46 protein-coding genes and 12 pseudogenes (1 of these 58 only partly in view) are annotated in these 57,671 nt (G+C 60.2%); 28 read left to right on the top strand and 30 right to left on the bottom strand.

The window, feature by feature from the left end; all coding sequences use genetic code 11:
• Positions 1-298: 298 nt before the first annotated feature.
• Positions 299-1,261, top strand: coding sequence for an HD-GYP domain-containing protein (locus B0G69_RS13675; protein WP_241991322.1), 963 nt, complete (start codon positions 299-301; stop codon positions 1,259-1,261).
• A gap of 85 nt (positions 1,262-1,346) precedes the next feature.
• On the opposite strand, the gene B0G69_RS13670 is transcribed toward B0G69_RS13675, so the two are convergent.
• Together B0G69_RS13670 and B0G69_RS13665 are read right to left on the bottom strand one after the other, a co-directional pair.
• On the bottom strand, positions 1,347-2,075 hold the full coding sequence (locus B0G69_RS13670) for a cytochrome c biogenesis CcdA family protein (RefSeq protein ID WP_121319386.1): 729 nt from the start codon (positions 2,073-2,075) through the stop codon (positions 1,347-1,349).
• Positions 2,075-2,464 (bottom strand): thioredoxin family protein, encoded by a 390-nt coding sequence (locus B0G69_RS13665; RefSeq protein WP_121319384.1) that lies wholly within the window; start codon positions 2,462-2,464, stop codon positions 2,075-2,077. The genes B0G69_RS13670 and B0G69_RS13665 overlap by 1 nt, the downstream gene beginning before the upstream one ends.
• Before the next feature lie 321 nt (positions 2,465-2,785).
• On the opposite strand from B0G69_RS13665, the gene B0G69_RS13660 reads away from it, so the two are divergent.
• Positions 2,786-3,250, top strand: coding sequence for a YkgJ family cysteine cluster protein (locus B0G69_RS13660; protein WP_121317696.1), 465 nt, complete (start codon positions 2,786-2,788; stop codon positions 3,248-3,250).
• Positions 3,251-3,461: 211 nt separating this feature from the next.
• Here B0G69_RS13660 and B0G69_RS13655 read toward each other — a convergent pair whose 3' ends face one another.
• On the bottom strand, positions 3,462-4,055 hold the full coding sequence (locus B0G69_RS13655; protein ID WP_121317694.1) for a TetR/AcrR family transcriptional regulator: 594 nt from the start codon (positions 4,053-4,055) through the stop codon (positions 3,462-3,464).
• Between the two features lie 177 nt (positions 4,056-4,232).
• Between B0G69_RS13655 and B0G69_RS13650 the strand changes: the two genes are divergently transcribed.
• From B0G69_RS13650 to B0G69_RS13590, 12 genes and pseudogenes are all read left to right on the top strand, one after another.
• A complete protein-coding gene (locus tag B0G69_RS13650; RefSeq protein ID WP_121317692.1) occupies positions 4,233-4,934 on the top strand; it encodes a glutathione S-transferase C-terminal domain-containing protein in 702 nt (233 codons plus the stop codon).
• 83 nt (positions 4,935-5,017) lie between these two features.
• Entirely contained in the window at positions 5,018-5,311 is a 294-nt protein-coding gene (locus tag B0G69_RS13645) for an SDR family NAD(P)-dependent oxidoreductase (protein ID WP_121317690.1), read from the top strand.
• Between the two features lie 16 nt (positions 5,312-5,327).
• On the top strand, positions 5,328-5,873 hold the full coding sequence (locus B0G69_RS13640) for a sigma-70 family RNA polymerase sigma factor (protein ID WP_121317688.1): 546 nt from the start codon (positions 5,328-5,330) through the stop codon (positions 5,871-5,873).
• Positions 5,870-6,508: pseudogene (locus B0G69_RS13635) on the top strand (DUF1109 domain-containing protein). The gene B0G69_RS13640 and the pseudogene B0G69_RS13635 overlap by 4 nt, the downstream one beginning before the upstream one ends.
• Before the next feature lie 158 nt (positions 6,509-6,666).
• Complete coding sequence (locus B0G69_RS13630) at positions 6,667-6,978, top strand: DUF2282 domain-containing protein (protein WP_121317686.1); 312 nt, start codon at positions 6,667-6,669, stop codon at positions 6,976-6,978.
• 32 nt (positions 6,979-7,010) lie between these two features.
• Positions 7,011-7,934 (top strand): DUF692 domain-containing protein, encoded by a 924-nt coding sequence (locus tag B0G69_RS13625; protein ID WP_277873538.1) that lies wholly within the window; start codon positions 7,011-7,013, stop codon positions 7,932-7,934.
• On the top strand, positions 7,924-8,703 hold the full coding sequence (locus B0G69_RS13620) for a DNA-binding domain-containing protein (protein ID WP_121317682.1): 780 nt from the start codon (positions 7,924-7,926) through the stop codon (positions 8,701-8,703). Before B0G69_RS13625 ends, B0G69_RS13620 begins: the two co-directional genes overlap by 11 nt.
• A 23-nt stretch (positions 8,704-8,726) precedes the next feature.
• Entirely contained in the window at positions 8,727-9,212 is a 486-nt protein-coding gene (locus tag B0G69_RS13615) for a DoxX family protein (protein WP_241991321.1), read from the top strand.
• Positions 9,213-9,354: 142 nt separating this feature from the next.
• Positions 9,355-9,996, top strand: coding sequence for a DUF1109 domain-containing protein (locus B0G69_RS13610; RefSeq protein WP_121317678.1), 642 nt, complete (start codon positions 9,355-9,357; stop codon positions 9,994-9,996).
• 407 nt (positions 9,997-10,403) lie between these two features.
• Positions 10,404-10,758 (top strand): annotated as a pseudogene (locus B0G69_RS13605) (DDE-type integrase/transposase/recombinase); the annotation flags it as partial.
• Positions 10,759-10,820: 62 nt separating this feature from the next.
• Positions 10,821-11,518 (top strand): IS6 family transposase gene (locus tag B0G69_RS13600; RefSeq protein WP_121317676.1). Its coding sequence is split into 2 segments (ribosomal slippage): positions 10,821-11,394 and positions 11,394-11,518, totalling 699 coding nucleotides; the frame shifts between segments, so codons are not numbered across the junction.
• 308 nt (positions 11,519-11,826) lie between these two features.
• Positions 11,827-13,857 carry an alkaline phosphatase family protein gene (locus B0G69_RS13590; protein WP_241991320.1) on the top strand — a complete coding sequence of 677 codons (2,031 nt, stop codon included), beginning with the start codon at positions 11,827-11,829 and terminating at the stop codon, positions 13,855-13,857.
• Between the two features lie 395 nt (positions 13,858-14,252).
• On the opposite strand, the pseudogene B0G69_RS13585 reads toward B0G69_RS13590, so the two are convergent.
• The 3 genes and pseudogenes from B0G69_RS13585 to B0G69_RS13575 form a co-directional block, all read right to left on the bottom strand.
• Positions 14,253-14,498 (bottom strand): annotated as a pseudogene (locus B0G69_RS13585) (Tn3 family transposase); the annotation flags it as partial.
• Positions 14,488-14,616 (bottom strand): annotated as a pseudogene (locus B0G69_RS13580) (hypothetical protein); the annotation flags it as partial. The pseudogenes B0G69_RS13585 and B0G69_RS13580, both read right to left, overlap by 11 nt.
• Positions 14,617-14,717: 101 nt before the next feature.
• Positions 14,718-16,088 (bottom strand): MFS transporter, encoded by a 1,371-nt coding sequence (locus B0G69_RS13575; protein WP_121317672.1) that lies wholly within the window; start codon positions 16,086-16,088, stop codon positions 14,718-14,720.
• Positions 16,089-16,573: 485 nt separating this feature from the next.
• Between B0G69_RS13575 and B0G69_RS13570 the strand changes: the two genes are divergently transcribed.
• Positions 16,574-17,276, top strand: a protein-coding gene (locus tag B0G69_RS13570) for an IS6 family transposase (protein ID WP_121317670.1) whose coding sequence is annotated in 2 segments (ribosomal slippage) — positions 16,574-16,705 and positions 16,707-17,276 — 702 coding nt in all. Because the reading frame shifts where the segments join, the coding sequence is not laid out codon by codon here.
• A 64-nt stretch (positions 17,277-17,340) separates the two neighbouring features.
• Here the strand turns inward: B0G69_RS13570 and B0G69_RS13565 are convergent.
• A complete protein-coding gene (locus B0G69_RS13565) occupies positions 17,341-18,243 on the bottom strand; it encodes an ATP-grasp fold amidoligase family protein (RefSeq protein WP_121317668.1) in 903 nt (300 codons plus the stop codon).
• 305 nt (positions 18,244-18,548) lie between these two features.
• Positions 18,549-18,797 (bottom strand): annotated as a pseudogene (locus B0G69_RS13560) (manganese efflux pump); the annotation flags it as partial.
• A 41-nt stretch (positions 18,798-18,838) separates the two neighbouring features.
• On the opposite strand from B0G69_RS13560, the pseudogene B0G69_RS13555 reads away from it, so the two are divergent.
• Positions 18,839-19,000 (top strand): annotated as a pseudogene (locus B0G69_RS13555) (IS6 family transposase); the annotation flags it as partial.
• A gap of 112 nt (positions 19,001-19,112) precedes the next feature.
• On the opposite strand, the pseudogene B0G69_RS13550 reads toward B0G69_RS13555, so the two are convergent.
• A pseudogene (locus B0G69_RS13550) lies at positions 19,113-19,896 on the bottom strand (IS66 family transposase); the annotation flags it as partial.
• Here B0G69_RS13550 and B0G69_RS13545 point away from each other — a divergent pair.
• Positions 19,885-20,232 (top strand): annotated as a pseudogene (locus B0G69_RS13545) (transposase); the annotation flags it as partial. The pseudogenes B0G69_RS13550 and B0G69_RS13545 sit on opposite strands and share 12 nt — an antisense overlap.
• Positions 20,233-20,839: 607 nt before the next feature.
• On the opposite strand, the gene B0G69_RS13540 reads toward B0G69_RS13545, so the two are convergent.
• From B0G69_RS13540 to B0G69_RS41390, 3 genes and pseudogenes are all read right to left on the bottom strand, one after another.
• Positions 20,840-22,045 carry a hypothetical protein gene (locus B0G69_RS13540; protein WP_241991318.1) on the bottom strand — a complete coding sequence of 402 codons (1,206 nt, stop codon included), beginning with the start codon at positions 22,043-22,045 and terminating at the stop codon, positions 20,840-20,842.
• A 1,344-nt stretch (positions 22,046-23,389) separates the two neighbouring features.
• Positions 23,390-23,816: pseudogene (locus B0G69_RS13530) on the bottom strand (DDE-type integrase/transposase/recombinase); the annotation flags it as partial.
• Entirely contained in the window at positions 23,809-24,129 is a 321-nt protein-coding gene (locus B0G69_RS41390) for an aconitase family protein (RefSeq protein ID WP_241991365.1), read from the bottom strand. The gene B0G69_RS41390 and the pseudogene B0G69_RS13530, both read right to left, overlap by 8 nt.
• Before the next feature lie 788 nt (positions 24,130-24,917).
• Between B0G69_RS41390 and B0G69_RS13520 the strand changes: the two genes are divergently transcribed.
• The 4 genes from B0G69_RS13520 (at position 24,918) to B0G69_RS13505 (ending at position 30,229) form a co-directional block, all read left to right on the top strand.
• Entirely contained in the window at positions 24,918-25,658 is a 741-nt protein-coding gene (locus B0G69_RS13520) for a gluconate 2-dehydrogenase subunit 3 family protein (RefSeq protein WP_121317662.1), read from the top strand.
• Positions 25,658-27,436 carry a GMC family oxidoreductase gene (locus B0G69_RS13515; protein ID WP_121317660.1) on the top strand — a complete coding sequence of 593 codons (1,779 nt, stop codon included), beginning with the start codon at positions 25,658-25,660 and terminating at the stop codon, positions 27,434-27,436. Before B0G69_RS13520 ends, B0G69_RS13515 begins: the two co-directional genes overlap by 1 nt.
• Positions 27,437-27,444: 8 nt before the next feature.
• Positions 27,445-28,845 carry a cytochrome c gene (locus B0G69_RS13510; RefSeq protein ID WP_121317658.1) on the top strand — a complete coding sequence of 467 codons (1,401 nt, stop codon included), beginning with the start codon at positions 27,445-27,447 and terminating at the stop codon, positions 28,843-28,845.
• 181 nt (positions 28,846-29,026) lie between these two features.
• A complete protein-coding gene (locus B0G69_RS13505) occupies positions 29,027-30,229 on the top strand; it encodes a porin (RefSeq protein ID WP_199731202.1) in 1,203 nt (400 codons plus the stop codon).
• A 402-nt stretch (positions 30,230-30,631) separates the two neighbouring features.
• Here B0G69_RS13505 and B0G69_RS41385 read toward each other — a convergent pair whose 3' ends face one another.
• Positions 30,632-30,952, bottom strand: a complete 321-nt coding sequence (locus B0G69_RS41385; RefSeq protein WP_199731200.1) for a hypothetical protein — start codon at positions 30,950-30,952, stop codon at positions 30,632-30,634.
• Here B0G69_RS41385 and B0G69_RS13495 point away from each other — a divergent pair.
• Positions 30,894-31,364 (top strand): annotated as a pseudogene (locus tag B0G69_RS13495) (IS110 family transposase); the annotation flags it as partial. The gene B0G69_RS41385 and the pseudogene B0G69_RS13495 overlap by 59 nt on opposite strands.
• Positions 31,365-31,921: 557 nt before the next feature.
• Here the strand turns inward: B0G69_RS13495 and B0G69_RS13485 are convergent.
• Positions 31,922-32,809, bottom strand: coding sequence for a LysR family transcriptional regulator (locus B0G69_RS13485; protein WP_121317652.1), 888 nt, complete (start codon positions 32,807-32,809; stop codon positions 31,922-31,924).
• Positions 32,810-32,960: 151 nt separating this feature from the next.
• On the opposite strand from B0G69_RS13485, the gene B0G69_RS13480 reads away from it, so the two are divergent.
• From B0G69_RS13480 to B0G69_RS13470, 3 genes are all read left to right on the top strand, one after another.
• A complete protein-coding gene (locus B0G69_RS13480) occupies positions 32,961-33,272 on the top strand; it encodes a hypothetical protein (RefSeq protein WP_121317650.1) in 312 nt (103 codons plus the stop codon).
• A 65-nt stretch (positions 33,273-33,337) separates the two neighbouring features.
• The gene (locus tag B0G69_RS13475) at positions 33,338-33,733 is read left to right on the top strand and encodes a heme-binding protein (protein WP_121317648.1); all 396 of its coding nucleotides are present in this window, start codon (positions 33,338-33,340) and stop codon (positions 33,731-33,733) included.
• Complete coding sequence (locus tag B0G69_RS13470) at positions 33,730-34,908, top strand: MFS transporter (RefSeq protein ID WP_121317646.1); 1,179 nt, start codon at positions 33,730-33,732, stop codon at positions 34,906-34,908. Before B0G69_RS13475 ends, B0G69_RS13470 begins: the two co-directional genes overlap by 4 nt.
• 529 nt (positions 34,909-35,437) lie before the next feature.
• On the opposite strand, the pseudogene B0G69_RS13460 reads toward B0G69_RS13470, so the two are convergent.
• The 11 genes and pseudogenes from B0G69_RS13460 to B0G69_RS13405 form a co-directional block, all read right to left on the bottom strand.
• A pseudogene (locus tag B0G69_RS13460) lies at positions 35,438-35,557 on the bottom strand (transposase domain-containing protein); the annotation flags it as partial.
• 533 nt (positions 35,558-36,090) lie between these two features.
• Positions 36,091-38,211, bottom strand: a complete 2,121-nt coding sequence (gene scpA / locus B0G69_RS13450) for a methylmalonyl-CoA mutase (RefSeq protein WP_121317642.1) — start codon at positions 38,209-38,211, stop codon at positions 36,091-36,093.
• On the bottom strand, positions 38,208-39,041 hold the full coding sequence (locus B0G69_RS13445; RefSeq protein ID WP_121319380.1) for a Pnap_2097 family protein: 834 nt from the start codon (positions 39,039-39,041) through the stop codon (positions 38,208-38,210). The genes scpA and B0G69_RS13445 overlap by 4 nt, the downstream gene beginning before the upstream one ends.
• A 4-nt stretch (positions 39,042-39,045) precedes the next feature.
• Positions 39,046-40,350 carry an MSMEG_0569 family flavin-dependent oxidoreductase gene (locus tag B0G69_RS13440; protein WP_121317640.1) on the bottom strand — a complete coding sequence of 435 codons (1,305 nt, stop codon included), beginning with the start codon at positions 40,348-40,350 and terminating at the stop codon, positions 39,046-39,048.
• 61 nt (positions 40,351-40,411) lie between these two features.
• Positions 40,412-40,696, bottom strand: coding sequence for an MSMEG_0570 family nitrogen starvation response protein (locus B0G69_RS13435; RefSeq protein WP_121317638.1), 285 nt, complete (start codon positions 40,694-40,696; stop codon positions 40,412-40,414).
• On the bottom strand, positions 40,696-41,901 hold the full coding sequence (locus B0G69_RS13430; protein WP_121317636.1) for an MSMEG_0565 family glycosyltransferase: 1,206 nt from the start codon (positions 41,899-41,901) through the stop codon (positions 40,696-40,698). Before B0G69_RS13430 ends, B0G69_RS13435 begins: the two co-directional genes overlap by 1 nt.
• Entirely contained in the window at positions 41,898-42,899 is a 1,002-nt protein-coding gene (locus B0G69_RS13425; protein WP_121319378.1) for a sll0787 family AIR synthase-like protein, read from the bottom strand. Before B0G69_RS13425 ends, B0G69_RS13430 begins: the two co-directional genes overlap by 4 nt.
• A gap of 14 nt (positions 42,900-42,913) precedes the next feature.
• Positions 42,914-43,474 carry an MSMEG_0567/Sll0786 family nitrogen starvation N-acetyltransferase gene (locus B0G69_RS13420; protein WP_121317634.1) on the bottom strand — a complete coding sequence of 187 codons (561 nt, stop codon included), beginning with the start codon at positions 43,472-43,474 and terminating at the stop codon, positions 42,914-42,916.
• A gap of 3 nt (positions 43,475-43,477) precedes the next feature.
• A complete protein-coding gene (locus B0G69_RS13415; RefSeq protein ID WP_121319376.1) occupies positions 43,478-44,548 on the bottom strand; it encodes an MSMEG_0568 family radical SAM protein in 1,071 nt (356 codons plus the stop codon).
• Positions 44,541-45,563, bottom strand: a complete 1,023-nt coding sequence (locus B0G69_RS13410) for a Nit6803 family nitrilase (protein ID WP_121317632.1) — start codon at positions 45,561-45,563, stop codon at positions 44,541-44,543. The genes B0G69_RS13415 and B0G69_RS13410 overlap by 8 nt, the downstream gene beginning before the upstream one ends.
• Before the next feature lie 23 nt (positions 45,564-45,586).
• The gene (locus B0G69_RS13405; protein ID WP_018420671.1) at positions 45,587-46,069 is read right to left on the bottom strand and encodes an MSMEG_0572/Sll0783 family nitrogen starvation response protein; all 483 of its coding nucleotides are present in this window, start codon (positions 46,067-46,069) and stop codon (positions 45,587-45,589) included.
• A 385-nt stretch (positions 46,070-46,454) separates the two neighbouring features.
• Here B0G69_RS13405 and B0G69_RS13400 point away from each other — a divergent pair, with 385 nt between their 5' ends.
• On the top strand, positions 46,455-47,846 hold the full coding sequence (locus B0G69_RS13400; RefSeq protein WP_121317630.1) for a PLP-dependent aminotransferase family protein: 1,392 nt from the start codon (positions 46,455-46,457) through the stop codon (positions 47,844-47,846).
• 365 nt (positions 47,847-48,211) lie between these two features.
• Positions 48,212-48,295, top strand: a pseudogene (locus B0G69_RS41815) (DUF1488 domain-containing protein); the annotation flags it as partial.
• Between the two features lie 1,104 nt (positions 48,296-49,399).
• Here the strand turns inward: B0G69_RS41815 and B0G69_RS13390 are convergent.
• Positions 49,400-49,672, bottom strand: a complete 273-nt coding sequence (locus B0G69_RS13390; protein WP_121317629.1) for a hypothetical protein — start codon at positions 49,670-49,672, stop codon at positions 49,400-49,402.
• A gap of 332 nt (positions 49,673-50,004) precedes the next feature.
• Here B0G69_RS13390 and B0G69_RS13385 point away from each other — a divergent pair, with 332 nt between their 5' ends.
• Positions 50,005-50,814 carry an ATP-binding protein gene (locus B0G69_RS13385; protein ID WP_241991316.1) on the top strand — a complete coding sequence of 270 codons (810 nt, stop codon included), beginning with the start codon at positions 50,005-50,007 and terminating at the stop codon, positions 50,812-50,814.
• 11 nt (positions 50,815-50,825) lie between these two features.
• Here the strand turns inward: B0G69_RS13385 and B0G69_RS13380 are convergent, their stop codons facing one another.
• The 4 genes from B0G69_RS13380 to B0G69_RS42950 all read right to left on the bottom strand — a co-directional run.
• The gene (locus B0G69_RS13380) at positions 50,826-51,854 is read right to left on the bottom strand and encodes an ABC transporter substrate-binding protein (protein WP_121317627.1); all 1,029 of its coding nucleotides are present in this window, start codon (positions 51,852-51,854) and stop codon (positions 50,826-50,828) included.
• A gap of 25 nt (positions 51,855-51,879) precedes the next feature.
• A complete protein-coding gene (locus B0G69_RS13375; protein ID WP_121317625.1) occupies positions 51,880-52,674 on the bottom strand; it encodes a hypothetical protein in 795 nt (264 codons plus the stop codon).
• Positions 52,675-52,718: 44 nt separating this feature from the next.
• Complete coding sequence (locus tag B0G69_RS13370; protein ID WP_241991315.1) at positions 52,719-55,625, bottom strand: TonB-dependent siderophore receptor; 2,907 nt, start codon at positions 55,623-55,625, stop codon at positions 52,719-52,721.
• Between the two features lie 99 nt (positions 55,626-55,724).
• On the bottom strand, positions 55,725-57,671 hold the 3' portion of the coding sequence (locus tag B0G69_RS42950) for a PepSY domain-containing protein (RefSeq protein ID WP_121317620.1). 114 nt of this gene lie beyond the right edge of the window; 1,947 of the gene's 2,061 nt are visible here — the last part of the coding sequence; the start codon falls outside the window, past its right edge; its stop codon occupies positions 55,725-55,727.

Genomic DNA, 57,671 nt, shown 5'->3' with positions numbered 1-57,671 from the left:
CTCATACAGAAGCGGGCGCTTTTGCCGGCAGAGTTTTTGTGGGAGGAATGATTTGCCCGATGTGAGACGCCTTGAACCCAGACCTGCATCGTGGCCCGATCCGCAAGTGCCGTTCTGCGGCCCGGTCGAAATCGGACAACACACATTCCTTCAGATAAGCGCAGGTCAGTACGCCGGTTGGGAACCGCGTCGCCGTCGCAAATAAATAACCTCCTCGTTCGTGTAACCCGAAGCACTTTTTGGACGGATTTAAGGGGCGACGTCGAACCGGCACATCACGTCGACCGCATGAAACAAAATGGACAATCCGTCGTTTGTAGCGGCTTCCCGTTTGCCCGAAATGTCCCTGAGAAATACTTCCATTGCGGCCATGACTCCAAAAAAGATGCTCAGCCTCGCTTCACGTCTCTTCGGCCAGACGGAACCGGCACATAGCGCGGATCGAGCGCTTCTTGATAGTCTGCTCGCCCTCGCGTGGGTGGTAGAGGCCCGCGACCCATACACCAGCGGCCATTTGTGGCGAGTCTCCCGTTACGCGAGTCTGCTGGCACGACAGATTGGTCTTTCGGATCGCGATGCGGCGAACGTCTCGGTGGGTGGATTCCCGCACGATCTGGGCAAAATCGCTGTTCCCGATTCGGTCTTACTCAAAACGGAGCGATTGACCGATGCGGAGTATGCCGTCATCAAAACGCACCCTGAAGTCGGCAAACGACTGCTTGCGAAACACCCTTTCGGCGCACGCATTGCGGACACGGTTTACGCCCATCACGAGCGACCCGACGGCAAATGTTATCCGTTAGGCATCACTGGCGATGAGATCGCCCCCATGGCTGCCATCATCGGCATCTGCGACGCCTTTGACGCCATGACCAGCACACGCCCGTACCGTAAGGCGATGCCGATTGACGATGCCTTTGCTGTCGTACGCGACAATCTCGGCACGCAGTTCAATCGCGAATATGGAGAAATGTTTCTGGAACTGGGTGGGAGCGTCAACCTGTACCACATCGCAGGCCATAGCGATGAAGGAATACCACTCCAGCATTGCCAGACATGCGGTCCAACTGTTGTCGTCAGATCGGATACCTTTGAGGATACTGAAGTATATTGTCCGGCATGCACAGCAGGCTACCGATTCAAAGGTATGTTCTCCGCTATGCTGCCGACGGGAAACAAGGCGAGTGCCGCCGACCTGGCTCCCTCCCCAGACCTAGCACTCATTGCGCGCGTTACGGGTCAGCTACACATCTTGTCATGACACCGCTTGCCTAGCGAGTCATGCGAATGCAGGATTGTTGACTGTTGAGAACAATTGCCTGCGCCGCGCTGCCGCGGACCCGTTCTCATATCGATGTTGTCAGGGTGGTGAGCCAGGCTGGACTGACGGACAGGAGAAGGGTTTCCAACTGACGGTCGACGCCAGTGATGACGATCGTCCCCATGACAACGAAAAGGGCACCGAGCGTCCAGCGGGCCGTCGTACCCCACGCGGCGAGTGTGCCTCGCATCTTCACGAGCGAAACTCTGGAAATCGTTCCGAGCAAAACGAGCGGCAGTGCCGCACCCAAACCGAACAGCGCCATCAGGATGGCGATGTGGCCGAGGTCCTGACCTTGTGCCGCTAGCGACGTTGCCGCGCCCAGCGTTGGCCCGACACAGGGGGTCCAGACGAACCCCAGCAACAGCCCGACCACCATCTGCCCGAGCAGTCCGTTTCCTTTCACATCGTCAAGCGCCTGCTGGCCCTTCGCGCCGATGACGGAACTGAGCCGGGAAAAAGCCCTTTGAAGGGTGCCAGATAACATGACAAGGCCGAAAAACACCATCAGGCCCGCAGCCCCGCGTCGAAGGTCCTCAGGATCCAGTGCAACTGACGCCCCCAGGGTGGCGAGAAATATGCCGACGCCCGCAAACGAAATGGCCAGGCCGGCTGCCAGTGCGATGACGCCGAATCGATGTTTAGCCAACGCTGACGTCGCGAGTATCGGGAGTAGCGGAAGGACACAGGGAGACAACACCGATGCCGACCCGGCGACGAGACTTAACCCATACGTTGCAGCGGTGAATTGCATCACAGAGCCTGTTCAAACACGGCCCGGATTGTCGCCTCCTGGGTCTGCCCCGTCGAACGCGCCACTTCGTGGCCGTTCTTGAAGACAACAAATGTCGACTGCTGGGTTACCTTTAGTTCTCTTTTCAGTTTCGCTTCCGCATCGTAGTCCGCTACGAAAATCGTCACCTGCTTCAGCTTGGGGTCGGCAGACAGACGGTCGACGATCGGCTTTTGAACCCGGCATGTTGGACACCAGCTTGCATGCAGATACACAACCGCGGGCCGGCCCGACGAGACGGTCTGATCGAAGCTTGCCTGAGTAAATGGCACCTCGCCAGCGAATGCAGTGGCTGACGCTGCCAGCAACGCTGCGACCACGATGTGTTTAGTGAATCGCATCCGGTTCATGATTAGACCCTTTTGGCGGTTGGGACGGAGGGAAAACAGTCGATACCCCAATCCTAGTTCGGATATTTGGCAATATCGGTTACAGCGCGGCTCAAATCTGCTGCGCGCCTGTTCGCAGTTCTCGATTGACCACGTATGCGTCCGGTGAAGCGGCGGTCCATTTCGCATTCGCGATGTAACCGAAGCGGGCTTCAGATCGAACTAGCAAATTATCGATTGCGGCCGAAGTTGGGCTGCCTTTCGTTTCCCTTTGTGTTTCTGTGTTTCGCCTTCTGAACCCCGAGATCGACATGACCACGGATTTAAACTTTTGCATGCACGATGTGCGGCGATTGTTGTCACAATCTTCGTCTGCCGCTGAGCGTCAACGAAGCCATACGCTGGTTAAAACGTGGGGGAGATGTCCAGGTGTTTTGCGAAGCGATGCCGAGGCCCGTCGAACCGTCAACGGACGATGGCCAGGTGCAACACAGGCGAATCCGGTCTTTTGCCGCCGAAAGCGGTGAACTTGCGATCCGTGTGATGGTGACGGTCGTTGCCGCCGTCGACGGCGCCTGCCCGCACCTGCAACCCGATATGCGATGCGGCGGATACGAAGCAAGACCCAACGTGTGCAGAATCTATCCGGCCGAAATCAATCCTTTCATCGAACTTATGCCAACACACAAGGCGTGCCCGCCTGAGGCGTGGGCTGTCGACAGGCCCTCATTCATCAAAGGCGGTCAAATCATGGATTCCATCACGGCGGATCTGATCCAGAACTCGCGTGAGGCACGCCGTCCATGATGTTCCTGTGAAGGAGCGTCTGTGTCGAAATGCTGGTTTTCATACCGCATCTTTGGCCAATGAGGGGTTTGTGACGTACACGCTCCCTCCTCGTGCAATGCTTGATGAGTGGGCAAACGTCGACCTGCTCATGTGCGCGTATCAGCAAGACGCTCGACCGTGAAAGGCGCTGCTGGCCGATCAAATACTGCCTGCATGGACTGTCTGGGACTCAGTTGATGTTGGGCTCCAGAAGCGCCAGCGCTGGCCGTACAACTCCCTCCAGCAGCGCACGCTCCGGTCTTACCCGGGCAAGCACCCGTATGCCCAGGTGTACTCCCAGCAGCAACCGGGCAAGATCATCAGCAGGCTGTGCAATCGAAATCTCGCCAGCCTGCTGACCAGCGCGCACACAACGCAGGAAAAACGCTTCGACCTCTATCAGTACGTTTGCGATCATCTCCTGAAAATCGGCGTCGTGTGGTGCAATCTCAAGCGCCGAATTCACCAGCAGGCATCCCTTACGGCCCCTGTCGCAGACCGACTGCTCGACAATCTCCCGGAAGAATGCCTTGATGGCATCCAACGGTGGCAGGCTTCGCTCAAATCTCGATACCCGGTCACCGAAGCTTCTTTCAATGTAATGTGCCAGTGCTCGTTCAAACAGCGATCGTTTGTCCCCGAACGCGTTGAACAGGCTTGCCCCCGTAATTCCCATACCCTGCGCGAGATCTCGAACGGAAGTAGCTTTATAGCCATAGATCCAAAACTGGTGGGCGGCTGCATCAAGGACCGCATTTTCATCAAATTCCCGTGGTCGGGCCATATTAACTCCTGCCATCGCGTTAACGTTTTGCCGGTCGGCATTGCAACGTCACACACGTTACGATATTCTAAATCAATTGATCTAAAATTACCTGGGGCGATAGCAAACCTCCCCTAGGGTCCTACGAAAGTCATTACGCGCCCATCAGGCAGTCTGAACCCAACGGACAGTAACATCATGATCGACTTCTATTTTCACCCTACGCCCAACCCTGCAAAGGTTGCCCTGATGCTTGAAGAAACTGGCCTCGAGTATGAAATGCGGCCCGTTGACACCAAGAAGGGCGAACAGCACCTCGACGCTTTCCTCAAAGTCAACCCGAACGGCAAAGTTCCCGCGATCGTCGACAGGGCAGGGCCAGCCGGGAGGGAAGCGAGGGTATTTGATTCCAGTGCCATTCTGCTTTATCTAGCTGAGAAGACTGGAAAGTATCTCGGCGCAGCAACTGATCGCGCGGAGCTGCTCTCCTGGCTCTTCTTTATCAGTTCGGGGGTTGGCCCGTTTTCGGGTCAGTCGGTACATTTCCAGCAAGCGGCACCGGAGAAGCTGCCGTACGCGATCAACCGGTTCCGCCGTGAAGCAGAGCGGCACTATCGCGTACTCGACGACCAGCTCGCAGGCCGCGAGCATCTCGTCGGAGAAACCTATACGATCGCCGACATGTCTGCGTGGGGTTGGATAGCACGCGCCGCTTTCGTCCGTCCCGGCACTGATGATCCGTTGGCGCCATTCGCCAATCTAAAGCGCTGGTTCACTGAAATTGACGCCCGCCCGGCTGCGATTCGTGCGAGAGCGGTCGGAACCGGATACACATTCAAGCAGGAGATGGATGAGGAGGCGCGGCACGCCCTCTTCCCGTCTAACTACCCAGCCCCATAACGCACGGAAGCGCATGGAAATTCATCCCCTGCGATAGACGATCTACAGCTCCGAAGAATCAGATCAAACAAGGAACACGAGGAATGGAAATCAGGAACAGGCGGGGGTTGATTACGGGCGGCTCCAGTGGCATTGGTCTGGCACTCGCCCAAGTGCCGGGCTCCAAAGGTGCGCGTGTGGCGATCAGCGGCCGGCAGACCGACCGGCTCCATGCGGCGATCGCGAGCCTGCGCGCGGCAGGCGTTGCAGCGAAAGCTATCGTGACTGACATTACGACGGAATCAGGACGTGATGCGACCGTTGCACGGGCACTCGAAGCGCTCGGCGGCGTGAAAGCCGTGCTTGAGGAAGCCGTTCGGGACCACTCTGCTCTTTGACCCGGGAGTCAGAACTGTGTATTCCGCAGAGCAGCGTCTGAAAACATTGCTTGTCGAGGGCCTCGCGGGCAACGCATCCGAATATCGCTCGTTCCTATCCGAACTGACGCGTCACCTGCGGGGTTATCTTCGCAAGCGGATTCCACAACTCCACGACGACGTCGAGGATCTCGTTCAGGAAATCCTGCTTGCCGTGCATAATGCACGTCATACATACCGCCCGGACGAACCTCTCACCGCGTGGGTCCACGCGATCGCGCGTTATAAGCTGACGGATGTCTTCAGGACGCGTGCGCGCCGCGAGTCGCTGCACGAACCGCTTGACGAGCACGACGACATTTTCGCCGAATCCGACGACGAGCCAGCAGATGCCCGTCGTGATGTCGGGAAACTACTTGGTCATCTGCCGGACAAACAGAGGCGCTCGATCCTGCACGTCAAGTTGCAGGGACTTTCGGTTGCCGAAGCCGCCCAGTTGACAGGGCTATCGGAGTCGGCCGTCAAGATCAGTATCCATAGGGGACTCAAGGCTCTGGCCGCACACGTCCGGAGAATTGCATGAGAACAGATGATCTTGTCGGGTTGCTCTCGACCGGCATAACACCTGTAAAAAGGGCACTGCAGTCCGTCGGTTCGGCATCTCACTGCCTATCGCCGCTATTGGCGTAACGGCGTTGATGGCTACTGCGTTTGCCATTCGCCCCGATCTGGGGCCGTCGTCAAAACCCGATTTTCTGGGAGAAGCTCGCGTTCCCACTATGCCTCGCAATCGGTGCCCTGCTTGCGACCGTTCGGCTGGCGCGCCCCGGCGCCAAGGTTGGAGCCGGATGGCCCGTCATGACGACACCGGTGCTAGTCGTCTGGATCGCTGCAATTATGATTGTCGTCAGCGCGGCACCAAAAGACCGGCTGCCTGCGATACTCGGGCACTCGTGGCGGTCATATCCGTTCAATATTCTTTTGCTCGCCGTTCCAGGCTTCATCGCCATATTCTGGGCCGTCAAAGGTTTGGCACCGACGAGTCTCCGGCTTGCCGGTGCTGCCTCCGGGCTGCTCGCGAGTTCGATCGCCACAGTCGCGTACTGCTTTCATTGCCCTGAGATGAGTCCGGCGTTCTGGAGCGTCTGGTATGTGGCTGGCATGTTGCTCCCAGCCGCGCTCGGGGCGGTGCTTGGTCACAGATTCCTTCGCTGGTGAGCAACGCTCTGAGAATATGCAGTGGTGTCCCCTGATCAAATGGCTGATGTCGACCACCACAGGCAAAAAAAGAAAACTCCCCTGTAACCAGACGTCTGTGACCCACGAATTAGATGACGTATCCATCAAGGATACCTTCTAACTTCTGGAGAAATTCGATGTCCACAAAAGCCACTGTGAGTTCCACCCTGCTCGTCGGCGTTGTTGCGAGCCTGCTTGCATCAGTCGCCCACGCAGCACCGCTCACAAAAGCGGAAGAAGGCGCAGCCATTGCGGCCCACAAGGAAAAGTGCTACGGCGTCGCCCTGAAGGGGCAGAACGATTGCGCCGCCGGTCCCGGCACGACGTGCCAAGGGACGTCGGCAATGGACTTCCAGGGTAACTCGTGGAAGTTCGTTCAAGGCGGCACCTGCACGAGTATCGAAGTGCCGGGCGGTGGCCATGGCTCGCCCACGCCGCTAAAGTCCTGAACCGGCGAACGACAGGAGGAACGGGAGCGGCCATGAACGATACCTCAAGGACAACGGCGGTTTGCGAGCCTGGCTGTTCGAGTGGCGTGACGCGTCGCGCTCAAGGGCCTGTCGGAACCAGTTTCAAGCATGAACACCTGACCGCGATTCTCGCGGACGGCCTGAAAGATGGCTTCTTCGAAGTTCACGCTGAGAACTATATGGGCGCCGGTGGTCCACCCCACCGAGCACTTGCAGCGATCCGCGAGGCCTATCCGCTCTCCCTTCACGGCGTGTGCATGTCGATCGGCGGACCTGGGGCACTGGACCTCTCGCATCTCGCGCGCTTTCGCGATCTGGTGACGCGCTACGAACCCGTGCTGGTGTCCGAACACCTCGCGTGGTCGTCACACGGCGGCACATTCTTCAACGACCTCCTGCCGTTGCCGTACACGAAAGCAACGCTCGAGCAGGTATGCGAACACATCGACCAGGTCCAGGACGCGATCAAACGCCCCCTCCTTCTTGAGAATCCGTCGACCTATGTCGCGTTCGCATCCTCGACATTGAGCGAAACCGAATTCATCCGCGCAGTCGTTCAACACACCGGCTGCGGCCTGTTGCTGGACCTCAATAACGTGTTCGTTTCCGCGACCAATCACGGCTTTTCCGCCGAGGCGTATCTTGGCGGATTACCGCTTGAACAGGTGGGCGAAATACACCTGGCCGGACATAGCGAGCAGCGCGACGACGAAAACGACCTGCTGCTCATCGATAGCCATGACTGCGCCATTTCCGATCCCGTCTGGCGTCTCTATCGGGATATCGTTGCACGAATCGGCCCAAGGCCGACGCTGATCGAATGGGATAGCAACCTTCCCGCGTGGCCTGTATTGTGGGCTCAGGCGCTATCCGCGCGGCACATCATGGCTGAAGAAGCGGTATCACTCGCTGAGGAGGCCAGCCATGCAGCCTGACAATCCTTCGGGCGGCCACGCCACCGCGTTTGCACTGGGTTTGACGGACCCATCGATCACCGCGCCTGAAGACGTGATCGCCGCGCCGGGCAAGCGTGTGGTCAACCGTTACAACGTTTATCGCAACAACGTCACGGTCAGCCTCATTGACGCGCTGGCAGCGGTCTATCCTGCTATCCAGCGCATCACCGGCGTCGACTTCTTCAGGGCGATGGCCCGTTTCCATCTCCGCGCGACGCCTCCCACTTCGCCGCTGCTGTTCGCGTACGGACGGGACTTTCCTGCGTTCATCGAATCCTACGAATATGCGCGTGAAATGCCCTGGCTTGCGGACACCGCGCGCATCGAGCGGGCGTGGCTGGATGCCTATCACGCAGCCGACTTGCCTGTGCTCGCTGCCGAGGCGTTAGCCGGGATCGAACCGGCGTCTCTCGCCGAAGTCCGTTTCACACCACACCCCGCCGCGCGGGTGGTGCGATCACGCTATCCCGCCGTCGCCATCTTTGCGATGAACCGGACCGATGGCCCCGTTACGCCGCTCCGCTCAGGCGAAGCGGAGGACGCGCTCGTGACACGACCCGGACATGAGGTGCTGGTATCGCGCCTGCCGGCTGGCGGTGCGGCCTTCCTGACCCATCTTCTCGAAGCTGCATCACTGGGCGAAGCGGTCGCGGCGGCGTTTCAGGAGGCGCCCTCCTTCGACATCCAGGCCAACCTGGCAGGGATGCTTTCAGCCGGCGTATTTACCGGCATTCAACACGGAGATTGACCAGGATGTCGGACCCAAAGAACATGAAACTGCCCTTTCCGGCCGTACTCGTATCCGCGATCGGCACGGCGAAGCGACTGATCCAGACGCTCGCGCAACCGTGGCTCGCTCAGCTCGTGCTGCGGCTTGCGCTGGCGGTGCCGTTCTGGAAATCGGGCATTCTGAAATGGCACGGCTTCCTCCAGCTCAACGATACGGCTATCGACCTGTTCACGCAGGAGTTTCAGTTGCATCTCCCGGGCGGTCCCTATCCGTTTCCTGCTCCCGCAGTCTTCGCGTTTCTGTCGGGCTGCGGCGAGGTCACATTTCCGGTGCTGCTCGTGCTTGGCCTTGGAACCCGCTTCGCCGCAGCCGGCCTGATATTGATGACCTGCATCATCGAACTGACAGTGCCTGAGGGCTGGCCGATTCACCTGACCTGGGTGGCAATGGCACTGGGTATTGCGGCCTGGGGACCAGGGCTGATATCGATCGACTATCTGCTGGGTGACCGGTCGTTCAGGTCGTGATCCGGTGAACGCATCTGACCGGACAAGCGAGGTGGCATCACGAATGTCGGGTTCGAAGTATTGTATGTCCCGGAGTGAGAGCTTGCCCGACAGCCGGTGCCCGTATTGCATCACGTATCCGCTTTCAAAACGTTGCGGCAACATGAGAACTTCAGATCTGATACTCAGGTTAACTAACAATCTGACACCGATTGAGTCGAATTTTGCTTCGAAGCGGCTCAATCGCGCGCTTAGTGTTGGCATGGCCAGCAGCACGGCTTTGCTGGTGGTACTTTACGGCATCCGCAGCGACATGCCGGAATTTCTACTGACGACGATGTTCTGGGTGCGACTCGCGTTTCCGGTAACGACACTCATCGCTGCATTGAACCTCGCTGGACGTCTTGGACGGCCCGGTGCACCCGTCCGGCTGGCATGGTTAGCGGTCACACTACCATTCATTACCATGTTGCTCGCTGCCACGTTCATGGTATTCGCGACCCCGCCAGGCTATCGCCTGCAACTGATGTTGGGTACAACATGGAGAGTCACCACAGCGAATATTGTTCTGCTCTCTCTACCATCGCTTGCCGCAGTGATGCACGCCTTGAAGGGACTCGCTCCCATCCGCCTGATATTGGCAGGTACCGGCGCCGGACTGCTCGCTGGCGCGCAAGGTCTGCTCGTATATTCGCTTTACTGTTCAGAGATGTCGGTACCGTTCTGGGGTGTCTGGTACGTACTGGGCATCAGCATAACCGCCGGTATCGGTGCCCTAATTGGTCCGCTCTATTTGAGGTGGTAGTCCGGGAAGAGCACCAGGAGAAATCACGTCGCAGGAAAGCAGGTTTCCTGATCAATACAGGTTGTATGTGTTGATTCGACGCTGAGTCAACAGTTGCAACCTACATGCGAAGGAAAAGTCGTGAAAACTATTGGCAGTCTCAGGATAGGCGTTCGCCTTGGAATTGGATTTGGCGTGACGCTCGTTTTGCTATGTCTTGTAGGCGCTTTAGAGAAACTCTGCAAAAGCCCTGGCATTGAGGCCCGTGTGAACTATTCTGGGACGCAGGGGAGTTAATTGAGGAGAGCCTTGATGACGCAGCTTGGTCTTGGTCTGGATCTGTCAACGAAACGCACGCGTAAGCGGGAATTTCTTGATGAGATGAGGCGGCAATGTCAACTTGAACGCCGCGCTGGGTAGAATGGGGGATGAAGAAGAACCCCTCGCCGTATCACGGCTTCCGTTTTCCAGCCGCAGTTATCAGTTGCGCGGTACGCTGGTACCACCGTTTCAACCTGAGCCTGCGCGACATCGAGGAATTGCTGCTCGAGCGCGGCGTCGTGGGGATGTTTGCCTACCAGGTGAAAGCGGTCCGGCCGCGGCCGGGCACGACGTGGCATCTCGCTGTTCGTCAAACTGCGCGGTAAGCCGTACGTGCTGTGGCGTGCAGTGGATCAGCACGGCGTCGAACTGGACGTGCTGCTGCAAAAGCGCCGTGACAAGACTGCGGCAAGGCGCTTCTTCAGAAAGATGCTGCGCTCGCACCCGGTGCCCCGGAAGATTGGGCTTTGTCGCAGTAAGCGTCGGGTATCATGCGCCTGATAATACGAACGATGGGGCGCTTGATGACGACTCTGAATCCAGCCTTGGCACGAGTGCTCAAGCGTTTGCACTATCCGCTCGACGTGATTCTGACGTGTGTCCGCTGGTATGTGGCGTATCCGCTGAGCCTTCGACACCTGGAAGAGATGATGGCGGAGCGCGGAATCTCAGTCGACCATTCAACTGTGCATCGGTGGGCCATCAAGGTGTTGCCGGTACTGGAGAAGACCTTTCGTCGCCACAAGAAAGCCGTCGGTCGGAGCTGGCGAATGGACGAAACGTATATCAAGGTCCGAGGCCAGTGGAAGTATTTGTATCGCGCAGTCGACAAGGAGGGTAACACGGTGGATTTTCTGCTGCGTGCCCATCGTGACAAGGCCGCGGCGAGGCGCTACTTCGAAAAGTCAATCGAGCAAAACGGCGAACCCGAGACGGTGACAATCGATAAAAGCGGTGCGAACCTGGCCGCGCTGGATGACCTAAACGCGGAGCGCGAAACACCGATCAAGATTCGCCAGAACAGGTATCTGAACAATGTTATCGAGCAAGATCATCGGGCGATCAAGCGTCGCACGCGGCCGATGCTGGGTTTCAAGAATTTCGTTGCGCCCACATCCTGTTGAGCGGCATCGAGCTCATGCACATGATCGCCAAGGGCCAAATGCAAGACCGTGGCATCGGATACACTCGTGCCCAGCAGTTTTACTCACTGGCAGTATAAGTAATCCTACTTATACTGCCGTTTGTTCGCCATCTTGCCCTTACCGCGACAAAACCTGTTGGCCACGATATGAGCCAGCATCCGGTGTTCGACCAGTTTGCAGACTTGGGGGCGCAGCGACCGATCCCATGCAAGCTGGTCGGCGTGAGTTGCGCCCTTCTGACACTCATTAGCACTTAGTCGCCTCCCATGGTCCTCAATGCGGACAGAGCACCGCAGCGACAGGCAACTGTAATGCTTCCGCCTTGCGAAGTTCATGGACACACCCTAAGTTCTTATCGTTGTAACCAACGGTAAGGAGACGGGAAATGGCGATGTACTACTTGTCACAACGATGCAATAAGTTCTACTTAAGAGTTTCGCTTGCCGCCTGCGCGGGAGCGGTCGCGCTCGCGTTTGCAACGTTGCCTGCACGCGTTGCGGCAGCAGGCGACGAGCACCCGTCCGGGACGCAGACGCCGATCAAACATGTGATCGTTGTTGTTGGTGAAAATCGCACGTTTGACCACGTGTTCGGCACCTACCGGCCACACCATGGGCAGTTGGTCTGGAACCTGCTGTCGCAGGGCATTGTCAATGCGGATGGCTCGCCCGGCCCCAACTTCAAAAGGGCGCAGCAATACGAGGCGCAACTGATCGGACCTACGGAATTTGACCTCGCCCCGTCGAACAAGACCGCGTATGGTACGCTGCCCGCTCCGAACACAGGCGGAACGCCCAGCGCGGCTAGCGACGCCAGCCCACCGCCTTTCGCGACGCACGATGCCGCCGAGCTGGCCGAAGGTGACGCGGTCGAGGCAACCGACATTGACCAGTTGCTGACCGGCGCATCGGGGCTGCCGAAGGACGTTGAGGATTCGCGAGTGGCCAACTACAACGCGTTGCTAAACGGCCCCTATCTGTTGCAGCCCCCGCTTTACGATGCATACATGGGCGGTCCGGTGCACCGCTTCTACCAGGCGTGGCAGCAGTCGGACTGTGCAGTGAGCCATGCGACTCGTGAAAATCCGAGTGGTTGTCTGGGCGATCTGTTCGCATGGGTCGAGACCAGCATCGGCGCGGGCAGCAACGGCAAGCCGCAACCTACGCCGTTCACCGACCAGACCACCGGCGAAGGCTCGAACGCGCTCGGATTCTATAACGTGAACAACGGCGATATGCCGTACTTCACCCAGTTGGCCCGGCAATACACGATGAGCGACAACTATCATCAACCGGTGATGGGGGGGACAGGCGCGAACAGCATCATGATCGGCGCCGCCGACGCCTATTACTATACCGACGGTAACGGTCACGCGGCGACACCGTCATCGGACCAGATTGAAAACCCGAATCCATTGGCCGGCACCAACAACTGGTACACGCAGGACGGCTACTCGGGCGGCAGCTACAGCAACTGTTCCGATTCGAGCCAGCCGGGTGTCGGCCCGATCCGCAGATACCTGAAATCGCTGCAGTACGACGCGAGGCCGAACTGTGCGCCGAAGCACTACTACCTGCTCAACAATTACAACCCTGGCTACAACGGCGACGGCACGGTGGTCGACAGGACCAAGTCGCCGTTCACGATCCCGCCCTCACCGGTGCGCACGATCGGCGACACGCTGCTTGATCGCCAAATCCCGTGGAAGTACTACGGCGAAGGCTGGCGCAGCTTCATCAGCGATCCGTCGAAGAGCGTCTATTGCAACATCTGCAATCCGTTCCTGTATGAGACGTCGATCATGACGAACCAGCAGGTCCGGGAGACGCACCTTGCGGACCTGCCGGACCTGTATGCTGACATCAGTTCCGGCAATCTGCCCGCGGTGTCATTTGTGAAGCCAGGCGGACTGCTCGACGGGCATCCGACATCGTCGAAATTTGGCCTGTACGAAGCATTCGTCAGGAAGCTGGTGGATGCTGTGAGGAGTGACCCGAAGCTATGGGCCAGCACGGCGATCTTCATAACCACGGATGAGGGGGGCGGCTACTACGATTCAGGCTACATCCAGCCCATCGACTTCTTTGGCGATGGCCCGCGCATTCCAATGATCGCGGTGTCGAAGTATTCCACCGGAGGGCGCATTTCGCACGGCTACGCCGACCACGCTTCGTTGGTGAAATTCATCGAGCGCAATTGGGGTCTCTCGCCGATCACGAGACGTAGTCGTGACAATCTGCCGAACCCTGTCCAGTTCAGCGACAACCCGTACGTTCCAGTGAACGCCCCGGCGATCGGCGATCTCTTCGATCTCTTCGACTTCCACCGGCGGGGCTCTGACGATCACGAGGGCGTTAAGGGACGTCCCCGCAATGACGGCGGGGACAGCGGCGGTAAAGGCTGGTGGCCTTTCTGAACGCGCAGCGGGGAGCCAGACGCATGTCGAAGGTATCGCCACGCACGCTCAAGTAGAAGCAGTAATCAGCAAGTGAGGGGGCAATGCCGCTTATCCGGTTTATGCGTCCGCCAACGGCTTGGCCACTCTTAGGGGCCGAGATGTATTAGCCTGGACTGCACTGACAGGTGGTCAGGCAAGCAAAGGGAGAAAGTGATTCAATGAGGGATCAGTTTCTCCCTTGCGAGCTTGAGTGAATTGAGGTAAGTGTGCAGGGGCGTCTTCCACGTAGCACCATCGTCCCTGATCGCCGCGCACCGTGTGTCCATATGCGCCACAAAAGACGACACATGCGGCATGTGGTTAAACTTACTGTAAGTAAGCGCCATGAGCGGCCGTTTTCGGAAGCCAATCGGTCACAAGCGAAGCATCTCTCGATAGCGATCGATCGGAAAGCTCAGCGTTCCGCGGAAATTCACATGCGTAAAGTGCGCTGGCCCCATGCGCCGCAACCAGTCGTCGTCAATCCCTTGGCCCTTGCTTCGCCAACGATCCAGGGTTGCCTGGATGCGCTGTGTATTCCACGCGATGACCAGGTTCGTCAGCAGCGTCAAGGAGCCGGATATCGCGATCATTTCGTCGCGGCGCCGTCCGCGACACGTTCATTTCTTCGCGATCCGTAGCGGCGCCGCGGCGAATCACGTTCGCGTACAGATCATGCGAAACTGCGGAAGAGCCAGCGAGCGTCAGACCCGCGACCACCGCGAGAATCGTCGAGAACATCTGAAGCCGCGCGCAGACCTGCGCTAATTGCACGCTCTGCGCGCGGCAAGGCCGCTGCGCGACCGATCCGTGTCCGACCGGCCGCCCATGCTGATCGATCATGCACTCGGGGTGGCATGTCGGCTGTCGCCCATCGGTCGTGGGTCATCGTATTCCCGCGAAATATCCTTGTTCGTGTAGTCGCCCAGTCGCGAAGCGGCGACCAGGCTGAGCACCGCACATGCGAGGATGTAGATCGCGATCGCATAGCCCGAATGGAAGTAAGCGAACAGCGCGGTAGCGATCAGCGGTGCAGGGCCGCCGGCGATGACGGAGGCCAACTGGTAGCCGAGCGATGCGCCGCTGTAACGCAGCCGTCCCGTGAATGATTCAGCGATCAACGCCGCTTGCGGACCGTACATCATCGCATGCGGTACCAGCGAGAGCACAATGGCCGCGAAGATCCACGTTGGATTTTTGGTGTCGACCATTGCAAAATAGATGAAGCCGAATACGCCGACAGCCGCGGCCCCGATCATGTACATGCGTCGCCGTCCGATCCGATCGGACAGATGGCCGAAGAACGGGATCGTGCCGAATTCCAGCACGGAAGCCGCCAACACCGCCGTCAGCAACAGGTCGCGCGTGGTGCCCAGTGTCGTGACGCCGTATGTGAATACGAAGGCCGTGAAAATATAGAAAGGCGCCTGTTCGGCCATGCGCGCAAAGGCCGAGAGAAGAATGTCTTTCGGCTGGCGGCGTAATACTTCGAGCATCGGCGTCTTCTCGATCCTGCGCTCAGCCAGGAGCTTCGCGAAGATTGGCGTCTCAAGAATATTCAAGCGGATGTAAAGGCCGATCGCGACCAGTACGATACTGAGGAAGAAAGGCACCCGCCAGCCCCATGTCAAAAATGCGCTGCCGAACATTTGGCTCATGGCCAGCACCGCAAGGTTCGCGAGGAACAGACCCGCCGGGACCCCGAACTGCGGCCAGGACGCGACGAAGCCGCGATGCGCGTTGGTGCGTGCCCATTCCATCGACATCAGGACCGAGCCTCCCCACTCGCCTCCGACGCCCACACCCTGGATGAAGCGCAGCACCGTGAGTATGACGGCGCCCCAGATGCCGATCGTCGCATAGGTCGGGACAAAGGCCACGGCAAACGTGGCGACTCCCATCAGCAACAGCGTCACGATCAATGTGGCCTTGCGTCCGATGCGGTCGCCGTAGTGGCCGAAAATGGCCGCGCCGATCGGCCGCGCTATAAAGCCGACGGCATAGATCAGAAAAGCCTGTAGTGTGCCGACGAGCGGGTCCGATTCGGGAAAATACAGCTTCGCGAATACCAGACCGGTGACCGTGCTGTACAGGAAGAAGTCATACCATTCGATCGTCGTACCAATCGTGCTGGCGATGACAGCGCGGCGCAACTGGCGCCGTGCGTCCTCATCGGAGAGGGGCGTCGCCCCTGATTGCGAGGCAGCCATTTGAAACCCCCTAAAAAAGGGTGACATCCTGGGTCGACAGTTAGGACATCGAGAGGTTCCGCAATCGCACGCATTAAACGTCCGCGCTCAAACAGCTATTCGTAGGGAGCAGAATTCGGCTAAAGCACGCGTTTTAGAACTGCATTTTTTGTGCAATGTTCGATCGTCTTGCATGATGACAGCGGTGCTAAAGTTCTGCACAACGCAGAAGGGTCGCGTTGGAGTGTTATCGGCATAAGCCGCGCTATTTGTAGATCGCCCGAGAAAAAACTTGAGCCGCCACAAGGTCCTCAAACCCAACCCGTGCCCCACCCGCGAAAGAAGAACCCCGAAGTAAAAAACCCGCCGCGGCTCAACATTGTGCCGACGGCGGGCGTAGGAGCCGGGTAGGCCCGGCATGGGGTATTCGCTTGCGGATGCTGGCGGTTCTGTTGCATAGCGGAGGCTGGTATGCTGCGGGACCTTACATAATGATGTTAACGACAATGAAAGCGCTGGGTCCGGTGGTAGCCAAAGTGCTGAAGCGGTTGCACTATCCGCTCGAGATAATGTTGGTGTGCGTGCGTTGGTACGTGGCCTACCCGCTGAGCTTGCGCAATCTCGAGGAGATGATGGCCCGAACGCGGGATGGCGGTCGATCATTCGACCGTGCTCCGGTGGGCCATCAAGCTTCTGCCGGTGCTTGAAAAGGCGTTCCGCCGCTGCAAGCGTCCGGTCGGCAAGAACTGGCGGATGGACGAAACCTATGTGAAGGTCCGGGGCACATGGAAGTATCTCTACCGCGCCGTCGACAAGGCCGGCAACACGGTTGACTTCCTGCTGCGAGCCAGGCGGGACAAGGAAGCGGCCCGACGGTACTTCGAGAAGGCCATCGATCAGAATGGCGCGCCCGAAACCGTAACCATCGACGAGAGTGGTGCCAATCTGGCCGGGCTGCACGCCGTGAACGCCGAGCGTGAGACGCCCATCAAGATCCGCCAGGCCAAGTATCTCAACAATATCGTGGAACAAGACCATCGGGCGATCAAGCGCCGTACCCGACCCATGCTGGGATTCATGGATTTTCGTTGTGCCCGCATCTTGTTGAGCGGCATTGAACTCATGCATATGATCGCCAAGGGGCAGATGAAAGACGCAGGCAAACTCAAGCCATCGGCCGCCCGGCAATTCTACTTGCTGGCGATGTAAGCAATCCTCATCATATCGCTATCGTTCGCCCAACTCGCCTTACCGCGACAGAACCCGTAAGGCCTTATGTCGACAGGTAAGCGTCTGGTATCAGGCTTCCCCACTCGTAGTCGATCCTGTCCGGCATGAATGGCAGAACGCCCGCACCCGGCGTGAAAGTAAGTTCACCAAAATAAATCTGGTTATTGGGCGAATACAGGTCCACGCGGACATAGTCGAAGTCCGCCGAGAGCTTGATCCCAGCGTCCACGATCGCATCGAGATTGTCCGGGCGAGGCGGCGGGTTTGCACTGGGTTTGTACTCGCCAATGGCTACGTCCAGATGGTTCCAGTTGACGTCGTACAGATCGCCGCGCGTATCAGCGCCGAATCTGTCCGAGATGACGAGAATGTAGATGACCAGCCGGCCTGATTTGGCACCAAAGCACTGCAGCTTATAGTCGGGGGGAACGTTGCCGCTCTCATCGAGCAGCAGTTGCTCGAAGAAGATACGCGGCTTGATGGGGCGATAGTGCTTTTCCCGACCGATCTTGTAGAAGTCGAGGGACAACCAATGGTCCGCGAGATCCCGCAATTCCTCGAATGAGGTTGCCGATTTGTTTCTGACCACTTTGACATAACTGCTGCCGTGATTCGCCTTCATCACGAACGAGTCCGGCAACGCATCGAATACCTCTTTCGTGAAGGTCTCGGGGGCGGCAAGCAACGGTATAAGATGGCTCTCGCCAAGCTTTCTCGCAACATAGTCCCTGACCGTAAGCTTATCGGTCAACTCCGTGAGCCACGGATCCGGCCGCAGGCTTTTCTGCAGAATTTTCTCGTTGAATGTTTTCGGACGAAGCAGGTTCGGATAACGGCCAATGTACTTGTGATGCAACAGGCTCAAGAACAATGGCGCAGGCAGCATCGACTTGGCCGCGTCTTTCAGCTTGCGCAGAGTTGGGTTGGTCGTCGTCATGGTTCCCATCCCGTCAGATAGTCTTGCCGTATGTGAGGCCAGGTCAGCCTTCCAAGTGCGTCACCGCGGAGTTTAGCGCAAAAAGTCCGTCGTGATTGACGGCGTCGCTAAAGGAAGGTACTTTGGCCCACTTTCGAGAAAACGGCCGCTTTTGCAGGGCTCTCATGCGGCGAGCATGCAAGGCGGCCGATCGTCTGCGGGCCGGGACGCAGTGCGGGCCACAACCGGTCATTCGAGGCGGGGATTGGAATCGTCGACAATTTCTAGCGCCCAGCATCCGGGACTAGATGCTAGCTGGTTGAGCCACGGGGAAATTAGACGATGAGCTTCATGTGCTCGGCCAGAATGGTGCTGCCAATCACGATCAGCACGACGCCGCCCGACAGTTCCACACGCCTGCCTACGACATTACCGATGACACGGCCAAGCATGACGCCGATTGTAATCATGGCCATCGTGGCGAGACCGATCGCGGCTGCGGTCTAATAGATGTTGACGTCGACAAAGGCGAGGCCCACGCCTGCCGCCATGGCATCGATACTCGTCGCAAAGCTGGTGACCGCGGCGTTGTCACGTTCGCGGACTGGTCAGCTAAGATGACGTGATGAAAAAGACGAAATCGCTCTACCACGGCCATCGATTCCCGGCGTCGGTCATCAGTCAGGCAGTTCGGTGGTATTTCCGCTTTCAACTCAGCCTGCGCGACATCGAGGAGTTACTGTTCGAGCGCGGCGTGGTTGTCAGCCATGAATCGATCCGGCGGTGGACGGTAAGCGCGCGATCTAGCACACCGAGCGCGCATCGACGCGCGAAGGCGAACGGGTATGCGAGAGCAAATCGATCGATAGAGGTTTTGCGAGGTGGCGACCGAATCAAGCTCAACGCGCTGCTGTTTCTGTGAGCTTCGCGTAGTTGAACGGTAAGAGGTCAGTCACGTCGGCATGCGGTTCGCGCTTCGGTAGTTCGGTGAGCACGTGCACAAGGTAGGCGTAGGGTTCGACGTTGCAGGCCCTGCAGGTCAGCATAAGACTGTAGATCATGGCGCTTGCCTTCGCGCCGGCAACCGTGTCACTGAACAGCCATGAATTTCTGCCGGTACAGAATGGACGGATGTCTCGCTCGATGACGTTATTGTCGATGGGGGCCAACCCGTCGCTCACGTAGCGACACAGATACGTCCACTGGTTGCGCGTGTATGAGATCGCCTTGCCCAGCAGACTTTCTGGCAGGACTTGCGGGGCCTGGTCGTCCAGCCACTTTCTGAATGCTTCGAGTAGTGGCACGCTGTGCTGCTGACGCAGGCGATATGTGTAGTCAGCGCGTGTCTCGCCTTCGGGTAGATCGGCTTTGGTGAGCGTTTCGACCTGATACAGCGCCTTGAAGTATTCGAGCGCCTGCGCGGCACGGCCGCCCGGTTTCTTCATCCCCTAGTGCTTCAACGAAGGCGCGACGGGCGTGAGCCAGGCAGCCGAAGTGGGTGGGGCCTTCGAGCGTGCGCCAGGCGGCATATCCATCCGTCATCAGCAGGCCTTGATAGCCCGCGAGGAACGCCTGCGGATATTCCTGCCCGCGCCCCGGCTGGTAGTCGAACAGCACGACCGGCTGCGTGCTGTCTTCGGCACTGCGATACGTCCACATGTACGAGGTGCTCTGCGCAGCACGGCCCGGTTGCCGCCGGCCGCCCAGGCCTATATCCGTGAACTTGAGTCAAGCAATCGTCAACTGGGCGAACGCATTGCCCAGCTGGAGGAGCAGTTCCGCCTGGCGCAGAGCAAACGCTTCGCCCCGAGCAGTGAGAAGCTACGCGATCGTGTGTTCGACGAGGCTGAGCAGATCGCTGCCACCGAAGCGCATGACGAGGACGTCGCTGACAACACCTTCACACTGCCCGATACTGGCCTTCCGGATGCGCCGGAACCGGTACGGCGCAGTCCTGGACGCAAACCGCTGCCGGCGGATCTGCCACGTCAGCGCATCGAATACGACCTGCCTGATGACAACCCGGTCCGTTTCATCGCTGACCACGACCACACTGTTGTTCGAGTGCAGGTCGATTCCACTAAACTTGTTCATGCTGGCCTCCTGTGCGTCACGTCGGTGTTCGTACCTCCGACTCTACGCCAGCCGTTCGAGTCGAACGGAGGGGGCCGGCTATATGATTATCAGCGCCCGTGCGACTACAACGTCGCCTCAGGTTGGGGAAGTCCCTCACATTTGAAAAGGTCGCCGTAGGTACCGAGCAACCGATTTACGCCAATCGCTTGAGCCTGATGGGTGTCTGGCGCGAACCGTCGCAGCCATGAATTGAAGAAACGGCTGCGCTCGGCTACTGCATTCGGTCACCGGACCGTCACGTACAACATTCACGCAAGTTCCGCAAATCAGTCCAATCTGCCCTGTTCAGCCAGCTCCAATAAGGTGTCAACTAATTGACGCACCTTCGGTCGCAAATGGCCATTGGTGCAATTTTGGCGCTCGTCAACTGAGTGCTGATGGGACTGGTTGGGCGGCGACACATACCTCCAGGCCGGCACGCCGCCTTCCAGCTTGTTATTACATGCACCTCAAGATGTCACGCAAGTGAAGCCTCAAGTTGTGCCGCGCCTCACTTAGCAGCGAATACCGACACCCCGCCGTTGACGAATCCGTTTGCCGCGCAACTCGGACACCCCGCCGGCGATGTCGCTGAAGAGTACGGAACGAAGATGAGCCCGCTCGCCGGGTCGATCGCAACCGAATGCGCGTTATTGCCCGCGTTCAGGCGAGTAACGACACTGCGGTTGCCCGCGTCGACGATAGTCAACACAGGCGTGCATGGAGATGCCGTCGAGCAGGCGCCGTTCGTCGACGCATTGCCAGAAGACGTCCACCGGCTCGACGCGTTGTAGTAGCGATTGGTGGGCGGATCATATTCGAGTTGATCGCCGCCGCCTGCGTTCAGGGACGCCAGAAGCGCGCCGTTCGAACGGTCAAGAATCTGCATGAGCAAGGGCGCACCAGTCGTCCCTTCCCTGCACCCGACCGCGATATCGTTTCCGGGTCCGAGTGCCAGCCCGGTAGGGTCACAATTGCCTTCGGAGTACATCGCGACGCCCGCAAGGGTCGTGTAGTTCTGCGTGCCACCGTTCGGTATCGCGCGAATGGACGCCCCGGGTAATTTCACCAGTTCGCCATGGGGATTCGCCGTGCTTCCGTCGACGTTCACATAGAAGTTGTCGCTGGCGGCATCGTACCGGCAGGCTTCGAGGCCCGCGGTGGGCTTGCCTGCGCTGTCGGTGAACGTCACTTTGGCGACGACGGTCTGCGTGGCCGTGTTGACGAATGTGGCGAACGGGGGCGTCTCTTCCGGGCTCGAGATCATAAAGATGCCGTGCGTGGGATCCAGACAACCTTCATCCGCGCGCACGCCCGTCGTGCTAACCGTGATTTTGCTTGTCACCACGCCAGCAGCGGGATCGACCACCTTCACGGAGTTCACGTCGCCCACGTAGATGAGGTTGCCGACAGGGGTCGCGCCGTCCGGACCGGCCTGCGAATTCGGCCCGGGGCCAAGCCCCGTAAACGCGAGAGGGCCGCTTCCCTGGATGGCCTTGAGGAAGCTCTTCGACGGTATGTCGATTTGATCCAGAGACGCGTTATTCCTGTCGGTGAAATAGTATCGGCTACCCGAAACGGCGCCGATATCGAATGAGAAGTTGACGCCTGCCGTGACGTTCGGGACGGCGATGTCCGATACATAATGCGGTCCGCTAGTGTTGAGATGATCCCCACCACCACAACCTGCAATCGCGATAGCCGCAGAAGTCGCCAATGCATTCGTCCACATGCATCTCGGCATCGTACACCTCCCATCATCGTCGTCGGAATGGACCTACCTCAAGCGCGTGCCGGAAGAAATAATGGACGCTGCTATAGCTTAGGCATTTCGTTAAACAGCGGTCCTTATCGTTTTCCCAGGTGATAGGTGTCGTGCTTCAGTTTTCCATAAGATTTAACGATGGAAGCATTAATGATCTATGCGAAAACGCACAGCATCCATAACGTACATTCCTGGCAGCAAAGCCTCGTCACTGGATGAACATCCGCGATGGTACGAGGATAGCTCCTTGCATAAGCTGACAGGTGTTACTACGCGTGATGGTCCCGGTGACTGTGCAGCGACTGGCTGTCCGCCGCGCTATGGCGCTTGCATCCATGCCATCTCACCCGTCGGCTTGGCGACGAATGCCAACCTCGGGGGCATGGGCAGAATGCGCTACGAGCAGCAAACGCTGTACCCGGCCGATCCATTCCCCAAATGGTCCCGCGAACCAGCACACGGTTGTGGGGGCGACGGTGCGACGCGTGGCCATTCTGGAGTAACACCAACGAAAGTTATGGCCTTCGCGCCGGCACGTTGCCGGGAGCGCCTCGATTGTCTGGCTGTGATTGGACCCCTGGACGGTCCGCCCCACGATCCTGGCGCGCACTGTTGTCGCCCGAAGCGTTCTTCTTCGTCGGCGCGCTATCCGATGCTATACGATTTAAGGTTTGCAACTGCAGCAGCTTTAAAGCCCGGTTGTTTGTTTCCGCATTGCCCGTACCGGCCAGGCCGCATCCGCATACCAGGCCAATCGTCAGCGTCCATCTGATCATAGTCATTGTCCTCTCCATCGGTCCAATATTGGAGGCGCTCACTACGTGCGGTTCGATGCCTGTTCCGGCCGGGATGCTGCAGGCGCAGCATCAAAGCGGGACGGGTCCTTGACACGGCGGGATTGATCAAACCTCCGCGCAGACACAAGGCCGACACGGATCACGCAGCAAAGCCGGGTAATCTTGCGGGCAGCTCAAAAAGCCGGCGCCGCGGCCCGCGAGGTCCGCCCCGAGAGCCAATATCGCGAACAGTCTGACCGTGACTCTCACCTCCTATCAGTTAGAGAGAAGAGGAAAGGTCTTTGTTCGACATTGGCGCGCAAGACCGTAGGGAGTTGTATCGAAAAGTTACGGCTGGAACAGCGACAAGTGCGCGCGATGGACCGACACCCGAATGTCTGAGCGCGGGTGCAAGCGAATGACTCTTCAGCCGACCACTGCCGAATGCAATCGGCAGTGCTTGACCCGGTTGTGGTGAAAATTCGGCAGGTGGGCCGAAATCGCCCATTTTTCAGGGACCTCAACGAGCTGAAAGAACCGCCATCCAGATCGAGGGCGAAGTGGTATCTTTGAGGTGCACGCCGGTGAGATCAAACTCGCCTTTGCGAATGCGATACATCAGTTCGATGCCGGAGAGGGTCACGACCGGGTTCCGGAACCGCTTGAACCCGAGCATCACGTTCACCCGCGATTTGATGTGGCGGTAATCCTGTTCGATCAGGTTGTTCAGGTACTTCGAGGATCGCAATTTCGTTCGCCTGAGTAGCGACCCGTCAGTCTTCATCTCGCGGACCGCCCGATGAGATGCCCGCGTAGCCGTCCAGCGTGATCGTTCCAGGAGCGCGCCCCTGAGTTCCGATCGCCTTCGCGAAAAATGCCTTTGCTGCCGCCACATCGCGCCTGGCGCTGAGGCGAAAATCGATCGTCTTTTCCGTCCGGTCAGCCGCCGGCGTCGATCCGGGCGATGTCGAAGTTCTCGTCGAGCGCGCTCGTAAGGCAACGGAGGCAGGAACATGTCCCGGTTGACGGGCGGTTGTCAGGGTCGGCAATCTCCGGATACGGCATGTCGAGCGTGCGTGGATCGGTGATCACGCCGCTGAGAGCCGAGGCGGTAGCTGTCTCCGGGCTGACCAGACACACCTGGTCCTCGCGAGTTCCGGAGCGACCCGGAAAGTTGCGCGGCACCGTGCGTAGCGATATCCCTTTCGTGGCTGGCGCCTGTCCCATGGTGATACACCCGTTGCAGCCCGTCTTGTGCAGGCGCGCACCGGCGTGAAGGAGGCTTACGATGTGCCCATCACGAACCAGCCGTTCGAGCTGCGCCCTCTAGGTCGGATTAACGCCGAACGACACGCGATCGTGAATCGCACGATTCGTGCGTCATGCCGCCGCCACAGCGAAGTCGCGATAACCCCGGGTTGGCGGACGAACCGATGTGGGGTTGTCGTACTTTTTGTGCAAATTCTGGCGGTCTGCATCTAAAAATCCATATTGATAAATGGCTTGCGAAGACGCTGATTATGGGAAAGCCCGAAAGCCGGCGATCCTCGCTGCGAGCGGCGCTCCGCGCGACTACCGCCAGATTGCGCACGATTTGGACGATTACCCCCTCATCCAGATCGTCGCGCCATAGCCCAGCAGCAATTTCGCGGTGGTGGCGACCCAGCTCGGCGCCGATCGCAATCCACAAGTGCCTGTGCAGAGGTTGATTGCAAAACCTGCAACAATGCCAACGGCCGCCTCTTCAAGGCGCTCTCGCGCGGCAGATGACCCGTTACCGCGCTCTGCAATCGCCTTCTACAAAATATGCAACACCCAAGACGGGTAACCATAGTGGGATTCGTTTGATCGCTCAATGGCCATGGTCGCCCTCAGAGTAAGGCTGTCACACGTCAAAACAGGCTTCAGGCTCCATTTCGTCATATTTTGTAATGACGTTTTGCGAGATAATGACGTGCGCATGGAACCGGTTCCAAATATCATCCGTGCGGCGGCAAAATAGCTTTTTGCGGACGCAATTGCGCGTCCCACTCTGGTGACTGGATAACATGCCTGAATTCCCCCTTACCTCCCGCCGAGGCTTTCTGCGCTCGGCAATTGCGCTGGTTCCGGCCGGCACGCTGGCCGGTTGCGACGTCCAACACGACGCTTCGAACCATGGGGCGACAGCGTCGAACGCTGGCTCGCAGGGCCAGCAAAATGCGCCTCGTGCCGACTACAAGCCCCGCTTCTTCGATGCAAAGGAATGGGCGTTCGTGAACGCGGCCGTTGACCGGCTGATACCGTCGGACGCCGAAGGGCCGGGGGCCGTCGAAGCGGGTGTGCCGGAGTTCATCGACCGTCAGATGGACACACCCTATGCGCATGGCGCGCTCTGGTACATGCAAGGCCCGTTCAGGCAGGGCGTGCCCGAACTGGGTTACCAGCTGAAGCTGGTGCCGCGTGATCTGTACCGGCTCGGCATCGCCTCGGTGAATGCGTACTGCACGAAAACCTACGCCAAACCTTTCGACGCGCTCGATGCGGCAACCCGCGACACCGTGCTCAGCGCGCTCGAAAAGGCCAGCGTCGAGCTGCCGGACGTGCCCGCCAACGTGTTCTTCGCGCAGCTGCTGCAAAACACCCGCGAAGGCTATTTCTGCGACCCGATCCACGGCGGCAATCGTGACATGGGCGGCTGGAAAATGATCGGCTTCCCCGGCGCGCGCGCGGATTTCATGGACTTCGTCAACCAGAACGGTCAGCCGTATCCGTACGGTCCCGTGTCGATTGAAGGAAAACGCACCTGATGGCCACTCATAGCAAACCGCATGTCGACGCGGTGATCGTCGGCTTTGGCTGGACCGGCGCGATCCTCGCGAAGGAACTGACCGAAGCGGGTCTGAAAGTCGTCGCGCTCGAACGCGGCGAGTATCGCGATACGTACCCCGACGGCGCCTATCCGAACACGATTGACGAACTCACGTACAGCGTTCGCAAGAAGCTGTTCCTCGACCTGTCGAAGACGACCGTTTCGATCCGCCACAACGTCACGGAAACCGCGCTGCCCTATCGTCAACTCGCCGCTTTCCTGCCGGGCGAAGGCGTGGGCGGCGCCGGGCTGCACTGGTCGGGCGTGCATTTCCGGATCACGCCGGAAGAGTTGCGTCTGCGCAACCACTACGAAGAACGCTACGGCAAGAAGTTCCTCCCGGAAGGGATGACGATCCAGGATTACGGCGTCAGCTACGACGAACTCGAACCGCATTTCGACTTCGCCGAGAAAGTGTTCGGCACCTCGGGCCAGGCGTACAAGGTCAACGGCAAGATCGTCGGCGACGGCAATTTCTTCGAAGCGCCGCGTAGCGATCATTTCCCGCTGCCCGCACAGCTGAACACCTATTCCGCCGAGCGCTTCGGCAAGGCCGCGAGCGAACTCGGGCTGCATCCGTATCGTCTGCCGTCGGCGAACACGTCGGGCCCGTACACGAATCCGTACGGCGCGCAGATGGGTCCGTGCAACTTCTGCGGTTTTTGCAGCGGCTACGCGTGCTACATGTATTCGAAGGCTTCGCCGAACGTCAACATCCTGCCCGCACTGAAACAGTCGCCGCACTTCGAATTGCGCACGCGCTGTCACGTTCTGCGCGTCGACCTCGACGATTCGAAAAAGCTCGCAAAGGGCGTCACTTATGTCGATCCATCGGGCCAGGAAGTGTTCCAGCCCGCTGATCTCGTGATCGTCGCGGCGTTCCAGTACCACAACGTCCATCTGTTGCTGCTGTCGGGTATCGGCAAGCCATACGACCCGATCTCCGGCGAAGGCGTCGTGGGCCGCAATTTTGCGTATCAGAACCTGTCGACCATCACCGCTTTCTTTGACAAAGACACCTACACCAATCCATTTATCGGTGCGGGCGGCAACGGCGTTGCGGTCGACGATTTCAACGCGGACAACTTCGATCACGGCCCGCTCGGCTTTGTCGGCGGATCGCCGTTGTGGGTGAACCAGGCAGGCACGAAGCCAATCAGTGGCATTGCGACGCCGGCCGGCACGCCGAACTGGGGCAGCACGTGGAAGAAGTCGGTGAAGGACCACTACGCACATACGGTTTCGATGGATGCGCACGGTTCGAACATGTCGTATCGCGACGTCTTCCTCGACCTCGATCCGACTTACCGCGATTCGTACGGCCAGCCGCTATTGCGGATGACGTTCGACTGGAAAGACAACGACATCGCGATGGCACGTTACGTCACTGGGCAAATGCATAAGATCGCCGAGCAGATGGGTCCGAAAGCGATCAACGTGTATACGCGCGAATACGGCGCGCATTTCGATTCACGCCGCTATCAGACCACTCATCTGGTGGGTGGCGCGGTGATGGGCACGGACCCGAAGACAAGCGTGCTGAATCGCTATCTGCAAAGCTGGGACGTTCATAACGTGTTCGTGATGGGGGCGTCAGCATTCCCGCAAGGCATAGGCTACAACCCGACGGGTCTCGTCGCGGCCCTCGCCTACTGGTCCGCGCGTGCGATCCGCACACAGTATCTGAAGAACCCCGGTCCGCTGGTGAGCGTATGAGCGTGAGTATGACGATAACTTCTTCGAAGCGCATGCATCGCGCGATCCGATCCGTGTGGGCGGCAGGTGTTTGCGCTGCATTGTTGGGGCCGCTTGCAATTGATGCGGCGCAGGCTGCCGCGACTACCGCTCCAGCTTCGGTCGCGGTGCAAGCCTCACGAGCCCCTACGTCCGACGCCGCGCTGATTGCGCACGGCGAATACCTCGCACGTGCGGGCGATTGCATCGCGTGTCACTCGGCGCCGTCGGGCAAACCGTTCGCGGGCGGGCTGAAGTTCGACACGCCGATCGGCGCAATCTACTCGACCAACATCACACCGGAGCGCAACACCGGCATCGGCTCGTGGACTTTTGCGCAGTTCGATCGCGCAGTTCGGGCCGGCGTGCGTCCGAACGGCGACACGTTGTATCCGGCGATGCCGTACCCGTCCTACGCGCGCCTGAGCGACGACGACATGCATGCGCTTTACGCGTATTTCATGCACGGCGTCGCGCCGGTCAAGCAGAGCAATCGTCCGGTCGATATCGTGTGGCCGCTGTCGATGCGCTGGCCGCTCGGCATCTGGCGCTATCTGTTTGCCCCCGATCCGAAAGCGTTCGACGCCACCCATTACAGCAATCCGGTTCTCGCACGCGGCGCGTATCTGGTCCAGGGCCTCGGCCACTGCGGTGCCTGCCACACGCCGCGCAGCGTGACGATGGAGGAACTCGCGCTGGACGATCTCGACGGATCGAGTTATCTGTCCGGCGGCGCACCGATCGACGGCTGGGTGCCGTCGAGCCTGCGCGGCAATCCGCGCACCGGCGTCGGCGCATGGAGCGAGGCCGACCTTGTGCAATTCCTGAAGACCGGCCGCACGGCGCACGCTGCCGCATTCGGCGGAATGACGGATGTCGTGCAGCACAGCGCGCAATACATGAGCGACGCCGATGTCACCGCGATGGCCCGTTACATCAAGACGCTGCCATCCACCGATCCCGCCGAACAGCCCTACGCATTCGACGACACGGCGGCCCGTGCATTGCGGACCGGCGACGCGAGTGCACCGGGCGCAGCGGTCTATCGCGACAGCTGCACCTCCTGCCACCGCAGCGACGGACGCGGCTACACGGGCGTGTTCCCGGCACTCGGCGGCAATCCTGTCGTGCAGGGCAAGGACGCCACGTCGGTGATTCATGTGCTGCTGTCGGGTAGCGCACTGAAAGGCACGAAGACCGCACCGTCGACTTTCACGATGCCGGCGTTCGGTTGGCGCCTGAGCAACCAGGAAGTGGCCGATGTGACCAACTTCGTGCGCAGCAGTTGGGGCAATACCGGCTCCACGGTCAGCGCGTCGGACGTCGCCAAGGTCCGCAAGACGGTCACCGTCACTGCGCCCGAATTGCCGCCGGGTGCGACACGCCACTAGTAGACCGGAACGCCAGCACGGGCTGACGTAGCTGACGTTCAGCGCACGACGTCTGCCCCCTCACGCCCTCACGATTCCCGTTCGACGTCAGTCAGCCTCATCGCCCGAGGCGGACGGCGCTCGCACGGAACAACGCGAGATCGCCGTTCAGGCGACCTGAGATCGACGCTTTATCAAACACATGACAATGATAAAAAAGCATTGGTTTTCCACGCCCCTCCTGCTGTCCTTCGCGGGAATCGCATCCGCGCAGAGTTCGGTGATGCTGTACGGCATCGTCGACGCGGGTATCACTTATCGGACCAACGAACGCACCGGCTCGACGGGCGCGTACACCGGGCATTCGAATGTGGCTGCCACGAGCGGCAATCTGTCGGGAAGCCGCTGGGGCATCAAGGGTAACGAACAGCTCGGCGGCGGCTGGACCGCGCTGTTCCAGCTCGAAGACGGCTTCGATATCTCCAACGGCAAGGTCGGTCAGAACGGTGGTCTGTTCGGGCGTCAGGCGTTCGTGGGGATTGGCAGCGCGCAATACGGGACCATCACGATGGGTCGTCAGTACACTTCGCTGAATGACTTCGTGAGTCCAGTCGCGCCGGTTGCGCTAGTCGGCGGCTACGGCGCGCATCCGGGCGATATCGACGATCTCGACCAGACCGCGCGCGTCAACAATTCGATCAAATACACCAGCCCGACCTACGCGGGGTTCACGTTCGGCGCGCTGTACGGTTTCGGCGGCCAGCCCGGCAGCCTGAAACAGCAGAACACATGGAGCGTCGGCGCGTCGTATGCGAATGGACCGGTCCACGTTGGAGTCGGCTATGAACGCTCGGACAACAGCAAGAACGGCGCAACCGACACGACCGCCGGCAAATGGAGCGGCACCGACGACGGCCTGTTCAACTCGTCGATTAACGAAGGCTACGCGAGTGCGCAGTCGCAGCAGATCATTGCCGCCGGTGCGACCTACGATTTCGGGACAGCGATTGTGGGCATGAACTACAGCAACGTGCAGTACAGACCAGGCGCGGATTCGCTGTTCAACGGTCGTGCCACCTTCAATATCGCAGGCTTATTCGCGCAGTGGAACCTGCGCCCGTCGGTGCAACTGTTCGCGGGCTACAGCTACACCCGCGGCGGCGAAGTGGATGGCGTCGACGATCGTGCGCAATATCACACCGTGTCGCTCGGTGCGCAATACAACCTGTCGAAGCGCTCAACGGTCTATCTGATGGGGGGCTATCAGCACGCATCCGGTACGACGCTCGATGCGCTCGGCAACCCGGTCGCAGCGACCGCGTCAGTCACCGACAAGGGTAATGGCCATTCGTCGGCAGCGCAGTCGCAAGCGATCGTCAGCGTGGGGGTACGGCATAAATTCTGAGGTTGCAAAACGCACTCTAATCTTTTTGTGCGTACGACGCGTTACGGGAACGCGTCGTACATGCAGCAGCCGGGTAATAGCAGAACTACCGGCAAAGAGCATCGATTTACTGCGGCTCTAAATCATCAACTCATGGTGAACCGACGGCTTCTGGGCAAGCAAACTGGAAAGCTTTCTCAAGGCCGCATCAAGCCGCTCGCGACCCCGACAGCGGCCGAGTGAAATACGGATTGCGTATTTCGGGGCAGCTGGACACGCGTTTCGCGTGAAGGTGGACAGGTATTTCGCACGAAGCTGGACAGTCGGAGCGCAGCGACGCAGGAGTTTTCCGGTTTTACTCTGACTGCAGGTTTTCGGTCAAACGTATCCGTCAGCGGAACCTGTTAGGCTGGCTTTGCGCGGCTAGATGTCGAGGATCTTTCGCAGCGGAGAGTACGAAACGCGCCAGTGGCCAACGGTGTTATTAACGGCAACCGACGCGGTCTTGGCATTTAGCCTCACGACGACTCCGACGCGCTCGCTTAGGTGCTTGTCGGTGAAGCCGACTTTGTCGCCGATGAAGAACTCTTCACGCTGTGTTCTCGTCGGCGGTGTCGGTTCGACGTGAGGCTGCAGTGAGGAACTGACATCGTTCTGCCAGACACTGCTTACCGAACTGCTGCAGCACCTCGCCGCGATCGAAGGGCGTCTGCATTTCTTAGAAAGCTCGATCCAGTCGTTCATGAAGCACTCGACGCTTTGCAGGAAGATCGCCCGGGTACCCGGCATTGGCCCGATCACCGCCACGGCTCTCGTTGGCGCAGTCGGAGACGCCCGACAGTTCCACAACGGTAGACATCTGGCCGCGTGGCTCGGTCTGGTGCCTCGACAGTATTCTTCCGGCGGCAAGCTTCGCCTGCAAGGCATCAGCAGACGAGGCGACACTTATCTGCGCACGCTGCTCATTCACGGCGCACGGGCCGTGCTGCGCTACGTCGCGGGAAAACCGGATGCGCGCAGCGTCTGGCTGCAGCAACTGATCGCACGACGCGGACATAATTGCGCCGCGGTCGCGCCGGCCAACAAGAACGCGCGCATCATCCAGGCACTTCTGAGCGGTGACACGGACTACGTTGCACCGCGCGCAGTCGTCTGAGCGATACCCTGCAACATCCGGACGACCGGACAATTCATGTGGTTTGCGAAGCTTCTCTAAGTGATGACGAAAATGGTTGAACCAGCATCCTGAAACCTGTGAACCTGGTCGGCAGTCCCATTGGGCAAGCCGTTAATGTGCTAAGGACAGAATGCGCGGATCTCATCAAGGCTGCGGGCGTGCTTCGGCAAATCGCCCAACGGCAAGCCGGATACATGCATGCAGACCGTTTCGACGTCAGGAAAAAGAAGCTTGCAAAAGGCGTCGGGTCCATACATGCCAGGTTCCTGCAAATCTCACAACACCATTTCGGCCTCAAAGCTCTGTCGTACGAGGTTCTCCGAATTTTTCAGGCTCGACTAGATACAGTCGATTTGTCAAAATACGCTTCACCGATGCGCGGCCCGCTTTCCCGTGGGGCCGTTGTGTTGGATTACTGCTGATCGGGCCTCGCAGATTAACAGCGATCAGTAATACGCTCTAAATCTCACGCTCTCAATCTGCCGCCGCTGTCGCGGAGTGGGCAGCACCACATGCGTGATTTCAAGCCTCTAACGCTACGCGTTGAACGAGTGCGCACTTAAAAAATCGATAAAAGCGCGCAGCTTGGGCACCACGTACTTGCTCGAAGGCCAAAGAACTGTCAACGAACGCGGCTGTTGCTCCTCAGCATCAAGCACCCTTTTCAACTGGCCGCGCTCAAGAGCGTCACGAACACAGAAATCTGGCAAACAAGCGATGCCCCTGCCTTGCGTCGCGAGGAAAGCAAGTGTCTCGATGGCGTTACAGCTTATCGTAGAGCGCACATTTTGCAGAATCAGGTTATTCCAGCCGTCGACGGGCCACGGCTCAATCTTGCCAGTATTAGGAAACTTATAGAGCAGGCATCTATGTCGCAACAGGTCCGTTAGTATCTCCGGACTGCCCTCTCGGACAAGATAATCTGGCGACGCTACCAACAATCTTTGAAAAGTGAGGATTTGCCGGCTCACCAATCTGCTGTCGTCAACATCTCCAATCCGGACAACCGCATCAAAAGCCTCATCAATCAGGTCTACCTTGCGATCCGAAAAATCAACTTCCAGCTCAATGTTAGGGAACGCAATCATAAACTGATCTAGAACTGAGTGAAGCAGTGTTCCGACATAGGGCAGGCTAACTCTCAATAGGCCCCGGGGGGCGCCTTTGATGTCAGACAGCTCCTCTTCAGCTGCCGCCATTTCCGAAATAATTCGCTGACATCGCTGCAAGAAGAGAACGCCCTCAGCGGTGAGTTTCATATTCCGGGTGTTCCGCTGAAACAGCCGAGTCGCCAAACGCTCTTCAAGGCGCGAAACACTTTTCCCCACAGCTGAGGCAGAAATACCGAGTATCCGCCCGGCGTCAACAAAGCTGCACGTCTCCGCCGATTTGACGAACGCAACGAGTCCCGCAAAATTGTCCATCACGTCTCCGGCATCTACGCATTCAGGACGTCAACGTCCGATATGCAAGGAGGCAAAGCCCATTTATCTCACCTTACCTGATGGATTACAGTTTCGATGGATGGCGATCAGCCATCTTACGAAAGCATTTTGTAACATACTGGAGCGAAAGATGACGCAGTTGTTTCCCTATGCTGGTCAAGAGTTCACCGTCAATTACGGCGGGGATTTGATCTTCAAGAACATTTACTCGAAAGACGGAAAGCACGTTACCGCAGAGTTTCTCGCCGGTGAAATGGCAGGGGCGAAAATGACCATGCCTTTTTGCTGGCAAGCATTGCCGGCCGGCGACTTCTTGCTTTGGTGGCAGGAAGACGACAAGTCCACCATCGTACACTGCGATAATTTCGAAGCGAAGAAATCCAAGACCTTCTACACGAAGCTCGACGGCAGCTTTTACGTTCTCGATGGTGTCATTTCCTGACCATTGAAGCGCCTTGTTTTCGAAGACAGAGGGGCGCGAGACAACACTTAGACGAGAGCCATCAATTGTTTCTGGAACATATAACGGAAGAAGTAATTTCCCGCGCCCTCAACGCCGCGGATAATTTCGATGCAACCATTTGCGTCAGTGTTGTGGATAAAAACGGCCTCTTGTGTGGTTTCCGACGTATGGTGGACGTAATTCCTGGCGCCATCGATGTCGCTTTCAAGAAAGCTCGCACGGCGTCCCTGTTCCGGCTAGATACGGAGGAAATCGGGAAGGTGATGCGCCCGGACGGCGTCGCATACACTCTCGAATTCACAAACGGCGGTCTGATTGGCTTCGGCGGCGGCGTTGTCATTTATGACAACACCGCCCGTGTTGTAAGAGCAGTCGGTGTGTCCGGCGCGACTCCGGGAATCGACAATCAAATTGCATTGAAGGCCGCGGGGCGCGAATGACCGGAAATCGCAATGAGACTTTACGGTCTCTCGCATCGTTAGCTATCGCGGCATTTGCGATCGGCGCAGCGGAGTTTATCGTTGTCGGTGTACTACCCGCTATCTCTCTCGATCTTCACGTTTCGTTGGCACGAGCTGGCGGCCTGATCGGAGTCTATGCGTTTGCGTTGGCAATCGGAACGCCGATTACGGTCCTGGCGACTTCGCATCTAGGTCGCAAGCCGTTGCTCATTGGGCTGGCGCTCGTATTCTTCGCTGGCAATGTCGCCGCCGCTTTGTCCAGAGACTTCAGCACACTACTTATCGCCCGGGTTCTTACCGCAGTTGCACACGGAAGCTTTTTCGCAGTCGGAGCTTCGGTCGCGGCGCGTCTGGCGAAACCTGGACAAGCCAGCCGGGCAATTGCTCTCATGTTTGCTGGGCACACTTTAGCAATGGTGGTGGGTGTCCCTCTAGGGACCTATTTCGGCAACTTGTTCGGATGGAGACTGCCGTTTTTGCTGATCGCGTGCATAGCGTTCGCGTCGGTACTCGCGATCGCCAAATGGCTCCCTTCGGTCTCAATGCCCACGTCGCAAAGTCGGACAGATCAGTTGATGACAATAAGGAATCCGGCCATCCTAACAATGATGGCAGTTACGATTCTTGGTTTTGGGGCAAGTTTTGCTCCATTTTCCTTCATCACGCCGATATTAGTGAATGTGGCTGGGTTCACAATAGCTGGCGCAAACCTGATGCTCGTCGTTTTCGGCTTGGCGACGCTGTTCGGCAACTCGATCGGCGGCGCGGCGGCCGCGCGAATTGGCTGGCTCGGCACGCTCAAGGGGATCTTCGTCCTTTTGGCTGCGACGCTCGGTGCCATCGGATTTCTTGCTCACTCCCCCGCTGCACTGGTGTGTTTGCTGTTCATTTGGGGAGGTCTTGCATTTGGCATGTCGCCAGCTTGTCAGGCGGCGATGCTCTCGACGGCAGAAGCATTTGCCCCTGGAGCAATTGACTTTGCATCAAGTCTCAATATCTCGGCTTTCAATCTCGGAATTACATTGGGCGAGACGACTGGCGGCTTCATGGTAGCAAAGGAACATTTGCCGCAGACGCCACTCCTGGGCATGATCTTGGTGATCAGTGCGATAATTCCACTCAAGCGTTTAGGTACGTTACACACACGCTCGTGAGGTTCGGTAACGCCGGTATTGCACCGGGGTGCCGAAACGGAGACAAGCAGTTGAGATACGCGCACTTGGTTGACTGTTCCGTTCTCCCGGCCGTTTCCACCATTTCCATCGCGCCGGTTACGCCTTGTGCAACACCGATTCGGAGGTGAGACTGTCCTCGATGAAACGGATCAAAGCGCGCCCGGCATTGTGATCTTCGTTCGCTTCACCAAAGACCACGATCTCGCAGGGCGGCAGGTGATGGCTAATGCACGTAAGCCGCGGTTCCGCAACAACGAAGACTGCCCAAGAATGGCTAGGCCAGCGCCTGCGGCGATGGCTGCTTCGACACCCAACAGGCTGGTGCACGTATAGACCACTTCGCTTGCCCGTCCAATGCCCGCAAGCGCGTCGATGGCCATGCGCCGATAAGGACACTGGTCCGGCAAGGCTACCAACTGCACAGGAGCATCTTCGCTCCATATGAAGTCGCTTGCACCGACCCAACGTAAGCGTGGCACCAGCGACGTATTGACTGGGTCCTTGAGTTTCAGACCACGGTGCGGAGCTGATCGGCATCGACCCACGGCGCCAGTTCGTCGATGCGGTTAATCGCATGGTCGGCGATGCGTGCGAGCACGAAGCGCAGATACGCCTCGGGATCGATGCCGCCGGCAACGACGTTTCCAACGCCAACGTCGGTCGTGCCGTTCTCGTCGGTTGCCGCCAGTCGATGCCTTCCAGCAGCATCGACAGTTGCGCCGGGCTCAGGCAGATAACACCACCGTCGGCTTGAGGCCATACGGAAGCGTCCCTTCTCGAGTCGCTTGTAACATAGCTCGGAATGCAGGCCTTGTTGATACCTCGACGCAGCTTGTCCTCATAACTCATCCCTTCCATCCGATCAGTGGCCGGCAGCTCGTCTGCGTTGGCGAGCGCTATAACCGCGCCGGCAAGCGTCTCTTGCTGCGCATCGACGACAAGAGCTGCTGCTCCGTTCCCCCGAAGTGGACCGATATGAGCGAGCCTGATCCTGAAGTCACCATGGGGCAAGAACGTGCGCTGTTCACGGTCGTGGACTTGATGGAGCTTGCTTGCCTCGTGACACGCCTCTCCTCGCACAGGCGAGCTGATAGCGCTAACTAGCTGTAAGCCGAATTTTGCCACATATGTAAAATAATTAATGCCGCAATTCTCTAAACATTAATCCCGCTGTTGCACTTCACCCTTGAAACCGCCCTCTCGGGCCGTCCTTTCACGAACCCGATGCTTCGCGCTCAAGTCACACAGAAAACTGACGATCATTTCTATAGGTGTTCCGGGACCAAAAATCGCCGCTACCCCGTGGTCGAATAGCTGCCGATGGTGGGCGTGCGCCACGATGCCACCGACTACGACGGGAATGCTGAGTCCCCTTGAGGCAAGTTCGGGGAGTAGTTGCGGCACGACCGTCAGGTGCGCCCCCGCCATCGTCGATATGCCCAGAACTTCGCATTCGCATTGCACCGTCCGCTCGACGATCTCCGAGACTGATTCAAACAATTGCCCTTCCCTCACGTCGAAACCGGCATCCGACAACGCGCCCGCTACGATCTTCATGCCGCGATCATGACCGTCCTGCCCGATTTTCGCGATGAGAATGCGTGGGCGTCTACCCAACTCCCCGCTCAGCGCCTGCACATCGTTACACGCGCGAACCCACTCAGGATCGTTGCCTCTCTCGTTGCCATAGTGCCCTGTGCTATTCGTGCGCGGTGGCATGTAACGCGGCCATACCGCTTCGAGCGCGCGCGTGCATTCGCCGACGGTCGCCCGCAAGCGAATACATTCGACCGTCGCCGCCAGCAGATTTCCTTGCCCGTCGCGTGCCGTCTGGGCGAGCCTCGCAAGACTTGCAGCCACGTCCCGATCATTCCTCTGGGCACGCACCGCCTGGATCCGAAGTGCTTGCAGCTGACGCACGTGCCGGTTATCGACCTCAAAACACTCGGGTGCGACGTCCGACGATTCATCGCGAAAGCAATTTTCTCCGACAATCCGCGTGCCGCCCGAATCGATCCGCGCCTGCGTTTTCGCCGCACATGCGCGGATCCGCTGCTGTACCCAGCCGGAATGAATCGCCGCGAGCACACCGCCGTGCGCGTCCATTTCGGCCATCGCGGCCTCCGTTTTCGCAACGATATCCGCAGTCAGCGACTCCATCATGTATGAGCCGGCCCACGGATCCACGACATCGCACAAGCCCATCTCGTGTTGCAGGATCAATTGGGTGTCGCGCGCCAGCCGCGACGACGACGCCGACGGCAGCGCGAGCGCCTCGTCATACGCGTTGGTGTGCAAGGATTGGGTACCGCCGAATACCGCCGCCATCGCCTCGACCGCTGTACGGACGATGTTGTTTTGCGGGTGATGCGCGCAGAGCGACCATCCCGAAGTCTGACAATGCATCCGCAGCGCTAGCGCTTTTGACGAGCGCGCACCCAACCCGGCTGCAATGCGCGACCAGACGATCCGCGCCGCCCGCAGCTTCGCAACCTCCACGAAGAAGTCCGTGCCGACACCGAAAAAGAAACTGAGTTGAGCACACACGTCGTCGGGTGTGCGACCGCGCCGGCATAGTGTCGTCACATATTCGCGCGCATTGGCGAATGTCAGTGCCAGTTCGAGAACGGGATCTGCACCGGCCTCCTGGAAGTGATAGCCGGATACCGATAACGCATTGAAACGCGGCATTCGCGCAGCGAGATAATCGGCGACATCGGCAACGATCCGCATCGAAGGTTCGGGCGCATGAATCCACGTGTTGCGGACCATGTACTCCTTCAGGATGTCGTTCTGGATCGTACCGCTCAGTGCGTCGGCACTGACGCCGCTCTCCTCCGCTGCAACAATGAAAGCAGCAAGCACCGGAAGCACGGCGCCGTTCATCGTCATTGAGACTGACACTCGATCGAGCGGAATACCTTCGAACAGCCGCGCCATGTCTTCGACGGTGTCGATTGCAACGCCCGCCATCCCGACATCGGCAAGCGCCTCGGCATCGGTCGAATCGTAGCCGCGTTGAGTCGGCAGATCGAACGCAACCGACAGGCCTTGCGCGCCGTCCTGCAACGCTGCACGAAACGCCAGATTCGAATCCGCGGCGTCCGCATAGCCCGTGTATTGACGAATCGTCCACGGCTTGTGCGTGTACATCGACGGGTAAGGTCCGCGCACAAACGGCGCATTGCCGGGCAGGCTATCGAGGTGGTCTATACCTGAGAGATCGGCGGAGGTGTAAAGCTGCCTGAGCGGCACGGTACGTGGCTTCTCCTGAGGGCTCATCCTCTCCTCCAGCGCTTCTTCGTCACGACATCCGCAATCTTCTGGCCGTCGCTCAGACGCTTCACTTCGCACCGGTGAGCCAGATCATCGGAATCGACCGAACGTTCAACGAAAGTCACTTCAAGCGCATCGCCGACATTGATATTGCCGTGATAGAACACGTCGCGACTGACCGTAACGGGCGGTTTGGGAAAGCGATACGTTTGCCACTCGGCGCGGTCGACAAACGAAGCGAAACTAGCGAAATAGAGAAAGTCGGCACCATTGAAATCGTTATTGGGGCAAGGCAAAAACTCGACCGCCTCGGGAAGCTCCAAAGTACTCATCCTCGCACTCGTCTGGCAGCGACCTCCACCTTTACGAAAGCGCTTGCCCGCCTCGGTCATCTCAACCGCTTCTTCTGGCACAGACATGATGTCACCCGCCAGTTCCTTGAATGCCGCGCGTACCACGGAGCGGTTGTTGCCCGCTTCGGAGCAATTGACGAAGGTCGACATCATCGACAGCGTCGCCACGGTTTGCTGCGCATCGACGATCCGGTGCCGGCTGAAGTGACGCACCGGACCGACGCGACATAGTTCTGTGTCAATGCTGAAGTCATCGTTTTCGTCGATACCGTCAAGCGATTGCGCACGCAAGCTGAGCGCGGTAAACGCGGCATAGGATCGAACCCCATCGTCGGCAATGAACTCAGGCACCACGCGGGCCGTGTCCAGTGCTAGCGCTTCCCAATGACGGTGTCCGCACTCCTTTAGCAGCCAGCTTTCGGACAAGCCGGTCAAGCTCAATTGCGGCATACCGGCGCGGTATCGTGCTGAAGACCGCTGCATCGGCTTATGCAGCGAGCGCTGCCGCGCTCGCTGAGCCGACTGCCACCCCGCGCGCAGCACAAATCGCATCAACAATATGTTGCGCATCGCGAGCGATGCCCGAGAAGCGCCCGGAACCCCACGTATGCAGCCACGGCAGGCCAACGAAATAAAGCCCAGGCAGGGCAGTGATGCCGCGCGAATGCGCCGGATAGCCGCGTCCGTTGAACACGGGCGCGTCGAGCCACGCAAAGTCCGGCGTAAAGCCAATACACCAGATCACCGACGTGATGCCGCTCGCCGCGAGATCGAGCGTCGTGCGCTCGCTGTGCGGTCGCCATACAGGTTCGTAACGCGTGCCGGCGGGCGCGTCGATGCCATTCCTTTCGATGTAGCCGTCGATGCTCGCGTTGATGCGGTTATACGTATCGTCCGCGTCGTCGAGATTCGCGCCAAGGTTCGGTGTAAAGCGCAACTGCCCGTCGCGCAGATCTTCGAGACGGCCGTACAGTTCCATGCCCTCGGCGGCGAACTTCCGCAGATCGATATCACGTCCGCCGTCACGACCGGTTACGTAGTGATTGGTGTTGTCACGCACGCCTTCGCGTAATGGATGCTGCTCGACGGGCATATCGTAGTAGCGCATGTCGGCCAGCCAGTCCACCACATCGCGCCCGCGATAGAAACGCGCGCAGCGGGGCGCCTCACCCACCGCGAGCACCACTTTCTTTCCGGCGAGATGCAGGTCTTCCGCGATCTGCGCACCCGATTGTCCCGAGCCGACGACCAGCACCGCTCCATCCGGCAACGCCTGCGGATTGCGGTATTCGGACGACTGAAGCTGCACGATGCCAGCGGGCAGACGCTCTGCCATGCGCGGCACGATCGGTGTGTGATAGCCGCCCGACGCGACCACCACATGATCCGCCGTAAACGCGCCCGCCGACGCATTCACTGCATAGCGGCCATCGATTCCACGCGTCACGCGTTGCACGGCCGTGTGTTCGAGCACGGGGGCATCAAGCTTCGCAACGAACCTGTCAAGGTACGCGATGATCTCGTCCTTCTTCATGAAGCCGTGCGGATCGTCGCCTTCATACGGATGCCCCGGCAACGCGCATTGCCAGTTCGGCGTGACGAGACAGAATGCATCCCAGCGCTGGTTGCGCCACGTATGCGTGACGGTGTTCTTTTCGAACACCAGATGATCGATACCGGCTTGCTTCAGGTAATAGCTGATCGACAATCCTGCCTGACCGCCGCCGATCACCAGCACGCTGTAATGGCCGCTTTCGGCGTTTCGTTGCTGTGGGATTGCTGTGCTCGACATGACGTGCTCCTCAAGAAAATGTCGATGATTGATTGAGCGGTTGAGCGAACGCGACGCAACGTCAGCCGAGCGCGAGCACGATCACCATCGCATCCGCCTGCGCGGTGAAGCGCGCGGCGTCCGCTTCGATTTGCGCGAGCTGGTCCATCGCGGCAGAACAGGCGAAGCCGAATTTCTCACGTACTCGTTCCGAGCCAATATTCAGCGCTTCGCGCGAGCGCCGCACAAAATCGTCGACGGGATAGCGCGTGCCCGGCGTGAAAAAGTCGCTGACGACGGTCGACGGCGAATAGCAGTTCGCTTCGGTGCCGTCGGGCCATTGAATGCGGAAGTGCATGACTGGCATCACAGGTCCTCAGTGGTGTTGCACGGCTGCTTCGCAAGCCAGTGCCGGTAAATGTCGAGATGACGGCGCGCGCTCGTCAGCCAGTTGAACCGGCCAAGCAATGTGGGCACCGCATGGACGAAATCGGTTGCGTTTGGTCGATCCAGCGCATCGCGCAACGCGCATGCAATCGATGCTGCGTCGTGCGGATCGGCCCAATGGCACAGCGTGTCGTTGAGGTATTCAGTGAACGGTGCGATGCGTGAGACGACTACCGGCTTGCCCGATGCCAACGCTTCCAGCACGACGAGGCCGAAGCCTTCGCGCAGCGACACCATCGCGACCGCATCGGCGCAACGCAATAGCGCGGGCATGACCGCATCGTCGATCGGCCCTGAGACGAGAACCGGTTCGCCCTCACCGACCGCGAGACCCAGCGACGCCGCCCGCGCGAAAAATTCACGCGTGTACGCGTGGTGATCGAGCAGACTAGCGCCGCCTGCGATCACGAGCTGCGCATTGGGGTGCGTCGCCCGCACTTGTGCAAACGCGTCGAGCAGCATCATCGTATTCTTGCGCGCCTCGATACCGCCGACCGCCAGCACGACCGGCGCGCCGACGATGCCGAGCTTCTCGCGCAACGCCGCTGATTCACCAGGCGTCGCGGCGCTCGCGCTAAAGCGCTGTACATCCACGCCGTTTGGAACCGTTAGAGCGTCGACGTGATAGACGTCGCGCATCTGACGGGTCCACGTGTCGCTCACGCAAAGCACGGTGTCCGCATCGCGCCACGCTCGCGTTTGCCACTGCGCGAGCTTCGGGTCCGTGAAGTGGTCGAGATGATGGACCGTGCGCACGAAGCCGTGAATCGCGCCTTCTTCCTTCAGTTCGGCCAGTGCGTTGCCACTGATGCTGTCCTGCGCGTGCAGCACTTCAAATGCGTCTGCATCGTGCTCGCGATGCGTTCGCATGAAGGCGCGTTTCAACGCTTGAATCCGCGCAACGACCATGTCGACGGTATTCGTTTCCAATTCAGTCACCGGCGCGAGCACGACATTGCATGGAGATTCACGAAACATCACGTCACCGTCGGCGGCCGGCGCGAAGATCGTCACGTGATGGCCTCGCATATGGAGTGCCTGTGCCAGTTCAAGCGTATGCACGACGCCGCCGCGCGGATTGACCGAATGCGTGAACAGCGCAATGCGCAACGACGCGCCGTTCATGATGCGAGGTCTCTGGCCAGGGCGACGGTGCCAGCGCCGATGAATGCGCCATCGCGGAAGTCCCACAGCAACGCGGACTCATCGCGCTGCTGAAGCACGACTTCGTGCGACACATCGACGATGCCGATTTCCGCGCACGCGAGCGAACGGGCGGCAAAGCGCGCGACCACCTGCTCGACGTTCGCCTCGCGTACCGACAGCAGAAATCCGTAGCTCGGGAACGCGCTGAGCCAGCGCTCGAAATCGACGCCATCCGGACGCGGAATCGCATCGAGGTCGATGCGCGCGCCGACCTTCGAGCATTCCAGCAACATCAGCGCCGTGCCGAGCGTACCCGCCATGCTGATGTCTTTGGCTGCATCGCACAGACCGTCTTCCGCGAGTGACGGCAGCAGTTCCAGGTCAGCGCGCAAGCGTTCGGCAGGCGAGCCGACCGACGCATTCCAGAAAGGATGCGGATCTTCGAAACGCCCACGCAGATCGACCGCCATCAACAGGCGATCGCCGGGACGGGCATGAAAGCTCGACAACAAAGCCTGCGCACGGCCAACGATCGACACCGCGAGTTGCGACGTCGCGCTGCGCGTATTCGTATGTCCACCAACCACCGGCACGCGATACGCGACCGATGCCGCCGCCATGCCCGCCAGTACCTGATCGGCCGAATCGATGCCGTCGCTCCACAACGCGTCGACGACTGCGAGCGGACGGCCGCCCATCGCGTAGATATCGCTGACGTTGACCATCACGCTGCTGTAGCCCGCAAACCATGGCATCGCCGCAACGAAGTCCGTGACCATGCCTTCGATTGCAAAGAGCAGGTAGCCGTCGCCATCGCGAATCGCCGCGCAATCGTCGCCGACGCCCACCGCCTGCGCGAGGTCGTCGGTGCCGCGCGGCAAGCGGCTCGCCAGTGACGCGACCACGCCCGCGATATCCGTCTTGTGCTGAAAGCCACGGCTTGCGCGCAATCGTTCGACGAGGCGCTGCACGTCAATCGCGTTCGCACGGCTCATGACGCTCTCCGATACGGCACCACGAAACCGCTCTCGGGCGTCGCGCACGGCGGATACGCGTCGAGTTGCGCCTGCATCAGATGATGCGAACGCCCGAACAACGTCTCTTCCTGGATCGTGTCCCAGCGCAACCGCTTGAATAGCGGCACGTTCTGGCTCTGCACGTGCGCAAAAAAACTCTCGCATCCGAGTGCATGCGCACTGCTCACTGCCAGCCGGATCAATGAGGAGCCGATCTTGCCGTACGAGCGGAACGCCGCATGGACGGCCAACCGCGAACCGACCCACACGCCAGGCTCGCTCTCGTGAATGCGCACGGTGCCCACCACCTGTTCCGGCATGCCGGCGACACAACTCAACGCGACGAGCAGATGCGCATGCGTGTCGATCTCGTCGCGATCGTCGCCGATGAAAATGCCCTGCTCGACGCAGAATACCGCACGGCGCAGCTTGTACGCTTCGGCAGCTTCCCACGGGAGCGTCGTCCACTTGATGCGAAACTCGCTCGGCGTATAGGCGGCGTCGAGCGTCAAGGTATCGGTTGCGTCACAGAACATGAATCACTCCTCGTACGAAGACAGCGACGAACACGCACCGCACTTGCCGCAACCGGCTTTGATATCCGCCGAGCGCATCCCAGCCTCGGCGAGCATCACGCCGATCGGCGCGAGCACCGAACGCATGAACTCTGGCGTCGGCGCCGGGTGATCTTCGAGCGGCGTGCCGCTGATCGGCACGAAGGGCACGACGAACGGATACACGCCAAGGTCGATCAGTTCGCGCGCCATCGCGACGATCGCGTCGGCCGTATCGCCGAGACCCGCGAGTATGTACGTGCTGACCTGGCCGCGTCCGAACACAGCCACCGCCGCCTCGAACGCTTCCATGTAGCGCGACAGCGGCACGCTCGCCTTGCCGGGCATCACACGCTCGCGCACTTCGGGCGTAACCACTTCGAGATGCATGCCAAGCGTATCGATGCCGCTCGCTTTCATGCGTTCGAACCAGCGGTCGTCATCGGGCGGCTCGCATTGCGCCTGAATCGGCAGATCGACGGCCGCCTTGATCGCAAATGCGCTGTCGCACAGAATCTGCGCGCCGCGATCGGAAGTCGGCGGCGTGCCAGTCGTCAGCACCATATGTTTGACGCCATCGAGCAGGACCGCGGCACGCGCGACTTCCGCGAGTTGCTCTGGAGTCTTGCGGGCAATCGTGCGGCCGGCCGCGAGCGACTGTCCGATTGCGCAGAACTTGCATGTCTTGCGACGGCTTTCGTACCGGATGCAGGTTTGAAGGACCGTGGTGGCGAGCACGTCCTTGCTATGCAGCGTGGCGATATGCGAATACGGCACACCGTCGAATGTCTGCAACGCATAGAAGCGCGGCGGTTTCGGGAAGCTGATATTCGCAATCGGGATCGTGCCGCGCATCAGCGCGCTGGTGCCGCTGACATCCGGTTGCGCCGCAACGAACGGCGAATTCCACGCGGTGCTGGTATGCACCGGCACCATGATCGTCACGCCATCGACAGTGACCGCCTTGTGGTCCGACGGACCGGCGCCGCCGCGCCGGCTCGCAGCGCCCGCATGCGGATCGACGAGACGCAGTCCCGTCGACTGCAATTCAGTCATCAATTGCCGGCTCGCTGCCGACACATTCTCGCGTGCGCTCATGGAAGGCTCCTGTAGTGGCGTGGAAGGCGTCGTCGGCCGGGGCCATCGACGTGACGGGCAATGCGGGCGAATCATTGATCGCAAGACGCAGCAGTTCGGGCCGCGCATAGTGACCGACCGAATCCATCATGCGTTTGCGTTTTGTGATCAGCGACATGTCGAGATCCGCGATCACCATGCCCTCGCCTTCGCGCAACGGCTCGCAGAGATGCTGGCCTTCCGGCGACACGATGGCGGTCATGCAGCCGCCGCGCAGCGCTTTTTGCAGCTTTGGATCGCTCGTCACGGAGTCGATCTGTGCATCGGTCAGCCAGCCCGTCGAGTTGACGACGAAGCAGCCCGATTCGAGCGCGTGATGGCGGATCGTTACTTCGATCTGCTCGGCGAAAATCGGCCCGACCAGCGAGCCGGGGAATTGCGCGCAATGAATCTCTTCGTGCTGGGTCATCAGTGCATAACGCGCAAGCGGGTTGTAGTGTTCCCAGCACGCAAGTGCGCCGACCCGTGCAATGGCCGTTTGCGCGACCTTGAGGCCGGCCGCGTCGCCCTGCCCCCAGATCATGCGTTCATGAAAGGTGGGCGTGATCTTTCGGCGCTTCAGCACGAGCCGCCCATCCGCGTCGAAGATCAATTGCGTGTTGTACAGGCTGCCGTGATCGCGCTCGTTGACGCCGAGCACCACCACCATCCCGTGCATTCGCGCACGCTCCGCGACCGCATGCGTGACCGGCCCCGGCACGACGACCGCTTCGTCGTAGAGCCGCATATGATCCGCACCCGACGCGACCGGTGGCCGCACGAAAGAAAAGTACGGGTAGTACGGCACGAACGTCTCGGGAAAGACGATCAGCTGCACGCCTTTGCCGGCAGCTTCGTCGATCGCCGCGCAGACCTTGTCGAGCGTGCCGGCAGCACGTTCGAGGTCCGGCGCGATCTGGACGGCAGCGGCGCGAATGACGCGTTTATCGGACATGATGATGGGCTTCCCTGACTCGGTCAGACGGTCCAGGTGTGGATGACCAGCGCGTTCTCCTTGCGATGGAGTAGCTGGATGTCGAGCACGTCGAGCGGACTGATTGGACGGATGCCTTCGATCAGCGACGCTTCGCCGTGGCCGTACAGCGCCTGCAGCGCGAAGCGGCATGCATAGACCTTGCCGCCTTCCTCCATGAACTTGATCAACTGCTTGTTGAAGTTCAGGTGACCCGGAAACGCTTCGTCGCCGAGCGTCGGGAAACCGCGTTGCAGACCCAGCGTGACGCCCGGGCCATACAGCAGCACCGACGTATCGAAGCCTTTGCGCTTGAGGCGCGTGGCCTGAAGCAGATTCACAAAGCCGATCGAACCTTCGAATGCGACCGTATGGAAGGTCACGAGCGCTTTCTCGCCCGGCTCGGCCTTGACGTCCTCGAAGACTTTCTCTTCGTAGTCGACCAGATAATCGCCGCTCTTATGAAGGGGTTGATTGACTGCTGGCATGGCACTCTCCGGTTTATCGAGTCAGTTGAAAATGAATTCCGATCAATGGGTGTATCGGCGATGGCATTAACGCAACGCCTATGCCAATCAGCGGCCCGAAAAATGCAATCATCCTCCGATCAATCAAACGGAAATTATCAGAGACGCCCCAAAAAATTTTTCGGACGGCGGTCTGGCAGGCGCTTCAGCGAACAGCGAGAGTTCGGTAACGCGTTGATCCGGCACGCTATCCGCGCATTTTCCGCATCTTGATAGTGCATGCATTGCCAAAAGAGTGCACTACCCCGATCAATGCGATCAAAGGATTATTCGGATGCGATCTTGATTACCTTTTGCAGATACAGCGTGGTACTGTGAATTAAGGAATTTGAACGGGCACGCCATCATGAATACGTTGATGCATCACTGGCTCAAACGGCTCGAAGAAAGCCGCAAACCGGCCTATCTGGTAATACCGGATCTGATCGAAGAAGACGTCGCGAGTGGCCGGTTGCGCCCGCGCGATCGTTTGCCCGGTTTGCGCGATCTCGCGGGCGCGCTGCAACTGAACTACACGACCGTCGCGCGTGCGTATGCGGAGGCGCGCAAGCGCGGCCTGCTCGACGCTCGCGCGGGCAGCGGTACATTCGTGCGAGGTCGCACGCCGACCTTGCCGCTCACGGCGGGCAGCAGCGTCGAGATGTCCATGAACATGCCGCCCGAACCGCCCGAGCTTGCCGCGCGGCTGCGCGAGTCTACCGCGAAGTTGATGCTGGGCGCGGACCCGTATCGTCTGTTGCGCTATCAGGACTTCGGCGGCACGGCGGCCGATCGCGCAGCGGGTCGCAACTGGCTTCGGCAACGCGTGCCGGATTGTGAGGATGACCGAACGTTGGTGTGCCCCGGCATTCATAGCGTGCTGGTCGCGCTGGTGTCGCAACTGGCGCGCCCCGGTGAGACTGTCTGTCTCGACTCGCTCGCGTATCCCGGCATCAAGGCGATTGCATCGCAACTCGGCGTGCGTTTGCAGGCTTTGCCGCGGGACGACGAAGGGCCGTTGCCGCATGCGCTCGAAGCGCTCTGCAAAGCGGAAACGCCGCGAGCGTTCTACTGCAATCCGACGCTGCAAAATCCAAGCACGCTGACGCTTTCCGTGCAGCGTCGTGAAGCGCTCGCGGACGTCGCGTTGCGCTATAGCGTGCCGATCATCGAAGACGACGCGTACGCGATGCTGCCGCAAGACGCGCCGATGTCGCTCGCTTCGCTTGCGCCCGAGCTGACGTACTACGTGACGGGGATGTCCAAGAGTTTTGGTGCGGGTTTGCGCGTGGCGTATCTGTGCGCGCCGACCGTGCGGCAGACGCAGCGGATTGCAGGTGCGTTACGGGCGACGACCGTGATGCCGAACCCCTACACGATGCTGCTCGCGACACAATGGATCAACGACGGCACCGCAACCGACATGCTGCGCGCGATCCGCGCCGAAGCCCACGCGCGGCAAGAGATTGCAGCGCAAGTGCTCGTCGACTGGCAGTACGAAGCGCACCCGGACGGCTTCCATTTGTGGCTGCCGATTCCGACGCAATGCAACTGGAGCGCGTCCGAACTCGCATTGCAGCTGCGCAATCAGGGCATTGCGGCAGTCGCGGGCGCGGCGTTTTCGACCGACGGCAATCCGCCGAATGCGATCCGCCTCTGCATTGGTGGGCCGCAGAACCGCGACGATTGCCGCGACGGGCTGCAACGGGTCGCCGATACGCTAGAAGACCCGCATCATCTGCATATGCCGATGATGTGATCCGAAGGCTGGCGGCGTTCCTCGCACAGGTTGCGCTGAATGCGCCCGTCTGTCGCACAGTTTTTTAAAGTCTGAAAAGCGCATTCTGTCGAAGACACCTGGTATCCGACCTGATCTCACCGAAGCGCAAGGCTTCATCGCGCAAACGGGTCGGACGGCAAGTGACAGTTTTTCCAGCAAGGATAGCAACCAGAGCGGTTGAAAGGTTGCAAGATCTTGTCGCGTGAGCGGTTCTCGTCGCCCTCTTCCCCCATGTTTCCTTCAAACGCGAGGGGGCGGATAGCTCCGACTATCCAACCTTCGTTTCCTCGAATTTTCAATAAAACTGAGCACGCGCTTCAAAGCGAGTTCCAACTACCTCAAGCATCCGCGCGATCGCTGAACGCAAGCTGCTCGCGCACCCGGGCGTACGCGTCGAACTGACACCTGATGATTTCGGGCGCCACTGATCAAAGCGAGCACGGCAGGTGACGCCACATAGTTGTCCGCAATGAAATCACGGGTTGCTCAACCCGGATGCCCTTTTCCGGACGGACCAGGGTCGTGGCCCGCTATCCCATCCTGCTGCCGGACGGGGCGGCGGCGAAGCCAGGCCGGAGGGCGCCAGCGCTTGACAGTTAGTTGCGTCACGAGCATCGGAGGTGAGCACGCACGGGCTGCGGCGCAATCTCTGGCGCGTAGCTGAAACGGAGAAACCGACGGACGTTGCGACTGGGCCTTGTACTAAGCCATTCGCCTGCGACGATAGGCTGCCGGGAAAGAGGTCCCTTGCGGGGCCTATGAGCCTATGAGCGACGTGCGGCGGTGCGTCGCGTTCACATGGCGTCGACTGGAGATCTGCGTCTGCCCGTCAGCAGTCTGAGGCAGAGCACTTCATTTTTTCTGAAGGACGGGTCATCGAGGCCGTGACGGTTTTGCGGGTGACAGGGACGCGCAAACGAACCATCTACTCCTCCGTAAACGATAGCTCTATGCGAGACCAACTCTTTGCCGACGATCGCGTTTCTCGCAATTCAAAGGGCGGGTGACGGAGCAGTCTGATCCCTGGAGGCAGCTTCCCGAGTGCGGCATTTCGGCCGTACCCGACATTCAGATATGGAAATCTGTGAGTCGGCTGCATGGTGTTTTCCCGACATTCGGCCCTCGGCAGATGCGAATATCGGTTCTCACGGCAAGCGGATGCGTACTTACGGTAGAGTCCGAAACGTTGCGAGACGTTATTCGTAATCCACGGGTGCGTGTCCCGCCTTCGCCGGCAACTACGTGCCAGCTGTGACCAATATCACGGAACGCAGGACAGGCTACCTATATCGAGATGTGGCGCGGTAGCAGTCCGCCCCGGGACCTGCTAATCATGACACTCGATCCGATCTCGTTCACAAGCGGTCTCGTTCCTGTTTTTTTACTGCCAAGCGAAGCACCGTATAGCTCGATTGTGAGACCGGCGGCGCAAATCATGAACTAGCGTCGTTCCGGCGTGACTCGCAGTCACTGCGATCCTCACCTGGATCGGCACACTTTTCGCAGATCAGCCGTTGCAGTGAGACTCGCCATCATCCATTGCAATCGCAGCTCTGCGGCATGCACAGCGCGGCGAAGCGCATCGCGGGACTCGCTTCGGTGGGCGGGAATACGCACCACCCACCATTGTCATGGCGGAAGAAAAACATCGACAGCATGCCGGTCGGGCGCCGCGTCTGCACCAGTGCATAGCGCCGCCGGTTCGCCGGCGTGTGCCCGAAGCGCATGACGCGGACGGGGTTCGCCAGTCCCAGGCCAAGCCACTTGTCGACCAGCGAGTGCAGGGAGTTATCGGCGGCGCGCATGACTGCTCTCCTTCGGCTGCAATGGATATACCGTGCCTTGACCCGGTGGCAGCGAACGCTCCTGACGGTGCGGGAGCGCTTGCACGGCAAAGATCCGAACTGCTGACCACGATCCAACAATAGCGACGCCGGATAAACACAATCTGAAATCTGCATTAAAAAATTTAAGGAATTCTTAGGGTTGCCTTTAATGCGCAGCCGTACTGTGCCTCCAACCTATCCGAGCGACCCGTTCCCAGGTGCTCGCGAGACCGTCGCGCATCGCATTGCTTTTTGCAGCGAGACGCCAGTGCCCGCCTTCAATTCCCGTCACGCACTCGATCGAGGAGATCGTGTCCGGCAACCTGAGCCGGCGCCTGCCGGTGCATACGCAACACGACGACGTCGGACGGCTCGTGCACGTCGTCAACGGCATGCTCGACGAGATCGAGCGGCTGATGCACGAGGTCAAGGGCGTATGCGAAGCGATCGCGCACGACTTGCGCACGCCGCTCACTCGCCTGCTCGCGGGACTCGAGCGAGCCCAGAGGCGCGCACGGACCGAGGCGGACTTTCGTGCGGCCATCGACGACACGATCATCGAGACGGGCAGCATCCTGCACACATTCAATGCGCTGCTGCGCATTTCCGAGATCGAGTCCCACGCGCGCCAGCAGAGTTTCGCCCTCGTGGATCTCGCCACGGTCACCAACGACGTCGTCGAGTACTATGAACCCACCGCCGAAGACAAGCGCGTCACGCTCGACTACCACCGGGCGCCGGACGGTCCACTCGAACTGCATGGAGACCGTGACCTCCTGTTCGAAGCGCTGGCCAATCTCATCGACAATGCGATCAAGTTCGCGCCGGAAGGCGGCCATGTATCAATCCAGCCGTTTCGCGACGCGACGGGCATCGGCATCACGATCGCCGACGACGGCCCCTGGCTCCCGCCCGAGGAGCGGCAGGCGGTGCTGCGGCGGTTCTATCGCGCGGAGACGAGCAGGCATACAGCCGGCAGCGGCCTTGAGGCTCAGCCTCGCCGTCGCCGTCGCGACGATGAACGGGATGGCGCTATGCCCGAACGACGTCGCGACCGGCTGCAGCATCGCGCTGTATGCGCCGCGCGGGCGGAACGCAGCCGCACGGCCCCGCGCGAATAAAACGCTTCTGCTCAGTGCAGCGTGCGCAGCGCTTCATCGACGAACGCATTGGTGTAGGTCCGATCGACCTTCACCGACCCGTATGCCGGATTCGCCGCGGCGAGCACCTGCCACTCCTTCGTCGCGCCGTCGTCCGGCATGCGTCCGTCGTTCGCGAACATCGGGATCTCCTCCTTCAACACCTTCAGATAAGCCACGCGGTCCTTGCCGCTGATCTCCGGCGGAATGACAGCCAGGAGCTGCTCGGGGGAATGGGAATTGATGTACTGCAACGTGCGCACGAACGCGCCGGCCAGGTGCCGCGCAATCTCCGGATGCGCCCGAACGCGTGCGCCCGACATGTAAACCGTGCTCGACGGAAACAGCGTGCCCAGACTCCGGCGCGTGCCATCGACCGACGTCAGGTCCGCGAACACCGTGGCCACCCCTTTCGACTCGTAGAGATCCCCGTCGGGCGTCGGCGCTACGACGAAATCGGCGCTTCCGTCACGCAGCGCGTCAACATTCTTCTCCTTGCCGTCGGTTCCGAGCCGCGTGTAATCGCCGATGCCGTGACCGCCCGCCAGCACGAGCGCGTTCGCGACCGTGCTCTTCGACGACCCGGCGCCGCCCGCAATGAAACGCGCGCCCTTGAGGTCAGTCACGCTCTGGTATTTCTCCCTTGCCTGGTTCGCGACAAGCACCTTCGCGCCCGGCGTCACGCCGAGCGTGACAACGGCCTGCGTATCGATGCCGTGCGCCTGGTTCACCACGTTGTGATGGTAGTAGGCGACCACCGCGTCGACCCGTCCGTCATTCAGCATGTCGGCCGTCGACACGTCGTCGCGGATGTTCATGACGGTCACGGCCATCTTGCCGTCGTTCAGGTAACCGAGACGCTCCGCCAGGACCACCGGGAAATTGCGGATGGCCTTAATCTCGTCGACGAGCAGGACGATGCGTTGCGGCGCCGCATCGGCAGCGGGCGTGGCCGGTTCGGCGGCGATGGCCTGCCCGCCGACCAGCCAAGCGGCAACGAGCGTAAGTGCGATTTTTTTCATCGGATCTTCCTTGCGAGCAGATAGCTCATTGACTTACGGCGATGGGATCGGCGATCACCACCTGTTCTTCGGTGCGCACGTTCTTCTTGCTGTCGCTGAGCGCTTTCCATTCAGGGTTGTGCGTCAGGCGCTCGCGGACTTTGCCCACCACCGCCTCGCGCGCGCTGAGGGCCGCCTCGTCCTTGTACTGCAGGAGTACCATCGCGGTCCACTGGCGGCCGGCCGGAAACTGGCTCGTATAAAGCGAATAGCTCGACAGGACGCCCTCGTCCATCCATCCCTTGAATTGCGGAATCACATAGGCGTCCGCGTACTTCTCGTACTCGCCGGCTGAGACCAGTGTCTTGTACGGGATGACCACGTAGACCGGATTCACCGCCTTCGCGTCGAGCGCCTCCGCGCGTTTGGTATCAACCGGCGTCGTATGGATTGAAGTCGTCACCGCGAGCGCCTTCCCGGACAGCGCCGCGGGCTGCGCCTGCTCGAGCGTACGCCAGCGGTACAGGTCGTCGGGCGTCGCGAACGTCAGCAAGGCCATCGCGTCCCAGTTGTCCGAATCGGCATAGCGATTGAACAGCAGGCTGTATTGCCTGATTCGCCCGGCGTGCTTCCAGCGCGCGAGCTCGCGCGCGGTCGACTGCGCCAGCTCGTGGCGCAACGCGGGCCGGTTCGCGGGCGCGGTTTGGTAGGTGATGATCAGCGACAGCGCGTCGTTATCCGACGGCTCTGTCGCCCGCGCCGCGCTGGGGGGCAGCATGCCGGCCAGTACGACCGCGATGGCGAAGACACGGCCGATGGCCCGAATGGAGAGAAGATTCATGATGATTCGGTGAAGGTTGGGCATGGAAAGGGCTCTACGTTTTTTCAGAAATCGATCTTGGCCACCATCCGCACGCTGCGGTCCATTCCTGTGCCAAGCGTGCCGGTCTGCACCGAGTTCCAATAACGCTTGTTGAACAGGTTGTCGACGGCCACCCTGATGTCGACGTGCTTGCCGGCGATCCGGGTCGCGTAGCTGGCGCCGAGCGAGTAGATGGTGTAACCGGGGATGTAGCCCTGGTTCTGCGGGTTCACCGGGCGCTTCGTGATGAACGATGCGCGCACCGTGAGCGACAGGCCGGGGAGCCAGAGCGGACGGTGCGTCAGTGCGATGTTGCCGACCCACTTCGGCGTATTCTCCGGCGTACGGCCCTTGATCGTCATGTCGAATTCCGGGTTCTGGACCGCGTGCAGGTACTGGACGGCTTCGGACAGCGACCACTGACGCGAGATGTCCTGCGTGAGCACGGCTTCCGCGCCCCGGTATTCGATCGTGCCGTCGTTGCCGAAAATCTGCGTAGCCGGATTGGTCACCGCGTTCGCGCGCGTGATGTCGAACACGGACGCACTCAACTGCAACCACCTGAAGTAGTGATCGCGCACGCCGAATTCGTACTGCGTCGACACCGCGGGCGCAAGGACCTGGTAGGCGTTCTTCGCGTTTGCGGGGGCGACGCCGCCATCCTCGATGCCTTTCATGTAGCTGGCGAACAGCGTGGTGGTCGGCAGCAGGTCGTAGAGAATCCCGAATGCCGGAGACCCGACCCAGGTCGCTGACGACACCACGCCGTCGTTCGACGACGACCGGCTCTCGCGGAAGCCGAGCAGCAACTTCCACTTCGACCCGACGCCGATCATGTCGTAAGTATAGAGGCCGGTATCCGCGTTGACCTGCTTTGGCAGCGACGTGTCGGGACGGGTCGGCACCGGGGTGGGCAACGGGATGGGATCGAAGATGTTGACCCGCACTGGCAACACGATCGTGTTTTGTCTGGGTGTCTCGGCGATGCGCTCGCTGCGCGACACGCCGAACGTGATGTCGTGCGAGAGCGGACCCGTGGCGAATTGACCGAGCAGTTCTGCCCGCTTGTACTTGTTGAAGTAGATCTGCGTCACCTCACTGACGGTCGGGATGCCGCCTGCCCCGGTGAACACGTTGTATCCGCCGATCCGGGTCGTCGAGCGCGAGCGATCCGAATCCGACTGACCGATTTCGACGAGCGCCTTCCAGCCGGGCGCAATGTCGTAGTCGACCCGCCCCTGGAAGTTCGTCGTCTTCGCGGAGAAAACCGCCCACGGGCCCGACAGCAGATTCCTCGGATCGGGCACGCGCGGCAACGTGATGTGTCCGTTGACCGCAGTCGGCAGGCTGATGCTGCCCTGCTCGACGACGTCCTTCCGATAGGTCTCGACATCGAACTGGAAATGCAGGCGCTTGGTGACCTGCCAGTCGGCGCCAACGCTGCCGAACCAGCCGTGCCCATTCGCACCGTGCACACCATTTTCGAGGTGCGTACCGGATGCGTTCACGCGGAGGCCGAACTGCTTTTCGCTGCCGAATCGATGGCTAACGTCGGCCGCGACGCCGAACTGCCCGAACGAGTTGCCGAGCAGCGCCACCGAGGCGACGTCCCTGTCCATCGGCGCGCGCTTCGTCACCATGTTGAGGATGCCCGCGGGGCTTGCGACGCCGAACATCAGCGCGTTCGCGCCCTTCAGCGTCTCCACGCGATCCTTGTCCTCCGCCGGCACCGACATCACGTTCGCGGTCGGCAGGCCGCCGTTGAGCCGGTAGTTCGCGAACAGGTTGACCTTGATGCCGCGAATGCTGGCCGCGTCGGCAGGGCTGCCCGACGAGTTGGTCGGCGCGACGCCGGCCTGGTTCTTGACCGCGTCGGTCACGCCTTCCGTCGCGGTCTGCAGCGCGCCGGCGCCCATCACCTCCTTGGTCATCGGCAGCGATTGCGTGTTGCCGAGCGCCTGCGCGTCGAGTCGCGCCGTAATCACCGACGTCGCCGGCACGAGCTGCCTCGGTTCGTACAGCTCCGCGGCATCGCGGATCCGCCCTCGCAATTCATCCCGGATCTTCTCGGCCTTCTTCACGAGCACCTCCTGGTCGTCGCCGACGCGGTACGGCATCACCACGCCGAGCGCGCCGATCGTAGCGCCGCCGGCGTCCAGCAGCGGCAGTTCCACTTCGAGGCGATCTCCTTCGCGGCCGACCTCGACATGCGGCTTGCCGGTCTCGATGACACGCCGGTCGTCCGCATCGGCAGGCTTGCCGATGCGCCCGATGTTCGACGCGATGATCGGATAGTCGCCGCCCCCGCCCGGGCGCGCCACGTGCATCGCGAGCACCATCACGTCGCGGCGCTTGCGGATCACCTCGTCGACGAGCGTCTGCGCGTACGGATTGTCCGGAATGCCCGTACTCGGGAGCACCGGATCGAAGAGTTCGTTCCCGTAGCGGATCTGCCGGCTCAGCTCGTCGCGGATGAGTGCGCCCGCCCGGATCAACGCCTCCTTGTCGAGCCCCGACCCCGTCGGATACGGGAACGTCACTTCGACTTCGCCGATCACTTTGCGCGTGACGTCGAGCAGCGGCAGATGCACCTCGACGTTCTGGTCGCCTCGCTTGTTCACTTCCACGAACGGCGTACCGGTCTTGACCACGTCGAGATCGTCGGGGTCCGACTTCCTGCCGATCCGGTTCGCGGACTTGGCTGCGACGATGACGCTTTCCGCTCCTCCGGGGGGGCGCATATGAAGATCCAGCTCCACGAGCTCCGGGTGCAGCGCGACCGTGCGGTCCACCAGCTGCTGCGCATAGAGCTTCGCATGTCCGGGCCGCGGCGCGAGTGCATTCTCGCGCGTGCCACCGTCGGCCTGCGCGTAGAGCGCCGGCGAAAACAACGCCATGACGGCCATTGCCACCATCGTTCTTCCAATCACCACGGTCTCCTCCAGCTTGATTGGATTATTGGTCTTCGATCCGGTCCGCCGCTGCGGGCATCGCGCCCTATGGCACGATGCCCGCGTTTGCCCCGCCGGTCAGATGTCCAGCACCAGCAGATCCCCTTTCGCGCGCGAACAGCAGGGTGTGAAATGTCCGTGCCGCTCCCGTTGCGCGGTGCTCAGCACGCAGTCGAGATGGTCGACTTCGCCGACGATCACCCGCGTGATGCAGGTGCCGCAGACACCCTGCTCGCACGACGTCGGGATCCTGACGCCGTGTTCGGCCAGCGACGCGACGACGGACTTGTGCTCGGGAATCCGGTACACCTTGCCCGTGCTGACGAGCTGCACGTCGAACGCATGCGTCGCCGTGGGCTTCTGCGCAATCGACGCGAAGCGCTCGCAGTGCAGCTGCCGCTCGGACCAGCCGCGATTCCGTGCGGCGCACAGCACCGCATCGATGAACCCCGCGGGTCCGCATATGTACAGATGCGTGCGAGGCGACTGACTGTCGAGCACGCGCTCGATGTCGAAGCGTTGCTCCGCGCGTTCGTCGCTGAAGTGGAACCTGGCCCGGCCGGCGAATGGCGCCCGCACAAGCCGCTGCACGAACGCCGCGCGCGACTGCGAGCGTGCGCAATAGTGCAGCTCGAAATCGGCGTGGCGCCGCGCGAGCCGTTCCGCCATGCCGAGGATCGGCGTGATGCCGATCCCTCCCGCAAGCAGCAGCGAACGCGGCGCGGTCTCGTCCAGCGCGAAGTGATTGACCGGCACACCAATGTCGAGCAGATCGCCTTCGTGAACCCGCTCGTGCATAGCCGCCGATCCGCCGCGCGAATCCGCAACGCGCAGCACGGCGATCAGGTAGCGCCGCCGCTCGCGCGGATCGCCGCACAGCGAGTACTGGCGCACGAGACCGTCGCCAAGATGCACGTCGATATGCGCGCCGGCCGCGAACCGCGGCAGTTTGCGTCCCGCCGGATCCGTCAATTCGAACGCACACACACCGTCGGCCTCGACCGTTTTCTTCGCGACGCGCACGGTCAGGCGTGCGTCGCTCGCCACCGGACGCCACGTGCGCCGCACGACGTTCCGGACGCCGGTGTAAGCGAGTACCGGAACGCACAGCGCGCCGAACAGCAGCAACAGTTGCCCGAATACACCGCCAATCGCGCCGGTGTGCCACGACAACGCCCAGAAATACAGCTTGTGCCCGACGCTGCTCCGCGAATACGGAACGAACCGCAGCACCTTGCCCGTGTATGCGTCGATGAACAACATCGTGCGTGCATTCGGATGCGGCGCCGCGCGATCGATCAGGTACATCTCTACCGGGTCACGCGATTTTTCGGGGATGTGCAGCAGGGCATCCTGCGGGTCGGGCGACAGTGCCTGTGCGGTGCGCCAGGAGCTTTCGAGCGTTTGCCGCCTTGCGCCGTTCGCGGGCGCGGCCGATTTCGGCGGACTGGCGGGCTGCGGTGAACCGGTGATCGCATAGATGCCGTGCGCGTACCAGTCGAACGCCCACGGCAGCCCGGTCAGCACCGTCAGCAGCAGGATCGCGCTGGCATAGAGACCGATTGTCCGATGCAGCCGATACGTGAATGCCTGTCCACGCGCGCCGGGTCCGGTCGTGAACGCGACTCGCCAGCCGTGACGTGAGCGTGGCCACCAGAGCGCGATGCCGCCACCGATCATCAGCATGCCGAACAGGAGCGCGCTCGTGCCGGTAATCACGTTGCCGTGCTTCATGAAGCGGAACTGATGCATCTGCTCGAGCGTGCCGAGCAGGCCACCGTAGCGCGAGCGTTCGCCCAACACGTCTCCAGTGCAAGGATTGAGGTAGACGAACACCTGATCGGTGAAGCGCACCATCGCGGACGGCATGCGCGGCGCATGGTGCTTGCCGGCGACCAGCCGAATGTAGTCGAGCGTCGCCGACGGCCGGGATGCAGCCGCATTCGCGGTCAATGTGTCAAGCGGTACGCGCGCCGCGCAGGTCGGCACCGTCAGCAGATCGCGATTGAGCACCGGCTCGAGGCT

Origin of the sequence: Paraburkholderia sp. RAU2J (assembly GCF_003634845.1) — a bacterium.
Lineage (GTDB): Bacteria > Pseudomonadota > Gammaproteobacteria > Burkholderiales > Burkholderiaceae > Paraburkholderia > Paraburkholderia fynbosensis.
Note: the sequence above shows the minus strand (reverse complement) of the source record. Positions and strands in the feature narration are given on the sequence as shown.

Coding starts and splice junctions, on each gene's coding strand:
- B0G69_RS13675 (WP_241991322.1), top strand. CDS start 299: ATGGACAATCCGTCGTTTGTAGCGGCTTCCCGTTTGCCCGAAATGTCC.
- B0G69_RS13670 (WP_121319386.1), bottom strand. CDS start 2,075: ATGCAATTCACCGCTGCAACGTATGGGTTAAGTCTCGTCGCCGGGTCG.
- B0G69_RS13665 (WP_121319384.1), bottom strand. CDS start 2,464: ATGAACCGGATGCGATTCACTAAACACATCGTGGTCGCAGCGTTGCTG.
- B0G69_RS13660 (WP_121317696.1), top strand. CDS start 2,786: ATGTGCGGCGATTGTTGTCACAATCTTCGTCTGCCGCTGAGCGTCAAC.
- B0G69_RS13655 (WP_121317694.1), bottom strand. CDS start 4,055: ATGGCCCGACCACGGGAATTTGATGAAAATGCGGTCCTTGATGCAGCC.
- B0G69_RS13650 (WP_121317692.1), top strand. CDS start 4,233: ATGATCGACTTCTATTTTCACCCTACGCCCAACCCTGCAAAGGTTGCC.
- B0G69_RS13645 (WP_121317690.1), top strand. CDS start 5,018: ATGGAAATCAGGAACAGGCGGGGGTTGATTACGGGCGGCTCCAGTGGC.
- B0G69_RS13630 (WP_121317686.1), top strand. CDS start 6,667: ATGTCCACAAAAGCCACTGTGAGTTCCACCCTGCTCGTCGGCGTTGTT.
- B0G69_RS13625 (WP_277873538.1), top strand. CDS start 7,011: ATGAACGATACCTCAAGGACAACGGCGGTTTGCGAGCCTGGCTGTTCG.
- B0G69_RS13620 (WP_121317682.1), top strand. CDS start 7,924: ATGCAGCCTGACAATCCTTCGGGCGGCCACGCCACCGCGTTTGCACTG.
- B0G69_RS13615 (WP_241991321.1), top strand. CDS start 8,727: ATGAAACTGCCCTTTCCGGCCGTACTCGTATCCGCGATCGGCACGGCG.
- B0G69_RS13610 (WP_121317678.1), top strand. CDS start 9,355: ATGAGAACTTCAGATCTGATACTCAGGTTAACTAACAATCTGACACCG.
- B0G69_RS13590 (WP_241991320.1), top strand. CDS start 11,827: ATGGCGATGTACTACTTGTCACAACGATGCAATAAGTTCTACTTAAGA.
- B0G69_RS13575 (WP_121317672.1), bottom strand. CDS start 16,088: ATGGCTGCCTCGCAATCAGGGGCGACGCCCCTCTCCGATGAGGACGCA.
- B0G69_RS13565 (WP_121317668.1), bottom strand. CDS start 18,243: ATGGGAACCATGACGACGACCAACCCAACTCTGCGCAAGCTGAAAGAC.
- B0G69_RS13520 (WP_121317662.1), top strand. CDS start 24,918: ATGCCTGAATTCCCCCTTACCTCCCGCCGAGGCTTTCTGCGCTCGGCA.
- B0G69_RS13515 (WP_121317660.1), top strand. CDS start 25,658: ATGGCCACTCATAGCAAACCGCATGTCGACGCGGTGATCGTCGGCTTT.
- B0G69_RS13510 (WP_121317658.1), top strand. CDS start 27,445: ATGACGATAACTTCTTCGAAGCGCATGCATCGCGCGATCCGATCCGTG.
- B0G69_RS13505 (WP_199731202.1), top strand. CDS start 29,027: ATGACAATGATAAAAAAGCATTGGTTTTCCACGCCCCTCCTGCTGTCC.
- B0G69_RS41385 (WP_199731200.1), bottom strand. CDS start 30,952: ATGAACGACTGGATCGAGCTTTCTAAGAAATGCAGACGCCCTTCGATC.
- B0G69_RS13485 (WP_121317652.1), bottom strand. CDS start 32,809: ATGGACAATTTTGCGGGACTCGTTGCGTTCGTCAAATCGGCGGAGACG.
- B0G69_RS13480 (WP_121317650.1), top strand. CDS start 32,961: ATGACGCAGTTGTTTCCCTATGCTGGTCAAGAGTTCACCGTCAATTAC.
- B0G69_RS13470 (WP_121317646.1), top strand. CDS start 33,730: ATGACCGGAAATCGCAATGAGACTTTACGGTCTCTCGCATCGTTAGCT.
- scpA (WP_121317642.1), bottom strand. CDS start 38,211: ATGAGCCCTCAGGAGAAGCCACGTACCGTGCCGCTCAGGCAGCTTTAC.
- B0G69_RS13445 (WP_121319380.1), bottom strand. CDS start 39,041: ATGCAGCGGTCTTCAGCACGATACCGCGCCGGTATGCCGCAATTGAGC.
- B0G69_RS13440 (WP_121317640.1), bottom strand. CDS start 40,350: ATGTCGAGCACAGCAATCCCACAGCAACGAAACGCCGAAAGCGGCCAT.
- B0G69_RS13435 (WP_121317638.1), bottom strand. CDS start 40,696: ATGCCAGTCATGCACTTCCGCATTCAATGGCCCGACGGCACCGAAGCG.
- B0G69_RS13430 (WP_121317636.1), bottom strand. CDS start 41,901: ATGAACGGCGCGTCGTTGCGCATTGCGCTGTTCACGCATTCGGTCAAT.
- B0G69_RS13420 (WP_121317634.1), bottom strand. CDS start 43,474: ATGTTCTGTGACGCAACCGATACCTTGACGCTCGACGCCGCCTATACG.
- B0G69_RS13415 (WP_121319376.1), bottom strand. CDS start 44,548: ATGACTGAATTGCAGTCGACGGGACTGCGTCTCGTCGATCCGCATGCG.
- B0G69_RS13410 (WP_121317632.1), bottom strand. CDS start 45,563: ATGTCCGATAAACGCGTCATTCGCGCCGCTGCCGTCCAGATCGCGCCG.
- B0G69_RS13405 (WP_018420671.1), bottom strand. CDS start 46,069: ATGCCAGCAGTCAATCAACCCCTTCATAAGAGCGGCGATTATCTGGTC.
- B0G69_RS13400 (WP_121317630.1), top strand. CDS start 46,455: ATGAATACGTTGATGCATCACTGGCTCAAACGGCTCGAAGAAAGCCGC.
- B0G69_RS13390 (WP_121317629.1), bottom strand. CDS start 49,672: ATGCGCGCCGCCGATAACTCCCTGCACTCGCTGGTCGACAAGTGGCTT.
- B0G69_RS13380 (WP_121317627.1), bottom strand. CDS start 51,854: ATGAAAAAAATCGCACTTACGCTCGTTGCCGCTTGGCTGGTCGGCGGG.
- B0G69_RS13375 (WP_121317625.1), bottom strand. CDS start 52,674: ATGAATCTTCTCTCCATTCGGGCCATCGGCCGTGTCTTCGCCATCGCG.